Annotated in this window: 44 protein-coding genes, 1 tRNA gene and 4 pseudogenes (2 of these 49 running past the window's edge); 20 read left to right on the top strand and 29 right to left on the bottom strand. The window is 71.0% G+C overall.

Features of this window, described 5'->3' with window-relative positions; all coding sequences use genetic code 11:
- From AB0M87_RS06065 to AB0M87_RS06055, 3 genes are all read left to right on the top strand, one after another.
- A protein-coding gene (locus tag AB0M87_RS06065) for a carbohydrate ABC transporter permease (RefSeq protein WP_365850493.1) crosses the window boundary here: on the top strand, positions 1–208 show its final stretch. It extends 710 nt beyond the left edge of the window; only the last 208 of its 918 coding nucleotides appear in the window; its start codon lies off the left edge, out of view; its stop codon occupies positions 206–208.
- Positions 209–330: 122 nt separating this feature from the next.
- On the top strand, positions 331–1794 hold the full coding sequence (locus AB0M87_RS06060; RefSeq protein ID WP_365850491.1) for a GH1 family beta-glucosidase: 1464 nt from the start codon (positions 331–333) through the stop codon (positions 1792–1794).
- Positions 1795–2057: 263 nt separating this feature from the next.
- Positions 2058–3107 (top strand): LacI family DNA-binding transcriptional regulator, encoded by a 1050-nt coding sequence (locus AB0M87_RS06055; protein WP_365850489.1) that lies wholly within the window; start codon positions 2058–2060, stop codon positions 3105–3107.
- A gap of 85 nt (positions 3108–3192) precedes the next feature.
- Here the strand turns inward: AB0M87_RS06055 and AB0M87_RS06050 are convergent.
- The 4 genes from AB0M87_RS06050 to AB0M87_RS06035 all read right to left on the bottom strand — a co-directional run bounded on the left by AB0M87_RS06050 (position 3193) and on the right by AB0M87_RS06035 (position 6081).
- Positions 3193–3265: transfer RNA gene (locus AB0M87_RS06050), tRNA-His, on the bottom strand.
- Between the two features lie 130 nt (positions 3266–3395).
- Positions 3396–3998: an oligoribonuclease gene (orn, locus tag AB0M87_RS06045; protein WP_365850487.1), complete on the bottom strand. Its 603-nt coding sequence runs from the start codon at positions 3996–3998 to the stop codon at positions 3396–3398.
- A gap of 77 nt (positions 3999–4075) precedes the next feature.
- The gene (locus tag AB0M87_RS06040; protein WP_365850486.1) at positions 4076–5287 is read right to left on the bottom strand and encodes a helix-turn-helix domain-containing protein; all 1212 of its coding nucleotides are present in this window, start codon (positions 5285–5287) and stop codon (positions 4076–4078) included.
- Positions 5288–5706: 419 nt separating this feature from the next.
- The gene (locus AB0M87_RS06035; protein ID WP_365850484.1) at positions 5707–6081 is read right to left on the bottom strand and encodes a hypothetical protein; all 375 of its coding nucleotides are present in this window, start codon (positions 6079–6081) and stop codon (positions 5707–5709) included.
- Between the two features lie 288 nt (positions 6082–6369).
- On the opposite strand from AB0M87_RS06035, the gene AB0M87_RS06030 reads away from it, so the two are divergent.
- Together AB0M87_RS06030 and AB0M87_RS06025 are read left to right on the top strand one after the other, a co-directional pair.
- Positions 6370–6891 carry a universal stress protein gene (locus AB0M87_RS06030; RefSeq protein ID WP_365850482.1) on the top strand — a complete coding sequence of 174 codons (522 nt, stop codon included), beginning with the start codon at positions 6370–6372 and terminating at the stop codon, positions 6889–6891.
- A gap of 166 nt (positions 6892–7057) precedes the next feature.
- A complete protein-coding gene (locus AB0M87_RS06025) occupies positions 7058–7627 on the top strand; it encodes an acetate uptake transporter (protein ID WP_365850480.1) in 570 nt (189 codons plus the stop codon).
- Between the two features lie 187 nt (positions 7628–7814).
- On the opposite strand, the gene glmS is transcribed toward AB0M87_RS06025, so the two are convergent.
- From glmS to AB0M87_RS06010, 3 genes are all read right to left on the bottom strand, one after another.
- Positions 7815–9632, bottom strand: coding sequence for a glutamine--fructose-6-phosphate transaminase (isomerizing) (glmS, locus tag AB0M87_RS06020; RefSeq protein ID WP_365850478.1), 1818 nt, complete (start codon positions 9630–9632; stop codon positions 7815–7817).
- A gap of 37 nt (positions 9633–9669) precedes the next feature.
- Positions 9670–9945 (bottom strand): hypothetical protein, encoded by a 276-nt coding sequence (locus tag AB0M87_RS06015; protein WP_365850476.1) that lies wholly within the window; start codon positions 9943–9945, stop codon positions 9670–9672.
- Between the two features lie 96 nt (positions 9946–10041).
- Positions 10042–11847, bottom strand: coding sequence for an IucA/IucC family siderophore biosynthesis protein (locus AB0M87_RS06010; protein WP_365850962.1), 1806 nt, complete (start codon positions 11845–11847; stop codon positions 10042–10044).
- Here AB0M87_RS06010 and AB0M87_RS06005 point away from each other — a divergent pair.
- Positions 11729–12013, top strand: a pseudogene (locus AB0M87_RS06005) (hypothetical protein); the annotation flags it as partial. The gene AB0M87_RS06010 and the pseudogene AB0M87_RS06005 overlap by 119 nt on opposite strands.
- Here AB0M87_RS06005 and AB0M87_RS06000 read toward each other — a convergent pair.
- The 9 genes and pseudogenes from AB0M87_RS06000 to AB0M87_RS05960 form a co-directional block, all read right to left on the bottom strand.
- Positions 11916–12431, bottom strand: a pseudogene (locus tag AB0M87_RS06000) (GNAT family N-acetyltransferase); the annotation flags it as partial. The pseudogenes AB0M87_RS06005 and AB0M87_RS06000 sit on opposite strands and share 98 nt — an antisense overlap.
- Positions 12428–13690: a SidA/IucD/PvdA family monooxygenase gene (locus AB0M87_RS05995; protein WP_365850475.1), complete on the bottom strand. Its 1263-nt coding sequence runs from the start codon at positions 13688–13690 to the stop codon at positions 12428–12430. The gene AB0M87_RS05995 and the pseudogene AB0M87_RS06000, both read right to left, overlap by 4 nt.
- A 16-nt stretch (positions 13691–13706) precedes the next feature.
- On the bottom strand, positions 13707–15146 hold the full coding sequence (locus AB0M87_RS05990; protein ID WP_365850473.1) for an aspartate aminotransferase family protein: 1440 nt from the start codon (positions 15144–15146) through the stop codon (positions 13707–13709).
- Positions 15147–15271: 125 nt separating this feature from the next.
- Positions 15272–16135 (bottom strand): siderophore-interacting protein, encoded by an 864-nt coding sequence (locus AB0M87_RS05985; RefSeq protein ID WP_365850472.1) that lies wholly within the window; start codon positions 16133–16135, stop codon positions 15272–15274.
- 3 nt (positions 16136–16138) lie between these two features.
- A complete protein-coding gene (locus tag AB0M87_RS05980) occupies positions 16139–17170 on the bottom strand; it encodes an ABC transporter substrate-binding protein (protein ID WP_365850471.1) in 1032 nt (343 codons plus the stop codon).
- A 125-nt stretch (positions 17171–17295) separates the two neighbouring features.
- On the bottom strand, positions 17296–18453 hold the full coding sequence (locus AB0M87_RS05975; RefSeq protein WP_365850470.1) for an acyl-CoA dehydrogenase family protein: 1158 nt from the start codon (positions 18451–18453) through the stop codon (positions 17296–17298).
- 1 nt (position 18454) lies between these two features.
- Positions 18455–19396, bottom strand: a complete 942-nt coding sequence (locus tag AB0M87_RS05970) for a hydroxymethylglutaryl-CoA lyase (RefSeq protein ID WP_365850469.1) — start codon at positions 19394–19396, stop codon at positions 18455–18457.
- A complete protein-coding gene (locus AB0M87_RS05965) occupies positions 19393–21339 on the bottom strand; it encodes an acetyl/propionyl/methylcrotonyl-CoA carboxylase subunit alpha (protein ID WP_365850468.1) in 1947 nt (648 codons plus the stop codon). Before AB0M87_RS05965 ends, AB0M87_RS05970 begins: the two co-directional genes overlap by 4 nt.
- A 5-nt stretch (positions 21340–21344) precedes the next feature.
- A complete protein-coding gene (locus AB0M87_RS05960; RefSeq protein ID WP_365850467.1) occupies positions 21345–22952 on the bottom strand; it encodes a carboxyl transferase domain-containing protein in 1608 nt (535 codons plus the stop codon).
- A 139-nt stretch (positions 22953–23091) separates the two neighbouring features.
- On the opposite strand from AB0M87_RS05960, the gene AB0M87_RS05955 reads away from it, so the two are divergent.
- Entirely contained in the window at positions 23092–23706 is a 615-nt protein-coding gene (locus AB0M87_RS05955) for a TetR/AcrR family transcriptional regulator (protein ID WP_365850465.1), read from the top strand.
- Positions 23707–23738: 32 nt separating this feature from the next.
- The gene (locus tag AB0M87_RS05950) at positions 23739–24518 is read left to right on the top strand and encodes a phosphatase (protein ID WP_365850464.1); all 780 of its coding nucleotides are present in this window, start codon (positions 23739–23741) and stop codon (positions 24516–24518) included.
- Positions 24519–24587: 69 nt separating this feature from the next.
- On the opposite strand, the pseudogene AB0M87_RS05945 reads toward AB0M87_RS05950, so the two are convergent.
- The 6 genes and pseudogenes from AB0M87_RS05945 to AB0M87_RS05920 form a co-directional block, all read right to left on the bottom strand.
- Positions 24588–25011: pseudogene (locus AB0M87_RS05945) on the bottom strand (GNAT family N-acetyltransferase).
- A gap of 135 nt (positions 25012–25146) precedes the next feature.
- Complete coding sequence (locus AB0M87_RS05940; RefSeq protein WP_365850462.1) at positions 25147–26043, bottom strand: acyl-CoA thioesterase II; 897 nt, start codon at positions 26041–26043, stop codon at positions 25147–25149.
- Between the two features lie 15 nt (positions 26044–26058).
- Positions 26059–27216, bottom strand: coding sequence for an acyl-CoA dehydrogenase family protein (locus AB0M87_RS05935; protein WP_365850460.1), 1158 nt, complete (start codon positions 27214–27216; stop codon positions 26059–26061).
- Between the two features lie 205 nt (positions 27217–27421).
- On the bottom strand, positions 27422–28138 hold the full coding sequence (locus AB0M87_RS05930; RefSeq protein WP_365850458.1) for a GntR family transcriptional regulator: 717 nt from the start codon (positions 28136–28138) through the stop codon (positions 27422–27424).
- Positions 28139–28174: 36 nt separating this feature from the next.
- Entirely contained in the window at positions 28175–28984 is an 810-nt protein-coding gene (locus AB0M87_RS05925) for a decarboxylase (protein WP_365850456.1), read from the bottom strand.
- The gene (locus AB0M87_RS05920; protein WP_365850455.1) at positions 28981–29949 is read right to left on the bottom strand and encodes a decarboxylase; all 969 of its coding nucleotides are present in this window, start codon (positions 29947–29949) and stop codon (positions 28981–28983) included. Before AB0M87_RS05920 ends, AB0M87_RS05925 begins: the two co-directional genes overlap by 4 nt.
- Before the next feature lie 196 nt (positions 29950–30145).
- Here AB0M87_RS05920 and AB0M87_RS05915 point away from each other — a divergent pair, with 196 nt between their 5' ends.
- Together AB0M87_RS05915 and AB0M87_RS05910 are read left to right on the top strand one after the other, a co-directional pair.
- Positions 30146–31225 (top strand): D-2-hydroxyacid dehydrogenase, encoded by a 1080-nt coding sequence (locus AB0M87_RS05915; protein WP_365850453.1) that lies wholly within the window; start codon positions 30146–30148, stop codon positions 31223–31225.
- Positions 31222–32697, top strand: coding sequence for an amidase (locus AB0M87_RS05910; protein ID WP_365850451.1), 1476 nt, complete (start codon positions 31222–31224; stop codon positions 32695–32697). Before AB0M87_RS05915 ends, AB0M87_RS05910 begins: the two co-directional genes overlap by 4 nt.
- An 88-nt stretch (positions 32698–32785) precedes the next feature.
- Here AB0M87_RS05910 and AB0M87_RS05905 read toward each other — a convergent pair whose 3' ends face one another.
- The gene (locus AB0M87_RS05905) at positions 32786–33283 is read right to left on the bottom strand and encodes a DUF3830 family protein (protein ID WP_365850450.1); all 498 of its coding nucleotides are present in this window, start codon (positions 33281–33283) and stop codon (positions 32786–32788) included.
- Positions 33284–33390: 107 nt separating this feature from the next.
- The gene (locus AB0M87_RS05900; protein ID WP_365850961.1) at positions 33391–34830 is read right to left on the bottom strand and encodes an NAD-dependent succinate-semialdehyde dehydrogenase; all 1440 of its coding nucleotides are present in this window, start codon (positions 34828–34830) and stop codon (positions 33391–33393) included.
- Positions 34831–34981: 151 nt separating this feature from the next.
- Between AB0M87_RS05900 and AB0M87_RS05895 the strand changes: the two genes are divergently transcribed.
- On the top strand, positions 34982–36250 hold the full coding sequence (locus AB0M87_RS05895) for an aminotransferase class III-fold pyridoxal phosphate-dependent enzyme (protein WP_365850449.1): 1269 nt from the start codon (positions 34982–34984) through the stop codon (positions 36248–36250).
- A gap of 112 nt (positions 36251–36362) precedes the next feature.
- Entirely contained in the window at positions 36363–39341 is a 2979-nt protein-coding gene (locus AB0M87_RS05890; protein WP_365850448.1) for an FAD-linked oxidase C-terminal domain-containing protein, read from the top strand.
- Positions 39342–39364: 23 nt separating this feature from the next.
- Here AB0M87_RS05890 and AB0M87_RS05885 read toward each other — a convergent pair whose 3' ends face one another.
- Positions 39365–40771: a PucR family transcriptional regulator gene (locus AB0M87_RS05885; RefSeq protein ID WP_365850446.1), complete on the bottom strand. Its 1407-nt coding sequence runs from the start codon at positions 40769–40771 to the stop codon at positions 39365–39367.
- A gap of 130 nt (positions 40772–40901) precedes the next feature.
- Between AB0M87_RS05885 and AB0M87_RS05880 the strand changes: the two genes are divergently transcribed.
- From AB0M87_RS05880 to AB0M87_RS05870, 3 genes are read left to right on the top strand one after another with little or no spacing between them, the layout of a single operon-like run.
- Positions 40902–42398 (top strand): sodium:solute symporter, encoded by a 1497-nt coding sequence (locus tag AB0M87_RS05880; RefSeq protein WP_365850445.1) that lies wholly within the window; start codon positions 40902–40904, stop codon positions 42396–42398.
- 40 nt (positions 42399–42438) lie between these two features.
- On the top strand, positions 42439–43500 hold the full coding sequence (gene speB, locus AB0M87_RS05875) for an agmatinase (protein WP_365850442.1): 1062 nt from the start codon (positions 42439–42441) through the stop codon (positions 43498–43500).
- On the top strand, positions 43497–45167 hold the full coding sequence (locus AB0M87_RS05870) for a thiamine pyrophosphate-binding protein (protein ID WP_365850441.1): 1671 nt from the start codon (positions 43497–43499) through the stop codon (positions 45165–45167). Before speB ends, AB0M87_RS05870 begins: the two co-directional genes overlap by 4 nt.
- Positions 45168–45192: 25 nt before the next feature.
- Here AB0M87_RS05870 and AB0M87_RS05865 read toward each other — a convergent pair.
- Positions 45193–45384 (bottom strand): annotated as a pseudogene (locus AB0M87_RS05865) (helix-turn-helix transcriptional regulator); the annotation flags it as partial.
- A 261-nt stretch (positions 45385–45645) separates the two neighbouring features.
- Between AB0M87_RS05865 and AB0M87_RS05860 the strand changes: the two are divergent.
- The 3 genes from AB0M87_RS05860 to AB0M87_RS05850 all read left to right on the top strand — a co-directional run bounded on the left by AB0M87_RS05860 (position 45646) and on the right by AB0M87_RS05850 (position 51623).
- Complete coding sequence (locus AB0M87_RS05860) at positions 45646–49482, top strand: ABC transporter ATP-binding protein (RefSeq protein WP_365850440.1); 3837 nt, start codon at positions 45646–45648, stop codon at positions 49480–49482.
- 194 nt (positions 49483–49676) lie between these two features.
- Positions 49677–50087 carry a hypothetical protein gene (locus AB0M87_RS05855; RefSeq protein WP_365850438.1) on the top strand — a complete coding sequence of 137 codons (411 nt, stop codon included), beginning with the start codon at positions 49677–49679 and terminating at the stop codon, positions 50085–50087.
- Positions 50088–50198: 111 nt separating this feature from the next.
- Positions 50199–51623, top strand: coding sequence for a S28 family serine protease (locus tag AB0M87_RS05850; RefSeq protein WP_365850436.1), 1425 nt, complete (start codon positions 50199–50201; stop codon positions 51621–51623).
- Positions 51624–51791: 168 nt separating this feature from the next.
- Here AB0M87_RS05850 and AB0M87_RS05845 read toward each other — a convergent pair whose 3' ends face one another.
- From AB0M87_RS05845 to AB0M87_RS05835, 3 genes are all read right to left on the bottom strand, one after another.
- On the bottom strand, positions 51792–53621 hold the full coding sequence (locus AB0M87_RS05845; protein ID WP_365850434.1) for a glycoside hydrolase family 3 protein: 1830 nt from the start codon (positions 53619–53621) through the stop codon (positions 51792–51794).
- Between the two features lie 146 nt (positions 53622–53767).
- Entirely contained in the window at positions 53768–54565 is a 798-nt protein-coding gene (locus tag AB0M87_RS05840; protein ID WP_365850432.1) for a sugar phosphate isomerase/epimerase family protein, read from the bottom strand.
- A gap of 187 nt (positions 54566–54752) precedes the next feature.
- The gene (locus AB0M87_RS05835) at positions 54753–55844 is read right to left on the bottom strand and encodes a LacI family DNA-binding transcriptional regulator (RefSeq protein WP_365850431.1); all 1092 of its coding nucleotides are present in this window, start codon (positions 55842–55844) and stop codon (positions 54753–54755) included.
- Between the two features lie 130 nt (positions 55845–55974).
- Here AB0M87_RS05835 and AB0M87_RS05830 point away from each other — a divergent pair, with 130 nt between their 5' ends.
- Positions 55975–57126 (top strand): Gfo/Idh/MocA family oxidoreductase, encoded by a 1152-nt coding sequence (locus AB0M87_RS05830; protein ID WP_365850429.1) that lies wholly within the window; start codon positions 55975–55977, stop codon positions 57124–57126.
- On the top strand, positions 57123–57671 hold the 5' end (the start) of the coding sequence (locus AB0M87_RS05825; protein WP_365850428.1) for a dihydrodipicolinate synthase family protein. It continues 615 nt past the right edge of the window; 549 of the gene's 1164 nt are visible here — the first part of the coding sequence; the start codon lies at positions 57123–57125; its stop codon lies beyond the right edge, outside the window. Before AB0M87_RS05830 ends, AB0M87_RS05825 begins: the two co-directional genes overlap by 4 nt.

Raw genomic sequence — 57671 nt, 5'->3', positions numbered from 1 at the left:
GAATGATTTCTTCTGGCCCTATCTCGCCCTGAACCAGCAGAATCCCACGCTCCAGGTGGCCCTCGGCCAGCTGAGCGCCTCTTACACCCCCGACCAGAGCATCGTGATGGCGGGCGCGCTGATCAGCACGCTGCCGCTGCTCGTGGTGTTCGTGATCTTCGGCAAGCGGATCGTCGGAGGCATCATGTCGGGCGCCGTCAAGGGGTGACACCGTCACCCGTCCCCGTCCGGACGTCCCGTACGGCCGGTGCCTGATCGCCGGCCGTACCGGCACCGGAGTCCCACCCCCTTCTTCTGACCCTGCCCGTCCACCCATGGGAGCGCTCCCGCATGACCGCCGTACGACCCGACATCACCCCGAAGCAGGCGCCCGAGGCCACGAGCTTCCCGACGGGCTTCGTCTGGGGGGCGGCCACCGCTGCCTACCAGGTCGAGGGGGCCGCCGCCGAGGACGGCCGCACCCCTTCCATCTGGGACACCTTCAGTCGTACGCCGGGCAAGGTCCGCAACGGTGACACCGGAGACATCGCCGCCGACCACTACCACCGCTACCGCGACGACGTGCAGTTGATGAAGGAGCTCGGCCTGAAGGCCTATCGCTTCTCCATCTCCTGGAGCCGGGTGCAGCCGACCGGCCGCGGCCCGGCCGTCGAGCGCGGCCTCGACTTCTACCGCAGGCTCGCCGACGAGCTGCTGGAAGCCGGCATCAGCCCCGTCGCCACCCTCTACCACTGGGACCTGCCCCAGGAGCTCGAGGACGCGGGCGGCTGGCCGCAGCGCGAGACCGCCGAGCGGTTCGCCGACTACGCCGCCATCATGGCGGGCGCACTCGGTGACCGGGTGGCCACCTGGACCACCCTCAACGAGCCCTGGTGCTCGGCCTTTCTCGGCTACGGATCCGGCGTGCACGCCCCCGGCCGTACCGAGCCCGCGGCGACCCTGCAGGCGGCCCATCACCTCAACCTCGCCCATGGCCGGGCGATCGAGGTTCTGCGCGGTCAACTCCCCGCTACCGCGCAGACCTCGATCACCCTCAACCTGCACCAGGTCCGGCCGCTGACCGACAGCGTCGCGGATGCGGACGCCGCGCGCCGGATCGACGCCGTCGGCAACCGGGTCTTCACCGGGCCGATCCTGCACGGCGCCTACCCGCAGGACCTGATCGAGGACACCTCGCACCTGGTCGACTGGTCCAAGCTGGTGCACGACGGCGACCTGACCACCATCTCCCGCCCGATCGACGTACTGGGCATCAACTACTACACGCCCACGGTGGTTTCGACCCCTGCGGCCGGCCAGGGCGACGCGCGCGACGACGGTCACGGCAACAGCGAGTACTCCCCGTGGACGGGTTCCGAGCACGTCGCCTTCCACCTCTCCGAGGGGAAGCGGCGCACCGCGATGAACTGGGCGATCGACCCCGACGGGCTCTACAACCTGCTGCTCGACGCCACCCGTGACCACCCGGGCCTGCCCCTGATGGTCACCGAGAACGGCGCCGCCTTCGACGACTACGTCTCTCCCGAGGGCCGGGTCATGGACACCGAGCGGATCGACTACCTGCACGGCCACCTCGACGCGGTGCAGCGGGCCGTCGCCGCGGGTGCGGACGTGCGCGGATACTTCCTGTGGTCCCTGATGGACAACTTCGAGTGGGGATACGGGTACTCCAAGCGCTTCGGCGCGGTGTACGTCGACTACGCCTCCCAGCGGCGCATCCCCAAGGCCAGCGCGCACTGGTACGCCGACGTGATCCGCCGGCACGCGCTGCCGCCGGCGTCCGGCCCGATGTAGACGACACATCGCCCGCAGCCCCTCAGCCACGCAGGATCACCGAGACCCGGCCTTGTGCCGGGTCTCGGCCGTTTCCGCCCGGCCGATGCTCCCGCACGGCCCCGGCGGTCACCCGGCGGTTGTCCGGCCCGTACATTGGGAGCGCTCCCATCCGTTGGCGGGGCTGCGACCCCTTCCCGGGCCGCCCCAGGTCGCGGGAGCCAACATCAGGACTTGGTTTGGTTATCCGACTGTGAGAAATTGACCGCGAACGGGAGGCAGCCATGGCGGCAGCGCGAGTACGGAGCGGCGGGCGGCCGACGCTCGAAGAGGTCGCGGCACGGGCCGGGGTGGGGCGTGGCACGGCGTCACGGGTCATCAACGGCTCGCCGCGGGTGAGCGACCACACCCGCGAGGCGGTCGAGGCGGCGGTGGCCGAGCTCGGTTACGTACCCAACCGCGCGGCCCGCGCCCTGGCGGGCAACCGCACGGACGCCATCGCCCTGGTGGTGCCGGAGTCCGAGACCCGCTTCTTCGCCGAGCCGTACTTCTCGGGCATAGTGCAGGGCGTGGGCGCGGCGCTCGCCGACACCGAGATGCAGCTGCTGCTCACCCTGGTCGGCAGTGACCGCGAGCGGCAGCGGCTCGCCCACTACCTGGCGGCGCACCGGGTCGACGGCGTCCTGCTGGTGTCCGTGCGGGCCGACGACCCGCTGCCCGATCTGCTGGCACAGCTCTCCATCCCGGTGGTGATCAGCGGCCGGCGGTCCGACCACGAGACGCTGAACTCGGTCGACTCGGACAACTACCAGGGCGCCCGGAGCGCCGTCGCCCATCTGGTCGCGCGGGGCCGCCGCACCATCGCCACCATCACCGGTCGGCTGGATGTGTACGGCGCCCAGTGCCGCCTCGACGGCTATCGCAGGGCGGTCGCCGCGGCGGGCATCGACAGCGACGAGGCGCTGGTCGCGCCGTCCGACTTCTCCGAGGAGGGCGGCCGCCGGGCGATGGAGCTGCTGCTGGAGCGCAGGCCCGATCTGGACGCCGTCTTCGCGGCGTCCGACGTGATGGCGGCGGGCGCCCGGCAGGTGTTGCGTGAGCGGGGCCGGCGGGTACCCGAGGACGTGGCACTGGTGGGCTTCGACGATTCGACGATCGCCCGTCACATGGACCCGCCGCTGACCAGCGTGCGCCAGCCGATCGAGGACATGGGCCGTGCCATGGCCCGGCTGCTGCTCTCCGAGATCGTGGCCCGCCGCACACCCGGGTCCGGTGGCATCGAGCGGACCCAGATGGTCCTCCCGACGGACCTGGTGCCGCGGCTCAGCTCCTAAGGGCGGTGCAGGGGCCGTCCGGCATACGGCGAAGGCCCGGTCTGTGTGAAACAGACCGGGCCTTCACTCGTGAACGACCTTCAAGGGTGAGTAACGGGACTCGAACCCGCGACATCCTGGACCACAACCAGGTGCTCTACCATCTGAGCTATACCCACCACGACCCGGTCGTTTCCGACCGGCCGAGAAAAAGTGTACAGGGTCCGGGAGGGTGCTCGCTCCAGCTTTTTCGGCGATCCCCGCCCGCGTTCCGTACGCCGTTCTCAGGTGCCGTCGCCGCTTCCGGCACTACTCGGCGGGCAGCACGTGCTTCGCCGCGATCTGCTTCGCGGTGTCCGAGTCCGGGCCGGGCTGCGGTACGAAGACCGCTTCCCGGTAATAGCGCAGCTCCGCGATCGACTCACGGATGTCCGCGAGCGCCCGGTGGTTGCCGTTCTTCTCGGGGCTGTTGAAGTACGCCCGCGGATACCACCGCCGGGCCAGCTCCTTGATGGACGAGACGTCGACGATCCGGTAGTGGAGATAGCTCTCCAGGTCCGTCATGTCGCGGAGCAGGAAGCCCCGGTCGGTACCGACCGAATTCCCGCACAGCGGAGCCTTGCCCGGCTCCTTCACATGCTCGCGGACGTAGGCGAGTACCTTCTCCTCGGCGTCCGCCAGCGTGGTGCCCGCGGCCAGCTCTTCGAGGAGCCCGGAGGAGGTGTGCATCTTCCGCACCACGTCGGGCATGGTCTCCAGTGCCTCGGCGGGCGGGCGGATCACGATGTCCACCCCTTCACCGAGCACGTTCAGCTCCGAGTCGGTGACCAGTGCGGCCACCTCAATGAGTGCGTCGTCCGTCAACGAGAGCCCGGTCATCTCGCAGTCGATCCACACCATGCGATCGTTCATGCGCCCTACCTTACGACCCGCGCCTGTGGACCCGTCCGGGCCGGACCTGACTCGGTCCGGCCCGGACGGGTCGCGGCCTACGACGCGCTCCGCTGCCCCGGTACCGTCGGTCGTCCCGTGGCGAAGGCGTCCGAGCCCGGTTTGCCCGGCTCCGGCGAAGCGGAGGCGGTCGCCGCCGGGCCGGCCGGGGAGCTCGCCGCCGCTGCGCGGCGGACCTGCGGTACCACTTCCTGGGCCACCCCGGCGACCAGCACGGCCGTATCGCCCTGTGGCCTGCGGGCACGGTAGGCCGCCCGGTAGGCGGCCGGGGACGAGCCCAGCTGCCGCCGGAAGTGCCCGCGCAACGCGACCGGGGAGCGGAAACCGCAGCGCCCCGCCACCTCGTCCACCGAGTAGTCGGAGGTCTCGAGGAGCCGCTGTGCCTGGAGTACCCGCTGGGTGATCAGCCACTGCAGCGGCGCGCTGCCGGTCAGCGACCGGAAGCGGCGGTCGAAAGTTCGGCGGCTCATGTAGGCGCGGGCAGCCAGGGTCTCCACGTCGAACTGCTCGTGGAGGTGCTCCAGCGCCCAGGCCACGACCTCGGCCAGCGGGTCGGAGCCGATTTCCTCCGGTAAAGACCTGTCGAGATAGCGCTCCTGCCCGCCGCTCCTGCGCGGTGGGACGACCAGTCGTCTGGCCAGCGCTCCCGCCGCTTCGGTGCCGTGGTCGGTACGGACGATGTGCAGGCAGAGATCGATCCCGGCCGCGGTGCCCGCCGACGTCAGTACGTCGCCGTCGTCGACGAAGAGTTCGCGCGGGTCGACGTGCACCGACGGGTATCGCTTGGCGAGCGTCGGCGCGTACATCCAGTGCGTGGTGGCGGGCCTGCCGTCCAGCAGTCCGGCCGCCGCCAGCACGAACGCACCGGTGCACAGCCCGACGATGCGGGCGCCCTCCTCGTGGGCGCGGCGCAGGGCGTCCAGCGCCTCGGGTGGTGGCGGCGAGGTGATGGAACGCCAGGCCGGCACCACGACGGTGCCTGCCCTGCTGACGGCCTCCAGGCCGTAGGGCGCGGTGAGTTCGAGGCCGCCGGTGGTCCGCAGCGGTCCCTCCTCGCCGGCACTCACCAGGAGGCGGTAGCGGGGCACTCCGGCGTCCTGGCGGTCGATCCCGAACACCGAGAGTGGAATGGAACTCTCGAATATGGGGCCTCCGCTGAAGAGCAGCACGGAGACGATCTCCTTGCGGCGGCGCCCGGAGAGCTTTCTTGTCGCCTCCGGCGCGGCGGTGGAGTCCTGGCCCTGGCTCATGGTGCTAAGCCCCCCTCGGTGCTCGCGGCTCCCTGTTCGTGTCGGGACGGTCGCTCCTGCACACTGCCTCTAATCGTCACGGCCCCTCGGTCCAGCACGAGTCCCCCGCCGTTATACCCATGATCGAATCTACTGCGTCCCGTGGTGCCGGCGTGACAAGTTCGGCTGACGGCACTATGTCGACATGGCAACGTGGCGCGAAGCATTCGATCACGAAGCGTTTCACCCCGAACGCTCTCAGGGAAGTGCGCGTTCCGCGCATGGCCCGTCCCCGTAGGGTGCCGGCGCCTTCCGTGGCCCTTCCTTCGCAGGTGACAAGGGGGTTGACGTACCGTTCCGGCAAGGTTTGGGCACTACCGTGAAGTTGGCTGAAAACGTACGGGAGCACGCGTGCGAATCGGTCAGCTCACCGGCGCACGTCAGTACGGCCGCCGACCGCCCCTGTGCGCCCCCGTGCCGGTCCGCTGCTGCGTTTCCCGCCGGTGGGCCGCCGGTCCTGCGGCCGCCCGGGCGGCCGCCCGTTCGGACTGCCGCAGCAGAAGCCGGCAGACGAGGGTCACCGCGACGAGCCCGAGGGCCGTCAGCGCCGTGTCGCCCAGGCCCGTCCCGTGCACGAGGCGGACGCCGGGGACCAGCACGCAGCAGAAGGCAGCCCAGCGCACCACTTGGTTCGCGGAGCCGGACGAGGGGTGCGGCGGCGGAACGGCGGACGGGCGGGACTGCGGTGCGGCCCTCCGACGGGACACCCCGCGGGCGCCGGATGCGGGGGCCGGGTCGGTCGGCGGTACGGGCACGCGCTGCTCCCTGGGAGAGGTCGGGGTGACCCGTGTCCAACGGGTGGCTGCGGCTCCCGGTCACTGCGTCAGGAAGCTGTAGATGCCAACTGGCATTGCCATTTCCCGGCCTGCTCGGGCATGCTCCCTGGAACGCCGGAGTACATCGGCGGGCACTGGGCAGGAAAGGAGTGTCGCCGTACCCTTGCGGGTAGGGGATTGGGAAGATGATTCCCGGACACAGCTCCGACACAGCTCGACTGTCACGTACCGCTCCCTCCTCAGAGGATCTTCTTCGCCGAGACACTGATGGCCGGTTACGAATTCTCCGAACCCGCGGACCGCAAGCAGATCGCCGATCCCTCGGCCGATCTCCATGCGGTGGACGAACCACGTCATTCCTGTGATCCCGCCTTCCTGCACGGGGTCGTCGTCGGTTTCGACGGCTCGACCTCCAGCGAGCGGGCGCTCGCCTATGCCATCGGTATGGCGGTGCGGCTCGGCTCCGGACTGATCATCGTCCATGTCGCCAACCGGCTGCCGACCACGGTCTGGGCGGGCTGCGAGCCCCCGGTCTTCGTGGACGTACCGGATCACCGCACCGAGGTGCTCGGCCTCGAACTGGCCTGTGCGGACTATCTCTCCACGGTGCCCTGGATTCTGGTCGAGCGTGGCGGCGACATCTGCCACGAGCTGGAGGAGGTCGGCCGGGAGTACTCGGCCGACGGCATCGTCGTCGGGTCGACGCACGGGATCGTCGGACGGATCTTCGGCTCGGTGGCCGGCCGGCTCGCGCGGCGCGCGCAGCGGCCCGTCATCGTCATTCCGTAAACCGCCGCTCCCCGTCCGTGACAATCGGCCGATCGGCTTCAACTCCGCTTGACGGTGCGTGAAACTACCGGTGCGTAGAGGTGGTTTGTGCCCTTGTGAAGGGTACATATGGGTCACCCGGACATTCACTGGGACACAGCTTCACTGCATCTGAAGGGAGCCCGCCGTGGACAACCACGTCGCTGCGGGAAGCAGCACGTCTCATCTCGGCCACCTCGCGCTCGGAGTGACCCTCCTCGCGTTCGGCATCGGCACCACCGGCGTGATCAACGGTGTTTCCGCGGCCGATTCCGTGTCGATCGCCACCTGGATCGGCGGCGTCGCCCTGTTCGTCGCCGGCCTCTTCGAGTTCCGCGACGGCAACAGCTTCAACGGCACGGCGTTCGCCGGCCTCGGTGCCTTCTGGTTCACCTGGGCCGCCGGCGTCGGCGACAAGGTCTCCGCGAACGGCGCGGGACTCTTCCTTCTGCTGTGGGCGCTGCTGGCTCTCAGCCTGATGCTCGGGGCCGGCGAAGGTCTGCTCGGCCAGGCCACGTACGGGCTGTTCTTCCTCTCGCTGGTGGTGCTGGCAGTCGGCAGGTTCGCCGACAGCGGCAGCCTCGGCAAGGTCGGCGGCTGGGTGGCCGTGGCGGCCGGTGTCGCCGCCTGGTATGCGGCGACAGCCGCCCTGGCGGGCTGGCCGAGGGCTCTTCCCGGGCGCGCTGCCGGCCGCGGAGTGACGGCCGCCGGCCAGTAGCCGCACCCGCCGGCGACCTGGCGGGCGCCGGCGGCCCGTAAGGAACGGCCGGGATTTACCGGCCGGTCCAAGGCGGCCCCGGTACGCCTGGTGGCGCGTACCGGGGCCGCCTTCACGTGTGCGTCACGCGCACCTCGCGCGCCGTGCGGACCTACGGGCTGTCCCGCAATTCCTGGCGGGAGAGCCCTTACTCGACGGTGACCGACTTGGCCAGGTTGCGCGGCTTGTCGATGTCCCGGCCGAGTGCCAGCGCCGCGTGGTAGGCGAGGAGCTGGAGCGGGATGCCGAGCAGGATCGGGTCCAGCTCGTCCTCGTTCTTGGGCACCAGGATGGTGTGGTCGGCCTTCGGCTGCTCCTGGTGCGCGACCGCGAGGATCCGTCCGTCGCGCGCCTTGACCTCCTCCAGCGCCGCCCGGTTCTTCTCGAGCAGATCGTCGTCGGGAACGATGGCGACCGTCGGCATGGCGGGCTCGATCAGCGCCAGCGGGCCGTGCTTCAACTCCGAGGCGGGGTAGGCCTCGGCATGGATGTACGAGATCTCCTTCAGCTTCAGCGAGGCCTCCCGGGCGACCGGATATCCGCGTACCCGGCCGATGAACATCATCGACTTGGCGTCGGCGTAGGCGGCGGCCAGCTTCTCGATCTCGGCCTCGCCGGCCAGGATTTCGGAGATCTGGGCGGGCAGCTTCCGCAGCCCCGCGATGATGCGCTTGCCGTCCGCCACCGACAGGTCGCGGATGCGGCCCAGATGCAGGGCGAGCAGCGCGAACGAGACCACCGTGTTGGTGAAGCACTTGGTGGAGACCACGCAGACCTCCGGGCCCGCGTGCACGTACACCCCGCCGTCGGTCTCCCGGGCGATCGCCGAACCGACGACGTTCACCACGCCGAGCACCCGGGCACCCTTGCGCTTCAGCTCCTGCACCGCTGCCAGCACGTCGTAGGTCTCACCGGACTGCGAGACCGCCACGTACAGCGTGTCGGGGTCCACCACCGGGTTGCGGTAGCGGAACTCCGAAGCGGGCTCGGCGTCCGCCGGGATGCGGGCCAGCTCCTCGATCAGCTGCGCACCGATCTGGCCCGCGTGGTACGAGGTGCCGCAGCCAAGGATCTTCACCCGGCGCACGCCCCGCGCGTCGCGGGCGTCCAGGTTCAGCCCGCCCAGATGCACGGTGGAGAACCGGTCGTCGATCCGGCCGCGGAGCACCCGGTCGACGGCCTCGGCCTGCTCGGTGATCTCCTTGTGCATGTACGTGTCGTGGCCGCCCATGTCGTACGACTCGGCCTCCCACTCCACGGTGGTCGGCGTCGACGAGGTGGTCGACCCCTCCGTCGTGAAGGTGCGGAAGTCGTCGGCCTTGAGGGTGGCCATCTCGCCGTCCTCGAGGGTGACGACCTGGCGGGTGTGCGAGACCAGCGCCGCCACGTCGGACGCGACGAACATCTCCTTCTCGCCGATGCCGAGCACCACCGGGGAGCCGTTGCGGGCGACCACGATGCGGTCGGGGAACTCGGCGTGCAGCACCGCGATGCCGTAGGTGCCCTCGACCAGCCGGACGGTCTCGCGGACCTTGTCCTCCAGCGTCACCGCCTGCGAACGGGCGATGAGGTGGGTGAGGACCTCGGTGTCGGTCTCGGAGAGGAACTCCACGCCGTCGGCGGTGAGTTTGGCGCGCAGTTCGGACGCGTTGTCGATGATGCCGTTGTGCACGACGGCGACCTGGTTCTCCGCGTCCAGGTGCGGGTGGGCGTTCGCGTCGCTCGGGGCACCGTGGGTGGCCCAGCGGGTGTGCGCGATACCGGTGGTGCCCGCGAAGCGCTTAGGAACACGGGCTTCGAGTTCGCGGACCCGGCCCTTCGCCTTGACCATCTTCAGCGCGGGTGACTTGGGGGACGAGACGACGATCCCCGCGGAGTCGTAGCCCCGGTACTCCAGTCGCTGCAGCCCCTCCAGGAGCAGCGGTGCCACATCACGCTTTCCGATGTATCCGACGATTCCGCACATATCGCTCCTCGTACCCTCTAGCCGTAGACAATCTGTACTAGCCGTAGACAATGCGGCGCAGCTGCCGCAGGGAGAGCTCGGGCGGCGCCACCGCGCGGTGCGGCAGTTCGTCCGAGATCCGCTCGAAAATGTCCGGGTTCGTCAGTCCGCGGGCCTGCAGTTCGCGATGGCGGCGCCGGACGAACTCCTCGGCCGTCTCGTCGAAGTACGCGAGCACGTCAAGGACCACCCGGGCGGCTTCGCCGCGCTGCAGCGCGGTGCTGCGCACCAGGTGGTCAATGAGGTCGTCATAGGACGGACGGCTTTCGAGCACCCGTTGATATTGGTGCGACGGGCGACTCTTTGCAAGATTTCTGCCCGATATCGGGCAGGAGAAGGCGCGAGTGGGGGTATGGGAGTCGCTTTGCGATCAGTTCGTCGGCTTTTTTGGCGCCGACGCGATGGGATTCTTCAGCGTCCCCGACAGCTGCAGTGCCCCCGCCGGGTCCTGCAGATCGACCATCTGCTGGTTGTCGCGGAGCTGGAGACGGTTGAGGCAGGACAGCGCGAATTCCGGCGCGAACAGGTCGTACCGCCGGAACTTCTCGGCCAGCTGGGGCGTGGAGTCCTGGTACGCGCGGACGCAGTCCGCGACCGTCCGCCAGAAGTCGTGCTCGCTCAGCAGACCCTCGGTGACCAGCGCCGCGCTGAGAAAGCGGAAGAAGCAGTCGAAGACATCCGTGAAGACCGACAGGAGCCGCAGATCGTCGGGCACCTCGGCGCGGATGCGCTCGACCTCCGGCGGCAGGTCGGTGGCTGGATCGAGTACGGCTATCTCTTCGGCGATGTCCTTGTATATCGCCCGCCGGACGAGGCCGTCCTCGATCACCAGGATCACATTCTCGCCATGCGGCATATACACCAGGCCGTATGCGTAGAAGCTGTGCAGCAGCGGAGTGAAGTAGGCATGGAGGTAGTGCCGCAGCCACACCACCGGCCGCTCACCGGACTCGGCGATCAGCGCGCCCGCGAAGGAGGCCCCCGCCCGGTCCGTGTGCAGCAGCGAAGCCATGGTGGCCGGCCGCTCGCCGGGCTTCAGCGTGGGCACCGGGCTCTCCCGCCAGAGCGCGGCCAGCATTTTGCGGTACGGCGAGCCCTTGGCCGTCGCCGTTTCGTACTGCCGGTGGTGGTAGCCGACGGCGGCCCGCTCGCGGATGACGGTCAGCCCCGTCGAGCTGAGCACCGGATCGTGCTCGACGAGGTCCGCCAGCCAGTCGTTGATGGCGGGTGTCGCCTCCATGTAGGCCGCCGAAAGCCCGCGCATGAAGCCCATGTTGAGGACCGACAGGGCCGTTTTGACGTAGTGCTTGGCCGGGTGGTCGGTGTTGAAGAAGGTACGGATCGACTGCTGCGCCAGATACCGGTCGTCGCCCGGTCCCAGCAGCACCAGACGCTGCTGCGCCACCTCGCCGGCGAAGGTCACGGCGAGCTTGTTCTGCCACTGCCAGGGGTGGACCGGAATCAGGAAGTACCCGTCGAGATCGAGGCCGAGCCCGGCCATCGTCGCGGCGAACCGCCGCAGCGTCTCCTCGCCCAGCTCTCCCCGGACCAGCGCGTCGTAGTCCAGGCCGGCGCCCGCGGTGAAGGTGGCCCGGTCGCGCCGGGCGGCCAGCCAGATCAGCTGCACCGGGCTCGCGGTCTCCGGCGCGTACGCCAGGTACTCGGCCGCGTCGAAGCCCAGCCGGCCGTTGTTGGCGACGAAGCAGGGGTGCCCCTCGGTCATCCCGGTTTCGATGTCCTGGAACCCGGCACCCGCCAGCTCGGCCGCCGGCACCGGCGCCTTGCCGAGCTTGTACGCCGTGCTGGACAGGGTGGAGGAGATCTCCTCCAGGTAGACCGGCAGGACGGCATCGCTCAGCCCCAGGGCGCCGCGCAGCTCGATGAAGAAGTCCAGCGCGTCCAGCGGTAGCTCCGCACCGTCCCGGTGCCGCGTGACGGACGCGGCCGACACCTGCCAGTGGTCCAGCGCGAACCGCCGGGCGCCGAAGCGGTACGCGGTCGCGCCGTCGTCACTGTGCACCACGTATTTATCAGGCACCGTTCTATCAGGCACCGTTTTATCAGGCACCGTTTTGTCAGGCACCGTGTTTTCGGGCACCGCCGAGTCGTCGCCGAGCGGCTGTGGGGACAGCAGGCGCTCGTGCGAGAACTCCGCGAGCGCCTTGCGGACGAGCAGCCGGTTGGCCTCGGCCCAGAGCCCGGGGGTCAGGTGGTCGCTCATCGGTGGGACTCCTTGCTGGATAGGGCCGCCTGGTAGGACCGGCGGGTGCATATGCTCAGCGCGGCTCTCTTCTCCGGCTTATCGATCTCGCGCACGACCTCGAAGCCGACCGACGTGTTGAGTGCGTGCACCGCGTGGTTGCGGACGTCCGGCTCCACCACCACCCGCCGGGTCGCCGGGTCGGCGAAGAGTTCCGCCATCACCGCGGCGATCACCGCGCGGGTGAAGCCGTGCACGGGGGTGTCGGTGGGCGCCACCAGGAAGTGCATCCCCACGTCACCGGGTTCCGCGTCGTACAGCCCCCTGAGTTCGACGTGCGCAGGGTCGTAGCGCTCCATCAGGAACGCCGGGGCACCGTCGTGCAGGCCGATGAAGGCCTCGTGGTGCTCGGAGGCGGCGACGGCCATGTACTCGCGCTCGACATCCGGCAGCGTGGCGTCCCGCATCAGCCAGAAGGCCGCCTTGGGATGGGTAACCCAGCCGTGCACGAGTTCGGAATCGGAGAGGGGGTCGAGCGGGCGGAGGGTGAGGGCGATCATGCGGCGAACTCCTGGAAGGCGATGGCCTTTTCGACCGGGTAGTACTCCTGGCCGTCGAGCAGCTCGCGGATGATGCACGCGTTGCGGTAGGCGGCCATGCCGAGGTCGGGGGCGACGAAGCCATGGGTGTGCAGCTCGGCGTTCTGGACGTAGATCGTCCGGTCCGCGTCGATACTGTAGTTGCGGTGCACGTCGAACCGGCCCTGTGCGTCCCAGCGGATCCGGGCCCGCAGCGGCTCGAGGAACTCCGGCACCCGGTACCGGTAGCCGGTGGCCAGCACCAGGCCCTGGGTGGCCAGCGTGAGGTCCTTCTGCTGCTCCTGCCGGCGTAGCCCCAGGGTGTAGGTGCCGTGGTCGTAACCCGCTGTTTCCAGCGAGGTGTTGGTCAGCAGCCTGGTCGGCACCGGGCCGCGCCGGTTCTTCGTGTACAGCAGGTCGTAGATGGCGTCGATCAGCTCCGCGTTGATGCCCTTGTAGAGGTTCTTCTGCGCAGCGTTGAGCCGGTCGCGGGTGGCCGCGGGCAGAGCATGGAAGTAGTCCACGTACTCCGGAGAGGTCATCTCCAGCGTGAGCTTGGTGTACTCCAGCGGGAAGAACCGGGGGGAGCGGGTGACCCAGTTCAGTGCGTAGCCGTGGGTGTCGATGTCCTGGAGCAGGTCGTAGTAGATCTCCGCAGCGCTCTGTCCGCTGCCGACCACGGTGACCGACTCCTTGGCCTGCAGCGTGGCCTTCGCGGCCAGGTAACGGGAGTTGTGGACCAGGTCGCCGCCGAGGCCGCGGCAGGACTCCGGGATGTACGCCGGGGTGCCCGTGCCGAGTACGAGCCGGCGTCCCCGGTGGACGGCGCCGGCGGCGGTGCGTACGGCGTAGACCTCCTCCCGCTCCTCGTACACCACCTCGGTGACCGTTTCGCCGAAGCGGATCGAGGGAAGCTTCGCGGCGGCCCAGCGGCAGTAGTCGTTGAACTCCTCGCGCAGCGGATAGAAGCTCTCGCGGATGTAGAAGGAGTACAGCCTGCCGCACTCCTTGAGGTAGTTGAGGAAGGAGTACGGCGATGTCGGGTCGGCCAGCGTGACCAGGTCGGAGAGGAAGGGCGTCTGCAGGGTGGCGCCCTCCAGGAACATTCCGCTGTGCCAGTCGAAGTCCGGCTTGGACTCCAGGAAGAGCCCGCTCAGGCCGTCGACCGGTTCGGTCAGGCAGGCCAGCCCCAGGTTGAACGGTCCGAGGCCGATCGCGACGAAGTCGTGAATATCGTGCATGCGGTGGGCCCCGGACTCAGGAGGCGTGGGCAAGGGTCTCTCCCAGATACTGGCCGGCGTGCTCGGCGATGAGGTCGAGGACGGCGGCGATGTCGGTGACGGTGGTCTGCGGGTTGAGCAGGGTGAACTTGAGGTAGGCACGCCCGTTGACCGTGGTGCCCGCGACGACCGCCTCCCCGGAGGCGAACAGCGCCTTGCGGGCGTACTGGTTGGCCCGGTCGATCAGGGCCGGCGCGGTGACGTGCGCCGGGACGAAACGGAAGACCAGCGTGGAGAGCTGCGGCCGGACGGCGACATCGAAGCGCGGATCGGTGGCGAGCAGCTGCCAGCCCTGCTCCGCGAGGTCCACCACCTCGTCGAAGAGCCGGCCCACTCCGTCGGCGCCCATCACCCGCAGCGTCATCCACAGTTTGAGCGCGTCGAACCGGCGGGTGGTCTGCAGGGACTTGTCCACCTGGTTGGGGATGCGGGCCACCGCGGCCGAGCGCGGGTTGAGGTAGTCGGCGTGGTAGGTCGCATGTCGCAGGGTCGCCCCGTCGCGTACCACCAGCGCGCTGGAACTCACCGGCTGAAAGAAGGACTTGTGGTAGTCCACGGTGACCGAGTCGGCCTGCTCGACTCCGTCGAGGCGGTGGCGCCGGTGCGACACCAGCAGCCCGCAGCCGTACGCCGCGTCGACGTGCAGCCAGGTGCCGTACTGCGCGCAGAGCGCGGCGATCTCCGGCAGCGGGTCGATGGAGCCGAAGTCGGTGGTCCCCGCGGTGGCCACCACGGCCATCGGGACGCCGCCCTCGGCCCGGCACCGCGCCAGCTCCCGGGCGAGTGCGACGGTCTGCAGCCGCTTGTCCTGGTCGCAGGGTACGCAGACGACGGCCTCCGGCCGCAGCCCGAGCAGTTTCGCGGACTTCTGCACGCTGAAATGACTGCTCTCGGAGGTGAACACCCGCAGCATGGCGGAATCCTGTGCCTTGGCCTCCTCGCGGGCCAGCAGCAGCGCCTGCAGGTTGGACTGCGAACCACCGCTGGTGAACACCCCGTCGGCGGCCGGCCCGAACCCGATCCGGCCGGCGGTCCAGTCGACCAGCCGACGCTCGATCAGGGTGCCGCCCGCGCTCTGGTCCCAGGTGTCCAGCGAGGAGTTGACCGCGGAGAGCACCGCTTCCGCCGCCACCGCGGGGATGACGACCGGGCAGTTGAGGTGGGCGAGATAGCGGGGATGGTGGAAGTAGACCGCGTCCCGCAGATAGACGGTCTCGAGCTCGTCCAGCGCGGCGCCCGCGTCGCCGAGCGGCGTGTCCAGGTCGATGGCGTCGACGGCCGGGGAGAGCGCGTCGGGGGTGATGCCGGTGAACGGGTTCCTGGTGGAGGCGAGTTGGGCCGCCACCCGCTCGACTGCTGCGGTGGCCGTGTGGCGGTACTGCTCCGCGGTCGTGTCGTTGAGCAGGTGTGAGCGCATGAACGGTCCTCCGGGGAAGGAAGAAGGGAACGTCAGGTCAGGTACGTTCCTGATTAGGTAAGGCTAACCTAACTTAACGGATTCGAGGCCGCAACGAGCCCCGGCTCCGCGGGGGCGTACGGGGGTCAGGCCGCCGCAGCCCGCAACTGCTCCTCGCTGAGCCCGCGACGCCAGTACCCGACGAAGGTGACATGCCGGCGGTCGAGCCGCCGCTCGCCCACCAGATGGCGGCGCAGTTCCCTGACCCGGCCGGACTCGCCCGCGATCCACGCGTAGGGCGAGGCGCCCGGCAACTCCGCGGCGCCCACCGCTGCCACGGCCGACGGCGCGCCCTCGGCCCGTACCAGCCAGGTGACCCGGGCGTCCGCCTCGGTGCGGAGCTGCTGGCGGTCCCCGCTGTGCGGCACCTCCAGCCAGACGTGCGCCCGGGTGCCGGCCGGCAGCCACTCCAGGATGGCCGCGGCGGCGGGCAGCGCGGTCTCGTCGGCGCAGATCACCACCGAGTCGGTGCCGGTGGGCGGCTGGAAGCGGACGGCCTTGTTCTCGGCGGCCGCCGGCCCGAGCACGACCACCCGCTGCCCCGGGACGGCCCGGCGCGCCCAGCGGCAGGCCGGGCCCGGGTGGCTCCCGCCTGCTCCGTCCGCGTCGCCGTCCCCTGCCCCGCCCGCGTGGCCGTGCAGCGCGAAGTCGATGTCGACCTCGTCCGGGTTCCGGCGCTGGTCGCGCACGGTGTACGAGCGCAGCACGGCCCGTACGTCGGCGGGCAGCGCCCGCCACTCGGTGAACCAGTCCTCGCCGACCGGCAACACCGGCTCCGGCTGCCCGGGATGCGGCAGGAAGAGCGACAGGCTCTGGTCCCGGCCGCCGGCGGCGAACTCACCGAGGCCTTCGCCACCGAAGGTGATGCGGACCATCGACGGGCTGAGCCGCCGGGTCCTTACGACATGCAGGCCGAAGAAACGGAACGGGGCGGAAACAGCCGTCGTCATGGGTCAGCCGACCTTCCTGGCGTTCTCGATCGCCTCGGCCAGGGCGTCCAGGGCCGGTGCGCACTTGTCGTAGGAGAAGATCGGGTCGGTGGTGGAACGGGGGATGACCTGGCCCGCCTTCACCGCCGGCAGCTCACCCCAGGTCGGCTTCGACTTCAGGGCGGCGGGCTGCAGCGCCGACGTCCGGTTGTCCATCATGATGATGTCGGCCGGGTACTTGTCGGCGTTCTCCCAGCTCAGGCTCTCGAACCAGCCCTGCTTGTCGACCTTGTCGGGCACCACGATGTTGACGCCGAGTTCCTTGAAGTACCGCAGGTCCGCGGAGGGTTCGGGCGTCGAGATGTAGAACAGGTCGGCGCCGGCCGAGCCGATCAGCACCCGGATCTTCGGGTTGGCCCTGGCCGCGGCGCGCAGCCGGGCGGCGGCCTTCTCGAAGCGTGCCCTGGCGTCGGTGACCTTCTGCGCCTTGAGGTCGGCGCCCAGCGATGCGGCGAGCTCGGCGTGGCGCTGGAGCGCGGCGGGCATCGACGTCCTGGCGACCATCAGCGCGACACTCGGGGCCAGTTCGAGGACCTTGTCCTTGGACTCGTCCGGCACGTACCAGAGCGCGCCCTTGTCGTACATCCCGGTGATCAGCAGTTGGGGGCCGAGCGCGGCGTACTTCTCCACATTGAACTCGCCCCAGACGTTGCCGAGTATCTCGACCTTGCTGATGTCGAGGTCGCCGGCCTGGACGTCGGCCTTGCCGTCCTTGGTCTTCGTCGGCCCGAAGACGCCCACCACCTCGACCCCGTAGTCGTGCAGAGCGGCCGCGGTGCCGGTGAAGGCGACGATCTTCGCGGGGGTCGAACCGGCCTTCGCGACCTTCCCGCGGTCGTCCTTGAAGGACCAGGCCCCCGACCCCGCCTTCGCCGTACCCGCCGAGGATTTCGAGTCGCCGCCCCCGCACGCGCTGAGCGCGGCGCCGATACCGATGGCGCCGCCCGCGGCGAGGAGGCCGCGACGGGAGAGGTGGGAAGCGCTGGCATTGGGCATGGCGGGCTCTGCTTTCCATACGTGCCGATGTGGCCACTGGGCAACTTCAGGTCAGGTTAGCCTAACCTGACCTGAAGCCCCCTCGTATGGACGCCCCGTCGGCCGGGGCGCGGTCGCGCGGCCGGTCAGCTCGTCGGCAGCCCGAGTTCCCGCGCGATCAGCATGCGCTGCACCTCGCTGGTGCCCTCGCCGATCTCCAGGATCTTCGAGTCGCGCCACATCCGCGCCACCGGGTACTCGTTCATGAAGCCGTACCCACCGTGGATCTGGGTGGCCTCGCGCGCGTTGTCCACGGCCACGGTCGACGAGTAGAGCTTCGCCAGCGCCGCCTCCTTCTTGAACGGTTCGCCGGTCACCAGGCGCGATGCCGCGTCCCGCCAGGACACCCGGGCGGTGTGCGCCTTCATCTCCATGTCGGCGATCTTGAACTGGATCGCCTGGTTGTCACCGATCGGGCGGCCGAAGGCGTGCCGGGTCTTCGCGTACGAGACGGACTCGTCGACGCAGCCCTGGGCGAGGCCGGTCGCCAGCGCGGAGATGGCGACCCGGCCCTCGTCGAGGATGCGCAGGAACTGGGCGTAACCGCGACCCTCCTCGCCGAGCAGGTTCGCGGCCGGCACCCGGACGTCGGAGAAGGACAGTTCGCGGGTGTCCGAGGCGTTCCAGCCGACCTTCGAGTACGGGGCGGCGACGGTGAAGCCGGGGGTGCCGGACGGCACGATGATCGCGGAGATGAGCGGGCGGCCGTCGGCCTTGCGGCCGGTGACCGCGGTGACGGTGACCAGGCCGGTGATGTCCGTACCGGAGTTGGTGATGAAGCACTTGGAGCCGTTGATCACCCAGTCGTCACCGTCCCGCACCGCGGTGGTCCGGGTGCCGCCGGCGTCCGAACCGCAGCCTGGTTCGGTCAGGCCGAAGGCACCCAGGATCTCGCCCGAGCACATCCGCGGCAGCCACTCCCGCTTCTGCTCCTCGGTGCCGAAGAGGTGAACCGGCATCGCGCCGAGCGACACCCCGGCCTCGAGGGTGATGGCCACCGAGGAGTCGACCCGGGCCAGCTCCTCCAGGGCGATCCCCAGCGCGAGGTAGTCACCGCCCATGCCGCCGTACTCCTCGGGGAAGGGCAGCCCGAAGAGGCCCATCCGGCCCATCTCGCGGACGATCTCGTACGGGAACTCGTGCCGCTCGTAGAAGTCGCCGATCTTCGGCGCGATCACATCGTGGGCGAACGCCTCGACGGTGCGGCGGAGTTCTTCGTGTTCGGGGGTGAGGCGGTGGTCCATGTCACTGCTCCTGGTGGGAGAGGGCGCGTACGGTGCGGGAAGGGCTGGGTCGGCCCAGTTGTCCGGCCATCCACACGCTGGTGGCGGTGAGGCGGCCGAGGTCGACGCCGGTTTCGACGCCGAGGCCTTCGAGCATCCACACGAGGTCTTCGGTGGCGAGGTTTCCGGTGGCGGACTTCGCGTACGGGCAGCCGCCCAGGCCGCCGGCCGACGCGTCCACCGTGGTCACCCCGTGCTGCAGGGCGGCGAGGGTGTTGGAGAGGGCCTGGCCGTAGGTGTCGTGGAAGTGGACGCCGATCGACTCCGTACCGACGCCTGCCGCGTTGAGGCCGGTGAGGAGGGCCAGCACATGCCCGGGGGTGGCCACCCCGATGGTGTCGCCGAGGCTCAGCTCGTCGCAGCCCAGGTCCAGCAGCCGCTTGGCGACCGTCACCACCCGGTCGACCGGGACCGGCCCCTCCCAGGGGTCGCCGAAGCACATCGAGAGGTAGCCCCGGACGTGCATGCCGGCCGTCCGGGCGGTCGCGACGACCGGCTCGAACATGGCGAGCGACTCGTCGACGGTCCGGTTGAGATTGGCCTTGGCGAAGGACTCGGTCGCCGAGCCGAACACCGCGATCCGGCGGGCGCCGAGATCACGGGCGCGCTCCAGGCCCCGTGCGTTGGGCACGAGCACCGGCAGGTCGACGCCCCCGATGCCGCCGAGCTGCGGGAACAACACCTCGGCGTCGGCCAGTTGGGGCACCCACTTGGGGTGCACGAAGCTGGTCGCCTCGATGGTGGTCAGGCCCGCCTCGGCGAGGCGGTGGATGAACTCCGCCTTCACCTCGGTCGGTACGACCGTCTGTTCGTTCTGCAGTCCGTCCCGGGCGCCGACCTCGTGGATGCGGATCCGGGGCGGCAACCCCTGCGCCGGTACGGACATCGGGAGCCCGGGGGTCATACGGCATCCTCCTGAGGAGTGACCACGGCCAGCACCTGGTCCATGGCGACGGTGGTGCCCGGCTGCACGTCCAGTTCGCTGACGACGCCCGCGTGCGGGGCGGTGATCAGGTGTTCCATCTTCATCGCCTCGACCACCAGCAGCCCCTGCCCGGCGATCACCTCGTCACCGGTGGCGACCTTCACCACGGTGACCGTCCCGGGCATCGGCGCGGTGAGCGATCCGGCGCCGCCGCGCCCGGCCGCCGCGTCCAGCGTGGCCTCCACCGGATCGTGGTCCTGGACGTGCCAGGCGTCCCCGTCCCTGCCCAGCCAGTTCCCGGCCCGGTGGAAGGTGTGCACGGTTCCCTCGACGGTGACCGACACGGTGTGCGGTCCGACCCGGCCCGCGCCCTCGGCGCGCACCGGCTCGTGCCCGGGGACCCGCAGCCAGTGGGCGAGCGGTACGTGGGTGCCGCCCAGCCGCCAGCCGCTCGGTACCGAGAACGGGTCGGTCCAGGCCCCGGGCCCGGCAGGTCGTGGGGCCCGCTCCGCGCGGCGTACCGCGGCCGCCGCCGTGTACACCTCCGGCGGGACGGTGTCGTCGATCAGGCCGTCCGCCTCACGCTCGACCAGGCCGGTGTCCAGGTCGCCCGCCACCACCGCCGGGTGGGCGAGCAGCCGGCGCAGGAAGCCGGCGTTGGTCGGGACGCCCAGGGTGACCGTGTCCGCCAGCGCCGCCCGGAGCTTGCGCAGCGCGGTCGCCCGGTCGGGCCCATAGGCGATGACCTTCGACAGCATCGGGTCGTAGCGGCTGCCGACCTCGGCGCCCTCGCTGAGGCCCGAGTCGGTGCGCACTCCCTGACTTTGCGGCTCGCGCAGCGACAGCACGGTGCCGCCCGACGGCAGAAAGCCCCGGGCCGGGTCCTCGGCGCAGACGCGCGCCTCGACGGCATGGCCGGTGAGGGTGATGTCCTTCTGGCTGTACGGGAGTTGCTCGCCGGCCGCGACGCGGAGCTGCCACTCGACGAGGTCGATGCCGGTGATCAGCTCGGTCACCGGGTGCTCGACCTGGAGACGGGTGTTCATCTCCATGAAGTAGTACGAGGAGGGGTCGTTGCCCGGGACGATGAACTCCACCGTGCCCGCCCCCGTGTAACCGCAACTGCGGGCCGCCTGCACCGCGGCCTCGCCCATCGCCGTACGGGTCGCCTCGTCCAGCAGGACGGACGGCGCCTCCTCGATGATCTTCTGGTGGCGGCGCTGCAGCGAACATTCGCGCTCGCCCAGATGCACCACATTGCCGTGGCCGTCCGCCAGCACCTGGATCTCGATGTGGCGCGGCCGGTCGATCCACCGCTCGATCAGGAGCGTGTCGTCACCGAAGGACGAGCGGGCCTCGCGCCGGGCCGACGCGATCTCGTCCAGCAGCCGCGACTCGTCCCGGACCAGGTGCATGCCCTTGCCGCCCCCGCCGGCGGACGGCTTGATCAGCACCGGCATCCCGATGTCCTGTGCGGCTGCGGCGAGTTCGGCGTCGGTGAGTCCGCTCCCCGAGGAGCCGGGGACCACCGGGACGCCCGCCGCCCGCACCGTCGCCTTGGCGCGGATCTTGTCGCCCATCAGCGAGATCGCGGAGGCGGGAGGGCCGATGAAGACCAGTCCGGCGTCCGCGCAGGCCTGCGCGAAGCCGGCGTTCTCGGCCAGGAAGCCGTATCCCGGGTGTACCGCTTGCGCGCCGCTGCCTGCGGCCGCGGCCAACAGCCTCTCCACCGACAGATAGCTCTCGGCGGCGGACGCGGGGCCGATACGGACGGCGGTGTCCGCCTCCCGCACGTGCCGGGCGTCCGCGTCCGCGTCGCTGAACACGGCCACCGAGCGGATGCCCAGCTCCCGCAGCGTACGGATGACCCGGACGGCGATCTCGCCCCGGTTGGCGATCAGAACGCTGTCGAACATTTCCATCCTCATCACATCCGGAAGACGCCGTAGCCGGGCTCGCCCAGCGGGGCGTTGGCACAGGCGGTCAGGGCGAGACCGACGACCTGGCGGGTCTCCAGCGGGTCGATGACACCGTCGTCCCAGAGCCGGGCCGTCGCGTAGTAGGCGTTCCCCTGCTGGTCGTACTGGGCGCGGATCGGGTCCTTGAAGGCCTCTTCCTCCTCGGCGCTCCAGTCGTCGCCCAGCTGGTCCCGCTTGACGGTGGCCAGCACGGACGCGGCCTGCTCGCCGCCCATCACCGAGATCTTCGCGTTCGGCCACATCCACAGGAAGCGCGGCGAATAGGCGCGCCCGCACATCGAGTAGTTGCCCGCGCCGTACGACCCGCCGACCACCACCGTCAGTTTCGGGACCCGGGCGCAGGCCACCGCGGTCACCATCTTGGCGCCGTGCTTGGCGATGCCGCCCGCCTCGTAACTCCGGCCGACCATGAAGCCGGAGATGTTCTGCAGGAAGAGCAGCGGAATGCCGCGCTGGTCGCACAGCTCGATGAAGTGCGCGCCCTTCTGCGCGGACTCGGAGAAGAGGATGCCGTTGTTGGCGATGATCCCGACCGGATGGCCGTGGATCCGTGCGAAGCCGGTGACCAGCGTCGTCCCGAACTCCGACTTGAACTCGGCGAACCGGGAGCCGTCGGTGATCCGGGCGATCACCTCACGCACGTCGTAGGGCGTACGGGAATCGACCGGTACCGCGCCGTACAGACCCGCCGGGTCGGCCTTCGGCTCCTCCACCGGTTCCACGGTCCAGGGGAGCGGGCCGCGCTCCGGCAGGGTGGACACGATGGTCCGGACGATCCGGAGCGCGTGCGCGTCGTCCTCGGCGAGATGGTCGGTGACCCCGGAGACCCGGGAGTGCACCTCCCCGCCGCCCAGCTCCTCGGCCGTCACGACCTCACCGGTGGCCGCCTTCACCAGCGGCGGCCCGCCCAGGAAGATGGTGCCCTGGTTGCGGACGATCACTGCCTCGTCGCTCATCGCCGGGACGTACGCGCCGCCCGCCGTGCAGGAGCCGAGCACTGCGGCGATCTGCGGGATGCCCGCGCCGGACATCCGGGCCTGGTTGTAGAAGATCCGCCCGAAATGCTCGCGGTCCGGGAAGACCTCGTCCTGCAGGGGCAGGAAGGCGCCGCCGGAGTCCACCAGATACAGGCAGGGGAGGCGGTTCTCCAGGGCCACCTCCTGCGCCCGCAGGTGCTTCTTCACGGTCATCGGGTAGTACGTGCCGCCCTTGACCGTGGCGTCATTGGCGACCACCATCACCTCGCGGCCGCTGACCCGGCCGATGCCGGCGATCACCCCCGCCGCCGGGGCCGCCCCGCCGTACATCCCCTCGGCCGCCAGCGGTGCCAGTTCCAGGAACGGGGACCCGGGGTCGAGCAGGGTGTCGACCCGGTCCCTGGGCAACAGCTTTCCGCGCGCCGTGTGGCGGGCGCGGGACTTCTCGCCGCCGCCCAGCCGGGCGGCGGCCAGTCGGCCCCGCAGCTCGGCGGCGAGCGTCTCGTGCGCCGCCTCGTTGGCCTGCCAGGCCTCGGACGCGGGATCAGCCGCGCTCGCCAGCACCGGTGCCTGCTGCATCCGTCGGGCCCCCTTGCTCGGTGTCGTACTTGCTCGGTGTCGTTCGCGTTCGGTGGTCGTTCGGTTTCCGGACGTTAGTGACCGTTAACATGGTGCGGTCAGGTTAACGCTCGCTAACCCCGCTGTCTAGAATGGACCCATGAGCACCAGGACGGACGCCCCGACGCGGCGCGAGCAGATCCTCAAGGAGGCTGCGCGCCTCTTCGCCGAGCGCGGCTTCCACGGCGTCGGCGTCGACGAGATAGGTGCCGCCGTGGGCATCAGCGGCCCCGGTCTCTACCGTCACTTCGCGGGCAAGGACGCGATGCTCGCCGAACTGCTCGTCGGGATCAGCGAGCGGCTGCTGGACGGCGGCAGGCTGCGCGCCGCGCAGGCCGCCGGCGGACCCGAGACGGTGCTCGGCTCGCTCATCGACGGCCACATCGACTTCGCGCTCGACGACCGCCCGCTCATCACCGTGCACGATCGGGAGCTCGACCGGCTGCGCGACAGTGACCGCAAGGCGGTCCGCAGGCTCCAGCGGCAGTACGTCGAGCTGTGGGTCACCGTCGTCCGGGAGCTTCACCCGCACACCCCCGAACCGGAGGCCCGGGCCGCCGTGCACGCCGTCTTCGGGCTGCTGAACTCCACCCCGCACCTGGGCACCGGCGGCCTCCCGGGCCGGGCCGTCACCGAGGCCCTGCTGCGCCGTCTCGCCCACGGGGCCTTCGAAGCACTGGCGCGGACGCCGGAGGCAGCCGGGCTTCCCGACTGACGCGACCGACGGCTGACGGCACAATGGGGCTCATGCCGATACCCAGCCGCGCCGATCTCGTCGACCACCTCGTCCGTACGCGCATCGCGGGAGACGTCGCCACGCCCCGCGACAACAACCTCTCCCACTACCGCAAGCTCTCCAACGGCGACCGCCACTTCTGGCTCGGCCTGGAACTCGGTGACCGCTGGGCGGACGAGCAGGACGTGCTCGCGGTGATGGCCGAACGCTGCGGGGTGAGCGACGACCCCGAGCACCGCTACGGGCAGGACACCATCGACCCGGAGCTGACGGTCGACGCGCTGGAACGGATGGCGGCCCGGCTGCGCAAGGCCGCGGCGGGCAAGCAGCGGGTGCTCCTGGCGACCGGGCACCCGGGCGGGCTGCTGGACGTACACCGCGCCACAGCGGACGCGCTGCGCACCGCGGGCTGCGAGATCGTACGGATCCCGGGCGGCCTGGCCTCCGACGAGGGCATGGTCTACCAGTTCGCGGACGTCGCGGTGCTCGAACGCGGCGCCACGCTCTGGCACACCCACTCGCCCGTGCCGATGACGAGCATCCTCGACGGCCTGGAGCGCGAAGGGCGCCCGCTGCCCGATCTGGTCGTCGCCGACCACGGCTGGGCCGGCTGCGCGGGCCAGCGCGGCATCGACTCCGTCGGCTATGCCGACTCCAATGACCCGGCGCTCTTCCTCGGCGAGACCGAAGGCACCATGCAGGTCACCGTCCCGCTCGACGACCACGTCACCGACCCGCGCTTCTACGACCCGATGACGGCGTACCTGCTGGACGCGGCGGGGCTGGTCTGACGGCAACCGAGGCGGTTTCGGCCCCAGCGGCCCGTAGGCTTGTCCGCCCTCGGCTCGCACCCTGATGGGTCACAGGACCCGGCGCATGCAGATCCGTGGCCAGCGGTCCAGACCGTGAGCGGCTTCCCGCAGGCGGATGTCGCGCAGACCGGGTGAGCTCGTGCTCCTCCAGGCGCCGGAAGCCGCAGCGTGCGTAGTAAGGGGCGTTCCACGGCGCGTGGGTGAAGGTCGTCAGGGTCAGGGCGGGCATTCCGTCGGACAGGGCTCCGGCTGCGAGGTGGTCCAGCAGCAACCGGCCCACCCGGCGGCGGGCGTGGTTGGGGTGGACCGATACCTGTTCGACGTGGAGACTCCCGTCGACGGGCTCGGCGACGAGGTAGGCCACCGGTCTGTCGGGGCCGTCCACTGCCACCCAGGCCAGTCCGGCCCGCTGGTAGCGGGAGAGTTCGTCGAGGGGGAGCGGGTCATCGTCGGCGATCTCCGGCATACCGATGCCCCGGAAGCATTCACCGGCTGCCCTTTCGACGTCCTGGAGGAGGGGGAAGTTCGGCCGTGACCCGTCAAGCCGTTTCCCCGGACGACCGTGGCTCGACCGGGCGCCCGGGGCGGCCGGTCGAGCCACGGTTGATCAACGCGGAACCCGGACGACGCCCTCCTGGATCACGGTGACCGCGAGGTGCCCGTCCCGGGTGTAGATGCGGGCCTGGCCGAGGCCGCGTCCGCCCGACGCGGAGGGGGACTCCTGGTCGTAGAGGAGCCATTCGTCGGCCCGGAAGGGGCGGTGGAACCACATCGCGTGGTCGAGGCTGGCGCCGACCACGTCCCCGGTGGCCCAGCCACCGCGGCCGTGCGCCAACAGGACCGAGTCGAGCAGGGTCATGTCGGAGACGTAGGTGGCGAGGCAGACGTGCAGCATCGGCTGGTCGATCTCGCCGTCCAGCTTGCCGCTGGTGCGGAACCAGACCTGCGAGCGCGGTTCGCGCGGGGTGCCGACGCTGGCGTACGGCGGGTCGTCGACGTAACGCAGATCGACCGCCGCGCGGGCCTCGAGCAGCCGGTCCACCACGCTCGGGTCCAGGAAGCGGTCCGCGTGGCGGGGCAGCATCTCGGCGGCGGTGGGGAGTGTCTCGGGGTCGGGAGCCTGCGGCATGGGCGCCTGGTGTTCCAGGCCCTCCTCGTACGTCTGGAAGGACGCCGAGAGATGGAAGATCGGCTGACCGTGCTGCACGGCGACCACCCGGCGGGTGGTGAAGGAACGGCCGTCGCGGATGCGGTCGACCGTGTACACGATCGGCGCGCCGGGGTCGCCGGGGCGCAGGAAGTACGAGTGGAGCGAATTGGCCGACCTGTCGGCGGGCACCGTACGGCCCGCGGCGACCAGGGCCTGGGCGGCAACCTGGCCGCCGAAGACGCGAGGTACGACGGCGGAACGGCTCAGGCCGCGGAAGATGTCCTGCTCGATCTGCTCCAGGTCGAGCAGATCGAGCAGGGATGCGAGTGCTGAGTTCGAGTGAGGGAGAGGCATGAAAGGCGTCGGCCCTTACAGACCCATGTTCTTGGCGATGATCATCTTCATGACCTCGCTGGTGCCGCCGTAGATGCGGTTCACCCGGTTGTCCGCGTAGAGGCGGGCGATCGGGTACTCGTTCATGTAGCCGTAACCGCCGTGCAGCTGCAGGCACTTGTCGATGACGCGGTGCGCGACCTCGGTGCAGAAGAGCTTCGCGGACGCGGCCTCGGCGGCGGACAGCTCACCCAGGTCGTGGGCCTCCAGCGCGCGGTCACAGACCGCTTCGGCGGCGTCGACCTCGGCCTGGCAGGCAGCCAGCTCGAACTTCGTGTTCTGGAAGGACGCGACGGACTTGCCGAAGACGGTGCGGTCCTGGACGTACTCCTTGGCGAACCGGATGGCCGCCGAGGCCTGGGCGTACGCGCCGACCGCGATGCCGAGACGTTCCTGCGGCAGGTTCTGGCCCAGGTAGGAGAAGCCCTTGTGCTCCTCGCCGAGCAGGTCCTCGACCGGGACCTTGACGTCGGTGAAGGAGAGCTCGGCGGTGTCCGAGGTCTTCAGGCCGAGCTTGTCGAGCTTGCGGCCGACCGCATAGCCCTCGGACTTGGTGTCGACGACGAGCAGGGATATGCCGTGGCGGCGGTCCTCGGCGGTCGGGGCGGCGGTGCGGGCGCAGACGATGACGCGGTCGGCGTGCACGCCGCCGGTGATGAAGGTCTTGGCGCCGTTGAGCACGTAGTGCGTGCCGTCTTCGGAGAGCTTGGCGGTGGTCTTCATGCCGGCCAGGTCCGAACCGGTGCCCGGCTCGGTCATGGCGATGGCGTACATCGTCGCGCCCGAGACGAAGTCCGGCAGCCAGCGCTTCTTCTGCTCGTCGGTGGCGTAGGCCTTCAGGTAGGGCAGGCAGAGCGCGACGTGCACGCCGGAGCCGCCGAAGGAGACGCCGGCGCGTGCGCACTCCTCGGAGATGATCGCCTGGAACTTGAAGGACTCCTCGCCGGCGCCGCCGAATTCCTCCGGCACCTCGATCCCGAAGATGCCCAGCTCACCGAGGGTGTAGTAGAACTCGCGAGGGGCCTGGCCGGCCGCCAGCCACTCCTCGTACACGGGGACGACCTCGGCCTCGATGAAGGCGCGGATGGTGTCCCGGAACGCCTCGTGATCCTCGTTGTAAACGGTACGGCGCACGGAAGATCCCTCGCTTGGGTGAATACGGCACTAAGCGCTTGCTCAGTCAAAGTTACCGGCTGGTCTCGTGCACTGTCCAGAGTGACTCTGAGCACTGCCGGATCGCGGACGCCGGGGAGGGGCGCGAAACAGCGGCGCCGGGTCGCCCCTACGGAGGGGAGACCCGGCGCGGGAGTGCGGAGCGGGCGGTACCGGGCGGGCAAGGTCAGGCCGAGCGGTCGCCCGCTGCCGCCACCTCCGGCGGTTCGCCGAGTCGGGGGCCGTCGCCGCCGGTCAGGCGGCGGACGGCGTCCTGCATGTGCTCGTCCATCAGCACCAGCAGCCGCTTCTCGTCACCGGCCCGCAGCGCCTCGATGATCGCGGCGTGCTCGTCGACCATGTCCACCGGGGTGGGGTACTTGTCCGCCAGGGCGGACATGCACATCCGGGTCTCGACGAAGAGGGTCTCTGCCATGCGCTTGAGCCGGAGGCTGCCGGACTCCTCGACGAGGACCTGGTGCAGTGCCATGTCCGCGGCACTGAGGGCTGCCGGGTCCCGGCGCCCGGCCGCGGTGGCCATGGAGCGGTGCACGGCGGCCAGGCGGTCGGCGCTGCGCTGGGGGGACTGCTGGAGGATCAGACGGCAGGCGGCGGACTCGATGGCGGTCCGGGCGAGGTAGATGTCCCGCACATCGTCCTCGTCCAGGGTGGTGACGAACACCCCGCGGTGTGGCTCGCTGCGGGCGATGCCCTGCTGCACCAAGCGCTGCAGGGCCTCGCGCAGCGGACCGCGGCTGACGCCGAGCTGGCCGGCCAGCTCGGCCTCACCGAGCTGCCTGCCCGGCGCGAGGGTGCCGTCCATGATTGCTTCGGTGAGTCGGGAGGCGATGATGATCGCGGCCGGTTCGAGTTTGACCGGTCGCAGACTTCTCGGTTTCGCCATGAGTTCGTTCCTCCGTCAAGGGCCGTCCCCGGCAGGTCACGCGGGAGCGGAAAGGTTCGTGCGTCGGGAATTCGTGCGTCGGGAATTCGTGCGTGCGGCATCCGTGCAGTGGGAATCCGTGCAGCGGAAAAGGGAACCAAGTCCGTCGCGCGGCCGGGTGTCGCCTGCCAGGCGGAGACCTTCCCATGCGCTGACCTGGTTTGCCGTCAGTACCGGCTTGCCGAGAGCTTCCTCCAGTTCGTCGAGCCAGGCGGCGGTGTGCAGCGCGGTGTCCGGGAGCAGTACGGCTCCGGCGTCCGGGTGGTCGTCGGAGCGGGCCAGCTCCAGCACCTGCTGCCGCCCGAGGGTGCCCACCTCCGCGGCGGTGATGATGCCGCGGCCGGACGCCTGCGTCACTTCGAGCCCCGCCGCCTGCAGGAAGCGTACGAAGTAGTCCGCCACGTCCTCAGGGTAGGTGGCTCCGATCGCGACCCGCTGAACGCCCAGCGCCTGGGCCGCATGGGCGAAGGCGAAGGACGTGCTGGACGCGGGGAGGCCGCCGGCGGCCTCGGAGAGCTCCTCGACCTGGCGGCGGGCGCCGTCCCATCCGTAGATGAAGCTGGCGCTGGTGCACGCCCACACCACGGCGTCGAGGTCGTGTTCCTTGAGCCGGATCAGTCCGTCGGCCAGCCGGTGGACGGCGCCCATCTCCAGCAGGGCGTCCACCCGGTGGGCGTCCTCGCCCATGTCCGTGTGGACCAGAGGCAACCGGGCGCCGTGGCCGATCTTGCGCTCCAGCAGCGGGTAATCGTCCTCCGCGGAGTACCCGGGGTAGAGAAATCCCACCGTTGTGCTCCGGTCGGTCATACGATCAGCGCCCTCTCGACGGCAGAAGTGTAAGTGCCGGTGAAGGCGGCACCCGGCGGATCCGGGCCGGGCACGACCCCGCCGGGCGGTGTGTACCCCGACGGCGGTGGCACGTCGATGCCGGCCGGCGGCAGCGACGGCGGAAGGTTGAGGACGGACTGCGGCAAGGGCTGCGGGACGTCCAGGACGGGCTGCGGCACCGTGTGCGGAGGCTCGGGGAGCGGGGCGGGCAACGGGAGGTCGAGGAGCGACTGACCCGGGCCTGTCGCCTGCAGGCCGATGTGGCGCAGGGCGGCCCACATGGTCACCTGGTTCGCCGACAGCACCGGGATGCCCAGCTTCTGTTCCAGCAGGGCGAGGGTGTCGTAACTGTGCAGGTTGGTGCAGCTGATGAAGACCGCCTCCGCGTCGGGCGTCACCGACCGGGTCACCATGTCGATGAGGTCCTGGTAGGGGACCTTCCAGATGTCCCGGGTGAGGCCGAGGTACTCGATACCGACCGCCCGCACTCCCTCTTCGGCGAGGTAGTCGGTGAGGCTCTCGGTGACCGATGCGGTGTAGGGGGTCACCACCGACACGCGGCCGGCGCCGAGCAGCGACAGCGCTTCGATCAACGCCCCGGACGTGGTGACGGCGGCCGGGGCGCCGCTGCTGCGCATCGCCTCACACATGGCGCGTTCGCCGGCCACGCCGTTGACGAAACTTCCCGAGGTGCACGCATAGGCGACGACGCCCGGGCGGACCGCGGTCAGCGCTCGTACCTGCAGTTCCAGTGTCTCGTGTTCGCTGACCATGCGGGCCAGGTCCAGGCTGACCTCCACCGGGACGAACGGGGTGCGGGTCAGGTGGACGGTCACGCCGTCGGGGGTCCATCGCCAGAGCTCTCGGTCGAGAGCGAAGTCGAACGGTGCCACGATTCCGACGCCCTGCTGCTGGTGGGGTCCACCGAGCTGCACGTTGGGCATGTATGCCCCGCATTCATGGGGACTGGGTGCTGAATGATCAGTACCGGAACAGTAGATTGTTGACAATGCTATGAACCGCTGCCTAGCGTGTCAATCCCCTACTGGAGCTGCGCTCCGGCGCAGCTCGGGCAAGCTTTCCGCTGACGCGGACGAACCGTCGGCAGCAGCGCGACACAGCGATCCGAAAGGGCCGCCCATGAGTGAGACCGGACCCCCTGTCGTCGTGGTGCTGGCAGGCGGGACGCCGCCCCGCCTGGACCGCATCGCGGCGGGAACCGAGCTGCGCCACGTCACCGAGGACGGGCTCGCCGAGGCGTTGCCGACGGCCGACGTCCTCCTCGTGTGGGACTTCCTCACCGATGCCCTGCCCCGGGTGTGGCCCCGGACGGGCGGCCCGCGCTGGGTGCACACCGCGAGTGCCGGCGTCGACCGGCTGATGTTCCCCGCACTGGTCGAGTCGGACGCGCTGGTCACCAATTCCCGCGGGGTGTTCGAGCAGCCGATCGCCGAGTACGTGACCGGGCTCGTACTCGCCATGGCCAAGGACTTTCCCGGTACGTACGACCTGCAGCGCTCACGTACCTGGCAGCACCGGGAGACCATGCGGGTCTCGGGCTCCCGGGCCGTCGTGGTGGGCGCCGGGCCGATCGGGCGGGCCATCACCCGGCTGCTGTCCGCGCTCGGCGTGCGGACCGCACTGGTGGGGCGTACCGCACGCGACCAGGACCCGGAGTTCGGCCGGGTGCACGGCTTCGGGCAGCTGTCCGGCCTGCTGCCGGACGCGGACTGGGTGGTGAGCGCGGCCCCGCTGACCGGGCAGACGGCCGACATGTTCGACGCCGCGACCTTCGGCCGGATGAAACAGGGCGCCCGGTTCATCAACGTCGGGCGCGGCCCGCTGGTCGTCGAGGCGGACCTGCTGGCGGCCCTGAGGAGCGGTCACCTCGGCGGCGCCGCCCTGGATGTCTTCCGCACCGAACCGCTGCCGCCGGACAGTCCGCACTGGGACGCTCCGGGGCTGCTGGTCTCCCCGCACATGTCGGCGGACACCTACGGCTGGCTCGACGACCTCGCCGAGGTGTTCCTCGACAACCTCGAGCGCTGGACGGCAGGCCGGCCACTGCGCAACACGGTCAACAAGAAGCTGGGATACGTGCCGGTCGCCGAAGGCGCACCGGGTACCGAGAAGCCGGGGAGCGATAAGTCGGATACCGAGAAGCCGGGGACCGATAAGCCCAGTACCGAAAGGCCGGACACCGAGAAGGGCATGTCATGACCGAAGTCAGCAGCACGGAGGCCGGGACGGCAGCGGACGGCGGCAGCGAGGCCGACGAACTGTGTGCCCGCACCGCGACGGAGCTCGTCGCCGCATACGCGGACAGGAGCCTGTCGCCCGTCCAGGTGACCGAGGCGGTGCTGGACCGTATCGAACGGCTCGACCCGCTGGTCAACGCGTACTGCCTGGTCGATCCGGACACCGCCCGCGCGCAGGCCCGCGCCTCCGAGCAGCGCTGGCGGCGCGGTGAACCGCAGGGGCTGCTGGACGGTGTGCCGGTCTCCGTCAAGGACCTGCTGCTCACCAAGGGCCGGCCGACCTTGCGTGGTTCGCTGAGCAGCGACTCCGGTCAGGACTGGGACGAGGACGCGCCGTGCGTGGCCCGGATGCGTGAGCACGGCGCGGTGTTCGTCGGCAAGACGACGACCCCGGAGTTCGGCTGGAAGGGCGTCACCGACAACCCACTGACCGGGGTGACCCGCAACCCGTGGGACCCGAGCCGTACGTCGGGTGGCTCGAGCGGCGGCAGCGCAGCGGCCGTGGCGCTGGGGCTCGCCCCGCTGTCGGTGGGCACCGACGGGGGCGGCTCGGTGCGCATCCCCGCCGCGTTCTGCGGGATCTTCGGCCTCAAGCCGACCTACGGCAGGATCCCGCTCTACCCGGCGAGTCCCTTCGGCACATTGGCGCACGCCGGGCCGATGACCCGCACGGTGGCGGACGCGGCACTGATGATGGACGTGCTGAGCGGCCCGGACAGCCGTGACTGGGCGGCGCTGGCGCCCTATCAGGGCAGTTTCCGCGCGGAGCTGGACCGTGAGGGCGGGGTGCGCGGACTGCGCGTCGCCTACAGCCCGACGTTGGCCGGCGCACCGGTGGACCCGGAGGTGGCCGCCCGGGTGCGGCGGGCGGTCGAGCTGCTCGCCGATCTGGGCGCGGAGGTCGAGGAGGCGGATCCCGGCTTCGCCGACCCGGTGCAGGCGTACCACACCCTGTGGTTCACGGGCGCCGCCAAGGTGGTCGAGCACCTGACTGCCCAACAGCTGGCGGCGCTCGACCCGGGCTTGCGGGAGGTGTGCCGGGAGGGTGCGAAGGCCGGCGCGCTGGACTACCTCGGCGCGGTGGCCGAGCGGATGGCGCTGGGCGTGCGGATGGGGAAGTTCCACGAGACGTACGACCTGCTGGTGACCCCCACCGTGCCGATTCCGGCGTTCGAGGCCGGCCGGGAGGTCCCGGAAGGCAGCGGCCACGAGCGCTGGACCGGGTGGACCCCCTTCACCTACCCGTTCAACCTCACCCAGCAGCCCGCATCCACCGTGCCCTGCGGTACGACGGCGGACGGGCTTCCAGCGGGCGTGCAACTGGTCGCGGCCCGGCACGGTGACGCGCTGGTACTGCGCGCCTCGCATCTGCTGTTCGAGGCGCTGGTACGCGAGGGGATCACCTCCGCCGCACCGGTCCGGCCGCGCGGCTGACCCGGAAACCGACACCCGAAAGGGGCGGGTCGGCACCAGCGACAGCGCTGTGCCGGCCCGCCCCTTGGTTTTCCGGGATCGCCCCGCGTCAGGCGCGCTTGAAGCTGAGGGACTCGCCGATCACGCCGGACAGCCACAGGTCCTGCGCCGCCTCGGCCATCCGGTCCAGGCCCTCGGTGATGGTGGCGAAGATGTTGGCCGGCACGAATCCGGTGTCCGGGTTCAGCAGCAGGTTGTTGCGCTCGTAGAACACCGCCAGGTCCACGATGGCCTCCTCCTGCTGCGGCCGTCCGCCCTGTGTGTAGCCGTGCGAGCTGGTGTTGAGCTGCCAGTTGGCGAAGGAGAAGTAAGCGACGTCACCGGGAATCGGGGTGATCGTGGGGTTCTCGGTGCCCGGCTCGGCCTCGGCGAAGGCCGGTACGAGGGTGTAGATCTCGTTGCGGGCGTACTTGCCGTGGAAGACGTCCTTGCCCAGCGGCAGGGCGTTCCAGACCGCCTCGCAGGTGCGCGGGGCCCGGTCGTCGAGCAGCTTGGCGACACAGCTGACGCCGCGCTTCTCGAGCGAGATCTCGATGTAACGGTCCATGGCGTTTCTCCAAACGTGTGCGGCGGTCGTCGTCCGCCCGGGTTCGGGCCGGCTCGGTGGCTGGGGGTTTCGTTGGCGGCCGTTCCGGCGGCCGGCGGACCAGGAGATCAAGACAGCGGCATCGCCAGGTAGCGGGTCTCCAGGAATTCGTCGATGCCGACGCGCCCGCCCTCCCGGCCGAGCCCGGACTGCTTCACTCCGCCGAACGGCGCCGCCGGGTTGGAGACCACGCCCTTGTTGAGCCCGACCATCCCGGTGTCCAGCCGCTCCGAGAGCCGGAAGGCGCGCCGCAGGTTCTCGGTGAACAGGTACGAAACGAGCCCGTACTCGGTGGCGTTGGCGGCGGCGACCGCTTCGTCCTCGTCGGAGAACTCGATGATCGGCGCCACCGGTCCGAAGATCTCCTCGTGCATCATGCGGGCGTCCGCCGGGACGTCGACGAGAACGGTCGGGGCGTAGAAGTACCCGTCACCGGGCACCGGCTCCCCGCCGACCAGCGCCTTGGCGCCGCCGGCGACGGCCTCGCCGACGAGTTCACGGACCTTGGTGCGGCCGGCCTCGTCGATGAGCGGACCGACGTCCACGCCGGGCTCGGTGCCCCGGCCGACCACCAGCGACCCCATCCGCTCGGCCAGCCTGCGGGCGAACTCGCCGGCCACGCTCTCGTGGACGTACAGCCGGTTGGCCGCCGTGCAGGCCTCGCCCATGTTGCGCATCTTGGCCTGCATGGCGCCCTCGACCGCCAGGTCCAGGTCGGCGTCCTCGCACACGATGAACGGTGCGTTGCCGCCCAGCTCCAGGGAGACCTTGAGCACCTGCTGGGCGCTCTGCTCGATCAGCAGCTTGCCGACCTGCGTGGAGCCGGTGAAGGAGAGCTTGCGGATCCGGCCGTCGCGCAGCAGCGGCTCGACCACCTCTCCCGGCCGGCTGGTGGTGATCACGTTCAGCACGCCGTCGGGCAGCCCGGCCTCGGACATGATCTGCGCCAGCATCAGCATCGAGAGCGGGGTCTGCTCGGCGGGCTTGATGACCATGGTGCACCCGGCAGCCACCGCCGGGCCGATCTTGCGGGTGCCCATCGCCAGCGGGAAGTTCCACGGGGTGACGAGCAGTGCGGGGCCGACCGGCCGGCGCATGACTACCAGCCGGTCCTTGCCGTCTGCGGAGACCGCGTAACCGCCGTCGATCCGCACCGCTTCCTCGGCGAACCAGCGGAAGAACTCCGCGGCGTAGGCCACCTCACCGCGCGCCTCGGCCAGCGGCTTGCCCATTTCCAGCGTCATCAGCAGGGCGAGGTCGTCGATGCGGGCGTGGATGAGCTCGTACGCCCGGCGCAGGATCTCCCCGCGTTCCCGCGGCGGGTGGGCGGCCCACGCCTGCTGCGCGTCGGCGGCGGCCCGCAGTGCGTCCAGTGCGTCGTCGGCGCCGGCGTCGGCCACCGTGCACAGCGAGCGTGCCGCCGAAGGGTCCTCCACGTCGAAGACGGCGCCCGAGGCCGCAGGACGCCACTTCCCGCCGGTGAACAGCCCGGTGGGGACGTTCTGCACCACGGTTCGTTCGCGATCCGTATCTGTATTCACGGCGATCCCCAGCTCGTAGACAGCAACACGAATACATGCTTGCATGTGAGTAAGTTGTTGACAATCCTACGATAGAGCTTTTCGGTAAGCCCACAGAGCCGACCATGAGGAGCCGACCATGACCGAGCTTTCCCCCGTGCTCAAGCAGGCCACCCCGGTCCTCGCCGTACGCGGCGAAGGGGTCTACCTCTACGACGAGGACGGGCGCGCCCATCTCGACTTCACGGCCGGCATCGGGGTCACCAGCACCGGCCACTGCCACCCGCGGGTGGTCGAAGCCGCCCAGCGGCAGGTGGCCACCCTGATCCACGGCCAGTACACGACCGTGATGCACCAGCCGCTGCTCACCCTGACCGAGCGGCTGGCCGAGGTGCTGCCGCAGGGCCTGGACTCGCTGTTCTTCGCCAACTCCGGCAGCGAGGCGGTGGAGGCCGCGATGCGGCTGGCGAAGCAGGCCACCGGGCGGCCGAACATCGTGGTCTTCCAGGGGTCGTTCCACGGCCGCACGGTCGGCGCCGCCTCGCTGACCACGTCCGCCAGCAAGTTCCGCTCCGGTTACGGACCGCTGATGCCGGGGGTGGCGATCGCGCCCTTCCCCAACCCCTTCTACTACGGCTGGGATCAGCAGACGGCCACCCGGTTCGCCCTGCGCGAGCTCGACCAGCTGCTCGCCACTGTCACCGCGCCCGCGGACACGGCCGCGTTCATCGTGGAGCCGGTGCTGGGCGAGGGCGGCTATGTGGCGGCCAACGCCGAGTTCCTGAGCGGGCTGCGCGAGCGCGCCGACCGCCACGGCATCCTGCTGATCCTGGACGAGGTGCAGACCGGCTTCGGCCGGACCGGCCGCTTCTGGGGCCATGATCACTTCGCGGGCCGCCCCGACATCGTGGTCACCGCCAAGGGACTGGCCAGCGGCTTCCCGCTGTCGGCCATCGCCGCACCCAGGGCGATCATGGAGAAGGCGTGGCCGGGCTCGCAGGGCGGCACCTACGGCGGGAACGCCGTGGCGTGCGCCGCCGCGATCGCCACGCTCGACGTCATCCAGGACGAGAAGCTGGTGGAGAACTCGGCCGAGCGGGGCGCCCAGCTGCTGACCGGCCTGCGTGCGGTGGCGGAGCAGTACCCGGCCGACGGCAGGAACGGCATCGGTGACGTGCGGGGCCTCGGCCTGATGGCCGGCACCGAGTTCGTCACGGCGGACGGCGAGCCGGACGGTGCGACCGCCGCCCTGGTGCACGCGGCGGCGACCCGGCGCGACCTGCTGCTCCTCACCTGCGGCACCCGTGGCCAGGTGGTACGGATGATCCCGGCGCTGGTGGTGACCGAGGCGCAGGTGAACGACGGGCTGAGCCGGTGGACCGAAGCGGTGCGCGAGGTCCTGGGCTGACCCGGAGTTGTGGGCCCGGCCCGCCGGGGCCCGCTCCACCGCACCGCGCAACCCGAACACGCCCCACCGCACCACGTAGCGCGCAGCCGCACAAGGAAGTGACGTAGCAGCCATGGCTCTCCACCAGTCACCGCGCGCCGGACTGATCCCCGGCCACACCGACGCACCCGATCCCCGGGCCCTGCGGGGGCTGGAGCAGGCCCTGCACGCCGCGGTCCCCGCGGGCTCGGTGGACTTCGGGCGACGGCGCCGCGCCGAGTACGCGCAGGACGCGTCCAACTACCGGCAGGTGCCCGCCGCGGTGGTGCTGCCCGCCGACACGGACGAGCTGGCCGCGGCGATCACCGCCTGCCGGGAACTCGGAGTGGCGGTCACCCTGCGCGGCGCCGGCACCAGCATCGCCGGTCAGGCGGTGGGGGACGGCGTGGTCATCGACACCTCCCGCAGCCTCACCCGGATCCTGGACATCGACCCGGAGGCGCGCACCGCCCGGGTGCAGCCCGGGGTGATCCTGGACGACCTGCAGGCCGCCTGCCGCCCGCACGGACTGAGGTTCGGCCCCGACCCCTCCACACACGCGCGCTGCACCATCGGCGGCATGATCGGCAACAACGCCTGCGGTACCCATTCGGTGGCCTGGGGCCGCACCGCGGACAACATCGTCGAACTCGACGTACTCACCTACGACGGCACCCGCATGCAGGTGCGCTCCCTCGACCCGGAGCAGCTGCGGCAGGTCATCGACGCCGGTGGCCGCCGCGGCGAGATCCATGCCGGGCTGCGCGATCTGCGGGACGCCAACCTCGCCCTGTTCCGTACCGAGTTGGGCCGCTTCCGGCGCCAGGTCTCCGGATACGGTCTGGAACACCTGCTCCCCGAGCGGGGCTTCGACGTGGCCGCGGCTCTCGTCGGCACCGAGGGCACCTGTGTGGTGGTGCTCGCCGCCACCGTCCGCCTGGTGTCGCTGCCGGTCCGCCGCACCCTGGTGGCCCTCGGTTTCGACGACCTGCCGTCGGCGGGCGACGCGGCGCCGGCCGTGCTGCGGCACGGGCCGATCGCCTGCGAGGGCCTCGGCGCCGACCAGGTCGCCGCCCTGCGCCGCAATGTCCCCGACGCGCAGCCCGAGCGGCTGCTGCCCGACGGCCGCGGCTGGCTGCTGTGCGAATTCGGCTCCGACACCCCGGCCACCGACGCCGACGCGGCCGCCGAGCAGGAGCGGGCGCTCGCCCTGCAGCGGGACACCGGGGCGGTCGGCATGCGACTGGTGCAGGACCCGGCCGAACAGGGCGCGCTGTGGCGGATCCGGGAGGAGAGCTCCGGACTGGCCACCCGGGCCCCCGACGGGTCCGAGGCTTGGCCCGGCTGGGAGGACTCGGCGGTCCCGGTCGAAAACCTCGGCGGCTACCTGCGCGACTTCGAGAAACTGATGGCCCGCCACGAGCTGCACGGCACGCCCTACGGGCATTTCGGCGAGGGATGCGTGCACATCCGCATCGACTTCGACTACGGCACCGACCAGGGCGTGCAGATCTTCCGCACCTTCATGCGGGAAGCGGCCGAACTGGTCGGCCGGCACGGCGGGACACTGTCCGGTGAGCACGGCGACGGCCAGGCGCGCGCCGAGTTCCTGCCGCTCGTGCACAGCCCCGACGCGATGGCGGCGTTCGCCGCGTTCAAGGAGATCTGGGATCCGGGCAACCGCCTGAACCCGGGCATCCTCATCCACCCCAGGCCCGCCGACGAACGGCTGCGGATCAAGCCGGGCCACCGCCCGGCGCTGCCCATGGTCACCACCCTGGCGCTCGGACAGGACGACGGAGACCTCAGCCGCGCGCTGCGCCGCTGCGTCGGCATCGCCAAGTGCCGCACCGGCTCCGGCGGGGTGATGTGCCCCAGCTTCCGGGTGACCGGCGACGAGAAGGACTCCACCCGGGGCCGCGCCCGGGTGCTGTACGAGATGGTGCAGGGCGAGGTCATCACCGACGGCTGGCGGTCCGACGAGGTCCGCGAGGTGCTCGACCTCTGCCTGTCCTGCAAGGGCTGCAAGAGCGACTGCCCGACCGGCGTCGACATGGCCACCTACAAGGCCGAGTTCCTGCGGCACCACTACCAGGGGCGGCTGCGCCCCGCCTCCCACTACTCACTGGGCTGGCTGCCGCTCTGGTCGGCGCTGGCGGGCCGGGCGCCCCGGCTGGTCAACGCCGTCACCCGCGGCCGGGCCTCCTCCGCCGCGCTCAAGGCGGCCGGTGGCATCGCCCCCGAGCGTCCGATCCCGCAGTTCGCCCCGCAGCGCTTCCGCCGCTGGTTCGAGCAGCACAGCGCGGCCCGGGAAACCGCGCGACGCACCGCGCGGACCTCACCGGCCACCGGTCGGCAGGTACTGCTGTGGGCGGACACCTTCACCGAGTATTTCACCCCCGAGGTGGGCCGGGCCGCCGTGGAGGTACTGGAACACGCGGGCTTCGAGGTGCTGCTGCCGAAGGACCGGCTGTGCTGCGGCCTGACCTGGCTGACCACCGGCCAGCTCACCACCGCCCGACGGGTACTGAACCGGACCCTCGATGCCGTCGATCCGTACCTCGCGCAGGGCATCCCCATGGTCGGCCTGGAACCCAGCTGCACCTCGCTGTTCCGCTCCGACGCGGAAGAACTGCTCGCCGGGGACCTCCGGGCGGCCCGCGCCGCCCGGTCCACCCTGACGCTCGCCGAACTGCTGGACCGGCACGCCCCGGACGTCGACCTCGGCCGACTGGAGGGCAAGGCGATGACCCAGACGCACTGCCACCAGCACGCCACGCTCGGCAGCGCCGCCGACGACCGGGTGATGGCCAGGGCCGGGATCGACAACGACCGGCTTGACTCCGGCTGCTGCGGCCTGGCCGGCAACTTCGGCTTCGAGCGCGGGCACTACGACGTCTCGGTCCAGGTCGGGGAGAACGTACTGCTCCCGGCGCTGCGCGAGGCGTCCGAGGAAACCATCGTGCTGGCCGACGGTTTCAGCTGCCGCACGCAGATCTCCCAGCTGTCGCCCCGACGGCCGGTCCATCTGGCGGAGGTGCTGCGCGACAGCATCCGCTCCGGCGGTGCGTAGCGGCCGGTCCGCCCGGCCGGGCCTCAGCGACCGCGCAGGGCGAGCCACAGCTCCGTACGCACGTCCATGTCGTCCAGGTCGGCGTCGAGCAGCGTCGCGCAGCGGGCGATCCGCTGGCGGACGGTGTTGCGGTGCACGCCCAGCGCCACCGCCGTACGGTCCCAGCTGCCGTGCAGCGCCAGCCAGCTGCGCAGGGTCTCGCGCAGTGGCTCGCCGATCGGGGCGAGCAGGGCCCGGGCGTGGGCGGCGGCTTCGTCCGGGTCGAGGAGCGCCGCGATCCCGGTGCCGCCGTGCCGGACCAGCGGGGCGCGGCTCGCCTGCGCCCGGCGCAGAGCGCGGCCGGCCTGGACGTCGGCGGCCGCCAGGTCGCCGGGCGCGGCGGGGGCGCTCACGCCGAGGGTCCAGCCCGGGTACGGGCGCACCGTGCGGTCGGCGGGGAGCAGCACTCGTACGGCGTCCGCCCGGCCGTCCACCAGCGGGCTGTCCAGCGGCGGCGGAGTTCCTTCGCCGTGGGCGTGCACCACGGTCCACGGGCCGTCCCCGAGCAGGGGGGCGACATCGGCCGGTTCGGCGCCGAGCAGCAACCGGACGAGCGCCGACGACCGCGCGGACTCGTCGGCGCCCTGCCGTGGCGCGGTCAGCAGCGAGAGCAGTACGACGGCGACCCCGGCGATGGTGTGGTCGCCGGGTTCGCGGTGCGCGGTGGCGACCCCGAGCACCAGCCCCTCGCTCCCGGCGATGGCGTACGCGGCCAGATGGACCGAGCCCGCGGTGTCGGTGGCCGACGCCGGGGCGGACCGGCCGGTCGCGGGCCGTACCACGGGGGCGAGCGCCGCCAGCGCGTCCCGGACCTCCGGGCCGTGCTCGCGGCCGGCCGCCCACCGGGCCGCGCCGTCCGGCCCGAACAGCACCGCCCGGCCGTCCAGCCGGGTGGCCAGCCGGTGCAGCACCGAGGGCACTGGGTCGGGACGGGCCGCGGCGGCGGCCAGCGCCTGCTGGGCCCCCGACACCCTGCGCAGCTCATGGTGGCGTGCCTCGGCCATCAGCCCCCACACCGCGCGCGCCACCGCGGTGAACGGAGTCCCCGGCGGGACCTCCACCAGCGGCAGACCGTGCCGGTCGCAGGCCTCGGCCAGCGCAGCGGGCACCGTGTCGTACACCGGTGTGACCCCGAAGCCGAGCGCCGCACCGCCGGCCGCCACGATCCGTGCCACATAACGGTCCGGGTCGCTGAGCTGCACGCCCGCGGTCAGCAGCAGTTCGCCGCCGAGCAGATACGGATACGGGTCGGCCATCTCGCTGGTGTGCACCCAGTGCACCGCGGAGTCGTCGGCGGCCGGACCCGCGAGATGGCGCAGCCCCAGATCCCTGCGGCCCAGCAGCGCGGCCAGCGGTACGGGAGAGGTCGGGGGAGCGGCAGGGTCCGGCATGGACGTTCCATCCATTGATCTGGGGTCCGATGGATGGAACGTACACTTCAACCCCTCTTTCCGGCCACCTAATGTCAACCGACGAAGCAGGTGGAGCAGACGGTCCGGTGGTGGAGGAGAGGGAGGGCTCATGGCAGTCGACTACGCGGTGATCGTCGTCTATCTGGCGGGCATGCTCGCCATGGGCTGGTGGGGCATGCGCCGCGCCAAGTCGAAGGCCGATTTCCTGGTGGCGGGCCGCAGGCTCGGACCCGCGATGTACTCGGGCACCATGGCCGCGATCGTCCTCGGCGGTGCCTCCACCATCGGCGGCGTCGGCCTCGGCTACCAGTACGGACTCTCCGGCGCCTGGATGGTCCTCACCATCGGCCTCGGGCTGCTGGCGCTCAGTGTCTTCTTCTCCGCGCGGATCGCCCGGCTCAAGGTCTACACCGTCTCCGAGATGCTCGACCTGCGGTACGGCGGGCGGGCCGGTGTCATCTCCGGCGTGGTGATGTGGGCGTACACCCTGATGCTCGCGGTGACGTCGACCATCGCCTACGCGACCATCTTCGACGTCCTCTTCGACATGAACCGGACCGTGGCGATCATCCTCGGCGGTGCGATCGTCGTGGCGTACTCGACGCTCGGCGGCATGTGGTCGATCACCCTCACGGACATGGTGCAGTTCGTCGTCAAGACGGTCGGCGTGCTTCTGCTGCTGCTGCCGATCGCGGTGGTCAGGGCCGGCGGATTCGCCGAGATGAAGGCCAAGCTGCCCACCAGCTACTTCGACCCGCTGGGCATCGGCGGCGAGACCATCTTCACGTACGTCCTCATCTACACCTTCGGGATGCTGATCGGCCAGGACATCTGGCAGCGGGTGTTCACCGCGCGCAGCGACAAGGTGGCCAGGATCGGCGGCACGGTGGCCGGTACCTACTGCCTGCTGTACGCCGTCGCCGGCGCCGTCATCGGTACGGCGGCCAAGGTGATGTACCCGAAGCTGCCGAGCGCCGACGCCGCGTTCGCCACCATCGTCAAGGACGAACTGCCCATCGGGGTAAGGGGCCTGGTGCTCGCCGCCGCGCTGGCCGCGGTGATGTCGACGTCCTCCGGAGCGCTGATCGCCTGCGCCACCGTCGCCAACAACGACATCTGGTCGCGGTTGCGCGGGCTGACCGGCAGCAGGGCTCCCGACCACGACGAGGTGCGCGGCAACCGTGCCTTCATCCTGGCCATGGGCGTACTCGTGATCTGTATCTCGATCGCGTTGAACAACGTCGTCGAGGCGCTCACCGTCGCCTACAACCTGCTGGTCGGAGGCCTGCTGGTGCCGATCCTGGGCGGTCTGCTGTGGAAGCGCGGCACCGTGCACGGTGCGCTGGCGGCGGTGGGTGCCGGCGGGCTCGTCGTACTGGGCCTGATGGTGACGTACGGCGCCCTCGCCAACGAGCCGATCTACTACGGTCTGGCCGCCTCGCTGCTCTCGTACGTCGTCGTCTCGGCGGCCACCAAGCCGACCGATCCGGCCGTACTGGCCGCCTGGCGCGAACGCCTGGCTGGTAGCCCCGCAAACGACGGCAGCCCCGGCGGCGACGGGACGGACGCGGAACCCGGGCCGCGGACCATTTCCACGCACAGCTAGAGTGACAAAACGCCAAAAGCATGAAAAGAAGGGCACTCCCATGACCAGCACCGAACAGCCGCGCGGCCCCGTCGACTCGTCCCGCATCCCGCGGTACGCAGGTCCGGCCACGTTCGCCCGGCTGCCCAGGCTCGACGAGGTCGGCGGCCGTGCCGACGTCGCCGTCGTCGGTGTGCCCTTCGACAGCGGCGTCTCCTACCGGCCCGGCGCCCGCTTCGGCGGCAACGCGATCCGGGAGGCCTCCAGGCTGCTGCGCCCGTACAACCCGGCGCAGGACGCGTCGCCGTTCGCGCTGGCCCAGGTCGCCGACGCGGGGGACATCGCGGCCAACCCGTTCCACATCGAGGAGGCCGTCGAGACGATCGAGGCCGCGGCCGACGCCCTGCTCGGGACCGGCGCCCGGATGATGACCCTCGGCGGCGACCACACCATCGCGCTGCCGCTGCTGCGCTCGGTGGCGAAGAAGCACGGCCCGGTCGCGCTGCTGCACTTCGACGCCCACCTGGACACCTGGGACACCTATTTCGGCGCCGCCTACACCCACGGCACCCCCTTCCGCCGGGCCGTCGAGGAGGGCATCCTCGACACCGCCGCGCTCTCCCACGTCGGCACCCGCGGACCGCTCTACGGCAAGCGGGACCTGGACGACGACGCCAAGATGGGCTTCGGCATCGTGACGTCCGCCGATGTGATGCGGCGCGGTGTGGACGAGGTGACCGACCAGCTGCGCCAGCGCATCGGCGACCGCCCGCTCTACATCTCCATCGACATCGACGTGCTCGACCCCGCCCACGCGCCGGGCACCGGCACTCCGGAAGCGGGCGGACTGACCTCCCGCGAACTCCTGGAGATCGTCCGGGGCCTGGCCTCCTGCCACCTGGTCTCCGCCGACCTGGTGGAGGTCGCCCCCGCGTACGACCACGCCGAGATCACCTCGGTCGCCGCCTCCCACACGGCGTACGAACTCACCACGATCATGTCGCGGCAAATCGCTGCCGGCAGGCAGGGTCATGAGCACAGTGCTGCCGGCAGGCAGGGTCATGGGCACAGTGCGGCCGGCAGGCAGGGCGATGGGCGCAGCGCCGAAGGCCGGGCGAAGTGAATCACGACCACGACGAGCGGCCGCAGCTCACCCCCGAGCAGACCACGGCCGCCCTGCACCCTCCGGCCGGCCGCAACGGCGGCGACCTCGTCGTCGAAACCCTCCAGGGCCTCGGCGCGACCACCGTGTTCGGCCTCCCGGGGCAGCACGCGCTCGGCATGTTCGACGCGCTGCGCCGCTCCGCGCTCGCGTACATCGGCCTGCGGGTGGAGAACAACGCGGGCTTCGCCGCCGACGCCTACGGCCGGATCACCGGCGAGGTGGCCCCGCTGCTGCTCTCCACCGGGCCCGGCGCGCTGACCTCGCTCGCCGCGCTCCAGGAGGCGGCAGCGGCCAGCGCCCCGGTGCTCGCCGTCTCCAGCCAGGTCCCGGCGGCCGGTCTCGGCGGCGGCCGCCACGGCTACCTGCACGAACTCCGCGACCAGCAGGCGTCGTTCCGCGACATCGTGAAGTCGGTGCACCCGGTGCGCACCGCCTCGCAGATCCCCTCCGCGATCGCCGCCGCCTGGGAGTCCGCGCTGACCGCCCCGCACGGCCCCGTCTGGGTGGAGATCCCGCAGGACGTGCTCCTCGCCGAGACGCAGCTCCCCGTCGTCACTGCCCTGGACGCGACCCCGCGCGACCTGGAACCCCGCCCCGAGCTGACCGCGGTGGCCGCGCACCACCTCTCACACGCCGAGCGCCCGGTGATCATCGCCGGCGGCGGTGTCGTACGGGCCGACGCGGCAGGAAAACTGCTCGCCCTCGCCGAGAAGCTCGACGCCCCGGTCGTCTGTACCTTCGGCGGCAAGGGCGCCTTCCCGTGGGAGCACCCGCTCTCACTCCAGTCGTGGATGGAGGACCGGCACACCACGGACTTCCTCGAATCGGCGGACGTCCTGCTGGTCGTGGGTTCCGGACTCGGCGAACTCTCCTCCAACTACCACACGTTCGAGCCGCGCGGCCGGGTCATCCAGATCGACGCGGACCTCGGCAAACTCGAGTCCAACCACCCGGCGCTGGGCATCCACGCCGACGCCCGGGCCGCCCTCGCCGCCCTCCTCGACACGGTCACCGAGCGGACCGACCCGGCCGCCGCGGAGTCCGTGCGCACGGTTCTCGCCCGCGTACGGGAACGGATCGCGGGCCAGGGCCTGGATCTGGAGCAGCAGCTGCTGGCGTCGGTCCATGAGGCACTGCCCGCCACCTCGCCCAGCTTCTGGGACATGACGATCCTCGCCTACTGGGCGTGGTCCGCCTGGCCGGGCCCCCTGCACTCCGCCCAGGGAGCGGGCGGTCTCGGCTACGGCTTCCCGGCCGCGCTGGGCGCCGCCGTGGCCGACCGTACGAAACCGGTGCTCGCCGTGTCGGGGGACGGCGGCGCGATGTACTCGATCGCCGAACTCGCCACCGCCCGGCAGTACGACCTGCCGGTCACCTGGCTCATCGTGGACGACGGCGGCTACGGCATCCTGCGCGCATACATGACCGACACCTTCGGCGAGGCCACCGCCACCGAACTCGCCCGCCCGGACTTCGTCGCCCTGGCCGAGTCCTTCGGCGTTCCGGCGATCCGCACCACCCCGGATTCCCTCACCGCCGACCTGGCCACGTGCCTCGCGGCGCCCGGCCCTTCGGTGGTCGTACTGCCCGCGGTCCTGCGGATGTTCGCCCCGACGCACGTCTGAGAAACGGGTCCTCCGAGCGGAGGCGTCAGGCGGCCGTGGTGCGTGCCCGGAACGCGACGCTGGACGTGTCGTCGACCAGCTCCAGCTGGAGCGACGCGTCGAGCGCCCGCGTGAGCCGCGCCGGCAACGGCGGCGTCGGCACGGTGCCGCCCAGCTCCAGTCTGGAGACCTGCGGCTGCGTCATGTCGGCACGCCGGGCGAGCTCGCTCTGCGCGAGCGAACGTATAGCCAGCTATGTATATGGCGAGCGGGTCCGCTTGCGAGGTCATCCGTACGAGTGGTGGGTCGGTTGTCCCCCGACTGTGTGCCGGCGACCACAACAGCGTGGCGACCACCACAGCGTGCTGCCCGGTCCCGAAGTCCTAGGACCTCCGACCGGTCTTCGGCCCGCGCCGGTCCTGAGTCGCTGTGGCGGGATGAAATCTCCTGGTGGCCGCGTTGGAGACTTCCGGTGGTATCGGACAACGGGAGGCACCAGGTGGCGGACGCCGCACAGCAGGACGCCGCGGCACCGGCGGAGCAGGGGTGGGGCCGGAGACTCGCCGGGTACGCCTGGCGGTACCGGCGCAATGTGATGCTCGCGCTCGGGTCGTCGCTGGGCGGGATGGCCGTCATGGCGCTCGTCCCGCTGGTCACCAAGGTGATCATCGACGATGTCATCGGGGCCCACACCCGGTCGCCGGCGCTCTGGACCGGCGCACTGGTCGCCGCCGCGCTCGTCGTCTACGCCCTGACGTTCGTCCGCCGCTACTACGGTGGGCGGCTCGCCCTCGACGTCCAGCACGATCTCCGTACCGAGATGTACGGCTCGATCATGAAGCTGGACGGCCGACGCCAGGACGAGCTCTCCACCGGGCAGGTCATCGGCCGCGCCACCAGCGACCTCCAGCTGATCCAGGGCCTGCTCTTCATGCTGCCCATGACCATCGGCAATGTGCTGCTCTTCCTGATCTCACTCGGGATCATGGCCTGGCTGTCCCCCCTGCTGACCCTGATCGCCGTGGCCGTCGCTCCGGCGCTCTGGTTCATCGCGAAACGCAGCCGGGTCCGGCTCTTCCCCGCCACCTGGTACGCGCAGGCGCAGGCCGGGGCGGTCGCCGGGGTCGTCGACGGCGCGGTCACCGGCGTCCGGGTGGTGAAGGGCTTCGGCCAGGAGGACCAGGAGACCGGGAAGCTGCGCGAGGCGAGCCGCAGGCTCTTCGCCGGGCGGCTGCGCACCATCAAGCTGAACGCCCGCTACACCCCCGCCCTCCAGGCGGTGCCGTCCCTCGGCCAGGTGGCGATGCTGGCGCTCGGCGGCTGGCTCGCCACCCGCGGCCAGATCACCCTCGGTACGTTCGTCGCGTTCTCCACGTATCTCGCGCAGCTCGTCGGCCCGGTCCGGATGCTGGCCGTGGTGCTCACCGTCGGCCAGCAGGCCCGGGCCGGCGTCGAGCGGGTACTGGAGCTGATCGATACCGAGCCGTCCATCGCCGACGGTACGAAGGAACTGCCCGCGGACGCCGAGGCCACCGTCGAGTTCGACGACGTCACCTTCGGCTACCAGGAGGCGCGCCCGGTCCTCGACGGTTTCTCGCTGTCCATCGCGCCGGGCGAGACGGTCGCCGTCGTCGGCTCGTCGGGCAGCGGCAAGTCCACCGTCTCGCTGCTGCTGCCGCGTTTCTACGACGTCTCCCGCGGCGCCGTCCTGATCGGCGGCCACGACGTGCGCGAGCTGACGCTGAAATCGCTGCGGGCCGCCATCGGGCTGGTACCCGAGGACAGCTTCCTCTTCTCCGACACCGTCCGCGCCAACATCGCCTACGGCTTCCCCGACGCCACCGAGGAGCAGATCCTTGCCGCGGCCCGCGCCGCGCAGGCGGACAGGTTCATCGCCGAGCTGCCGGCCGGCTACGACACCGCGGTCGGCGAGCACGGCCTCACCCTTTCCGGCGGCCAGCGCCAGCGCATCGCGCTCGCCCGCGCCATCCTCACCGACCCCAGGCTGCTGCTGCTCGACGACGCCACCTCCGCGGTGGACGCCCGGGTCGAGCACGAGATCCACGAGGCGCTGCGCGGGGTCATGGCCGGGCGCACCACGCTGCTGATCGCGCACCGCCGCTCCACCCTCAACCTCGCCGACCGCATCGCGGTCCTCGACGGAGGCCGCCTCGCGGACATCGGTACCCACGAGGAACTGCAGCAGCGGTCCGCCCTCTACCGGCAGCTGCTGACCGACCCGGACGAGCTGGGCGGCGTGTCGCCGGGCCACGCCGCGCCGGCGGTGGCCGAGGCGGTGGAGGACACCTCCGTAAGGGACGAGCTGGAAGCCGAGTTCGACGCCGAGCGCGGCATCACCCCGCCGCTCTGGGTCCGTCAGGAGGAGGCGGAGGAGACCGCCCCCGGCGGCCTGCCGTCCGCCGTACGGTCCGCTCCGGCCGCGCAGGGCGGACCACCGTCCCCGGAAATCCTCGCCCAGGTCGAGGCACTGCCGCCGGCCACCGACACTCCGGACGTCGACGAAGCACACGCCGTGACCGCCGAGAGCTCCTACGGCCTGCGCCGGCTGCTCCGCGGCTTCGGCCCGGTTCTGCTCGTCAGCCTGCTGCTGGTCGCCATCGACGCCGGCATGGGGCTGCTGCTCCCGGTCCTGATCCGGCACGGCATCGACCAGGGTGTCAACCGGCTGGCCATCGGCGCGGTGTGGACCGCGGCCGGACTCGGGCTGGCGGCGGTGGTGGTGCAGTGGCTGGCGCAGACCGGCGAGACCCGGCTGACCGGGCGCACCGGCGAGCGGGTCCTCTACACGCTGCGCCTCAAGATCTTCTCCCAGCTGCAGCGGCTCGGGCTCGACTACTACGAGCGTGAGCTGACCGGCCGGATCATGACCAGGATGACGACGGACGTGGACGCCCTGTCCACCTTCCTGCAGACCGGTCTCGTCACCGCGTTCGTCTCGGTCGTCACCTTCTTCGGCATCCTGGTCGTGCTGCTGGTGATCGACGTGCAGCTGGCCCTGGTCGTCTTCGCCACGCTGCCCTTCCTGATCTTCGGTACGTACTTCTTCCGCAAGAAGAGCGTCAAGGCCTACGAGCTGGCCCGCGAACGGGTCTCGGTCGTCAACGCCGACCTCCAGGAGTCGGTGTCCGGGCTGCGGATCGTGCAGGCCTTCCTGCGCGAGCGCACCGGCGCGCAGCGCTTCGCCGACCGCAGCGACCATTACCGCAGGGCCCGGGTGCGGGGCCAGTGGCTGATCTCGGTCTACTTCCCGTTCGTGCAGCTGCTGTCCTCGGTGGCCGCCGCCGCCGTACTGATCGTGGGTGCGGGCCGGATCGAGGCGGGCACCCTCACCACCGGTGCGCTGGTCGCCTATCTGCTCTACATCGACCTGTTCTTCGCCCCCGTGCAGCAGTTGTCGCAGGTCTTCGACGGTTACCAGCAGGCCACCGTCTCGCTGCGGCGCATCCAGGAACTCCTCCAGGAGCCCACCTCGACCGTGGCGGCGGCCGATCCGCTGCCGGTGACCTCACTCCGCGGCGACATCGCCTTCGAGAACGTGTCGTTCGCCTACGGATCCACCGAACCCGAACCCGAACCCGCATCAGCGGAAGCACCGGAGCACGACGGGGCCGGGGCCGCCGAGGCGGCGCTCACCGGCATCGACCTGAAGATCCCGGCAGGTCAGACGGTCGCCTTCGTCGGGGAGACCGGGGCCGGCAAGTCCACCCTGGTCAAGCTGGTGGCACGGTTCTACGACCCGACCTCGGGCCGGGTCACCGTGGACGGCACGGATCTGCGTGCGATGGACATGACCGCGTACCGCCACCGGCTCGGTGTGGTCCCGCAGGAGGCGTACCTCTTCGCCGGACCTGTCCGGGACGCGATCGCCTACGGACGCCCGGAGGCCACGGACGCCGAGGTCGAGGCGGCGGCGCGGGCGGCCGGCGCGCACGACATGATCGCCACGCTGGACGGCGGCTACCTCCACGAGGTCGCCGAACGCGGCCGCAACCTCTCGGCCGGTCAGCGCCAGCTGATCGCGCTGGCCCGGGCGGAGCTGGTCGACCCCGACGTGCTCCTCCTCGACGAAGCCACGGCCGCCCTCGACCTGGCCTCGGAGGCCCTGGTCACCCAGGCCACCGACCGCATCACCGGCCGCCGTACCACGCTGGTGGTGGCCCACCGCCTGACGACCGCCGCCCGGGCGGACCGGGTGGTGGTGATGGACCACGGGAGGGTGGTCGAGGACGGTACGCATGAGGAGCTGCTGGCTCTGGAGGGGCGGTACGCGGAGTTGTGGAGCACATTTGTGGGCGAGCCGGTGGTTGTGGCCTAGGGGTCCGAACTGGGGGGCAAGCCCCCAGAACCCGTGTCCTCAATCTCCCCCAGCTGCCTCCCCCGGACCTAGTCCGGGGGAGTTCGAGGAGCCGGGTCTGGGGCGGAGTCCCAGCGGCACCGGCCCGGGCGCAACCCGCTGAGTGCCCCGTGCGTCCGTACCTGCGTACGTTCATACGGTGGAGGGAAGCAAAAGTGTTCGACGGACGGCTGTGGCCCGGACGAGCCGACCGACCGCGGCGTGGTCCGGTGGTGCTGACGGCTGTGGCCGCACTGGCACTGGCGCTCGCCGGGCCCGGCATCACGCGCGCCGACGCCGCATCAGGTTGCCCCGGACACCGGGTGCAGAGCGTGCGGTTCGCCACCGGGACGCTGCAGGTGTACCGGAGCGGTCAGTACGCCTGCGCCGTCACCCTCGCCAAGTCCCCGGGCCGCAGGCGACAGATGTCCGTCTCGCTCCAGGCGCGCGGCGCCCGGGCAGTCGTCGACAGCGGCCGTTTCACCCGTCTGGCGGGCCCGGTGAAGGTCCGTTCGGCGAACCGCTGTGTGCGGGCGGTGGGCGCCGTATCGGGCAAGAAGACCGCCACCGGCGGGATCCTCTGCTGAGCCGCTGAGCTGCCCCGCCCGTCTGGTTCATGGTCAACTGGGTCTGGCGTGACGCGCGTTGCGCCAGTAGGTTCGCGGCGACCCGTTGGTTGTGATCCCAGGGGAGGGCGAATGCGCAAGGCGCTGAGATGGCTGCTCGCGCTTGTGGTGCTGATAGGCACGGTGAGCGCGGCAGGGGCATCGGCCGGGGCGGCCACCGCCGCGGCACCGGACATCAAGGACCGGATTCTCGCGATCCCGGGCATGAGCCTGGTCGAGGAGAAGCCCTACACGGGCTACCGCTACTTCGTGTTCGAGTACGCCCAGCCCATCGACCACCACCACCCGTCGAAGGGAACCTTCGAGCAGCGCTTCACGCTGCTGCACAAGGACACCAGCCGGCCCACCGTCTTCTACACGGGCGGCTACAACGTCTCCACCACCCCCGGCCGCAGCGAGCCGACCCGGATCATCGACGGCAATCAGGTGTCGCTGGAGTACCGCTACTTCACCCCCTCCCGGCCGCAGCCCGCCGACTGGTCGAAGCTGGACATCTGGCAGGCCGCGAGCGACCAGCACCGGTTGTACGAGGCGCTGAAGCCGGTCTACTCCAAGAACTGGCTGACCACCGGCGGCTCCAAGGGCGGCATGACCGCCACCTACTACGAGCGGTACTACCCCCACGACATGGACGGCGTCGTCGCGTATGTCGCGCCCAATGACGTGGTCGACAAGCAGGACGCGGCGTACGACCGGTTCTTCGAGACCGTCGGCACCAAGGAGTGCCGCGCCAAGCTGGAGGGCGTGCAGCGCGAGGCACTCGTCCGGCGTAAGCCGCTGGAGAAGAAGTACGCCGCCTACGCGTCGGACAACGGCTACACGTTCCACACCGTCGGCAGCCTCGACAAGGCCTACGAGGCCGTGGTGCTCGACTACATCTGGGGCTTCTGGCAGTACAGCCTGCTCGCCGACTGCGCCACCATCCCCGCCGACGCCCCGCACGCCACCGATCAGGCGATCTGGGACTCCATCGACACGATCTCCGGCTTCTCCTTCTACACCGACCAGGGGCTCGAGCCGTACACGCCGTACTACTACCAAGCCGGTACCCAGCTCGGCTCGCCCGACATCACGCAGCCCTGGCTGGGCAAGCTGAGCCGCTACGGCTACCAGCCGCCCCGGCACTATGTGCCGCGCTCCATCCCGATGCGGTTCCAGCCGTTCGTGATGGACGACGTGGACCACTGGGTGAAGCAGCACGCTCACCACATGCTGTTCGTGTACGGGCAGAACGACCCGTGGGGCGCCGAGCGCTTCAGCGTGGGCCGGCACGCCGACGACAGTTACGTCTTCACCGCGCCCGGCATGAACCACGGTGCCAACGTCGCCGGTCTCGCCCCCGCCGACAGGGCGAAGGCCACCGCGCGCATCCTGGCCTGGGCGGGCGTCGCCCCGGCTTCGGTCCGCTCCGACCCGGCGAAGGCCCGGCCACTGGCCGACTACGACGCGCGGCTCGACCGCAGCACGGTCGAGCGCGGCCCCTCGCTGCGGCCGTGAGCCACCACCTGCCGGTGCCCGCCGTCTCCCGGGGCTTCGCACCGGGGACGGCAGGCCCGGCAGGCCCGGCGGGCACCGGCAGGCCCGGCAGGCCCGGCAGGCCCGGCAGGCCCGGCAGGCCCGGCGGGCACCGGCAGGCCCGGCGGGCACCGGCAGGCCCGGCAGGCCTCAGTACGACAGGCCGTGGCCGACCGGATAGAGCACCTGCGCCGGATCGTCGGCGCGCTGGATGGGCACCGGCAGCCGCCCGCACGGTTCCACCCGGCCCGCGATCACCCGCGCCGCGGCCCTGAGCTCGACATCGGTCCAGCTGTAGGTGGCGAGCGCCGCGCCGACGTCGGGCAGGTAGGCGATGTCGTACGGGTTGCGGATCGCGATCTGCACCACGGGAGCGCCGGCCGTGAGCAGTGCGGCCACCAGCCGGCCCTGCGGGTCACCCGCGGCGGTGTTGTACGTCCCGACGATCACCGCGTCCATGTCCGCGGCGACGGCGGCGGCGGCGGCGATCGTCTCCGCGGTGGGGCTGGTGCCGGTGGACAGCACCGTGACGGCGAAGCCCAGCTCGGTCAGCGCCTTGCCGAGCACCGTGGTCGGTGGCCCGGTCGTGCCCGAGGGCGAGGCCGGGTCGGCGCCGGTCACCAGCAGGTTCGTCCGGCGGCGCGGGGACAGCGGGAGCAGTGCGGCTCGGTTCACCAGCAGGGTGGTGGTCCGCTCGGCGATCCTGTCCGCGGTGGCCAGATGGGAGCGGGTGCCGACGGTCCGGTCGATCCGGCGGGCATCCACATAGGGACGCTGCAGGAGACCGCGCCGCTCCTTGAGCTGCAGCACCCGCAGAATCGACTCGTCGAGGCGCTCCTCGGTGATCTCCCCGCTCCGTACGGCGGAGAGCACCCCGTTCCACGCGGTGGCGAGGTCCGGCGGGTTCAGCAACTGGTCGACGCCGGCCTTGAGCGCGAGCACCGGGACCCGGTCGTCGCCGTACTTGTCCCGCACGCCCTGCATGCCCAGCGAATCGGTGATCACCACGCCCCGATAGCCCAGCTCCTCGCGCAGGATGCCGGTGAGGATGGGACGCGAGAGGGTGGCCGGGTCGTTGCTCGGGTCCAGGGCGGGGAACTGGATGTGCGCCGTCATGATCGAGTCGATCCCGGCGGCGATCGCCGCTCTGAACGGCGGCGCGTCGATGCGCTCCCACTCCTCGCGGGTGTGGGTGATGACCGGGATACCGGTGTGGCTGTCGACGGCGGTGTCGCCGTGGCCGGGGAAGTGCTTGGCGGTGGAGGCGATCCGGGAGCTCTGGTAGCCCTGCACCTCGGCGGCGACCATCCGGGCCACCGCGCCGGGTTCCGAGCCGAAGGACCGCACGCCGATGACCGGGTTGGCCGGGTTGACGTTGACGTCGGCGTCCGGTGAGTAGTTCTGCCGGATGCCGATGGCGTCCAGTTCGCTGCCCGCGATCCGGCCCACCAGGTAGGCGTCGTCGCGGGAGCCGCCCGCGCCGAGTGCCATCGCGCCGGGGAAGAGGGTGGCGGGGTAGCCGACCCGGCAGACGATGCCGTGTTCCTGGTCGGTGGCGATCAGCAGGGGTACCGGGGTGGGTTGGGCGAGCCCGGCCCGCTGGATGCCGTTGGAGAGGCCGGCGATCTGGTGCGGGTCACGGGTGTTGTGCGCCCAGGTGAAGTAGATGATGCCGCCGACGTGGTACTTGGCGATCAGTTCGGCGGCGTCACGCACCCCCAGGTCGGTGAGGTTGGCGTCGATGTCGGCCTGGTCCGGGTCGGTCGCCGAGTGCCCGTACACCCGCATCACGAAGAGCTGGCCGATCTTCTCCTCGATGCTCATGTGTGCGATGAGCTTTTTGAGCTGCCGGTCGCGGCCCTGTCCGTGGTCGTGATCCCGGCTGCGTGGGTCGGCGTCGGCCGTGGTGCCGGTGGCCGCTGTTGCGGCCACTGCGGCGGTAGCGGTGAGCAGGGAGCGTCTGGACGTGCGGTAGTGCACTGGTGCTCCTTCCGGCCATGCTGCGCAAGGAATTGAAGGAAACTTCCAATGAGCACGGATATCCGGGAAGTTACTGCCAGGTCAAGGGTGCGGGCAGAACGACACGCAGAAAGATGCCGCCGCCCGGCGCGTCCTGCTCCTCGCGCTCACCGCGCTGCCGGGCCTCCGGTGAGTCGCTCCAGGAAGTCCCGGCCCTGCGCCAGTTGCCCGGGCAGCTCGGCTGCCTGCGGGTACCAGCGTTTCTCGTACTCCCAGCACAGCCACCCGTCCGCCGAGTCGAGCAGCCGCACGCACTCCGCGAGCGGCAGCACACCGGCGCCCAGCGCGAGCGGGGTGGTGTCCTCCGCCGATGCGATGTCCTTGACCTGGGCGTAGCCGAGGTGCGGGGCGAGGACCGCATGGCTGGCGGCCGGGGTCTCGCCGCCCAGCCAGGTGTGCATCACGTCCCAGAGCGCACCGACGTTCCGGTGTCCGACCGGGCCGAGGATGCGGGCCGCGTCGGCGCCGGTGCGATGCGAGTCGTGCGTCTCCAGCAGGATCCGCACCCCCTTGTCGGCGGCGAGTTCGGCGGCCACCCCCAGCCGCCGGGCGGCGGCCGCGTCGGCCTCCGCCGGGTCCTGGTCGCCACCGCCGGGGAAGACCCGGACGAACGGGGCGCCGAGATCGGCGGCGAGGAAGACCAGCTCGGCGATCTCGCCCTCGATCTCCTTGTCGTCGCCCGGGGCGGCGACCCTTGCGTACCCGGCGACACCCAGGATCTCGACCCCGCCGCGAGCGAACTCCTCGGCGGCCGCCTGCCGTTCACGCAGGGTGCTGCCGGGGTGCAGAGCCTCCTCGGGGTGCGCGCGCAGCTCGACCCCCTGGTAGCCGGTGCCGGCCGCGAGCCGCACCGCATCCTGGACGGTGATACCTGGCACCCCGAGGGTGGAGAAAGCGAACTTCAACGCGGTGGTCCTTTCCAGCGACGTCGTGCGGTTTCGTACGAGGTGGTTCTTCCCCGGCGACGAGTGTGACCCGTGGGCCCGGGCGGATCCGGTACGCCGAGGCCGGGGCGTGGCGTGCCCTACGGCCGCGTACCCCGAGACGAGGACGCCACCGCCCGACCAGTACGGGAGACGAGCCCGGCGCGGGTCACTGCCGAGGCGCCGCCGTGGAGGCCCGTGCCGTCAACTCTGCGCGCACCATGGCGACGCCCCCCTCCGGGGGCGCCTCCCGGCCCATCGCGAGGCGTCCGGCCCGCGCCCCCGCCTCGTACAGCGGCAGCCGTACCGTGGTGAGCGCGGGGACCACGTCCACCGAGAACGGCAGGTCGTCGAAGCCGGCCACCGAGACGTCCTCGGGAATCCGCAGCCCTCGCTCGCGCAGCGCCGCGCAGGCGCCGAGCGCCACCGTGTCGTTCGCCGCCACCACGGCCGTCAACGAGGGCTCCCTGTGCAGGAGTTCCAGGGTGGCCCGGTAGCCGGAACCGCGGTCGTAGCCGCCGTGCACCGTCAGCTGGTCCTGCGTAACGTCCGGGCCGCCGCCCGCCAGACCCTTTTCGGCCAGTCCCACTGCGGCCAGTGCGGCGCGGTGGCCCTCGAGCCGGTGGCGGGTCGTGGTGCGCTCCACCGGGCCCGCGACATAGCCGATCCGCCGGTGGCCCAGCGACAGCAGATGCTCGGTGAGGCGCTGCCCGCCGCCCCGGTTGTCGAAGGTCAGCGTGGTGGCCACCGACTCGACGCCCGGAAGCGGCGGCCGGCCGCACAGCACCACCCGGGTGCCCGCATCGGCCAGCCGCGCCAGCTTCGCCGAGACCGCCGCGCTGTGCCCGGGGTCCTCGAGCGCGCCTCCGGTCAGCACGACGGCGGCGGCGCGCTGGCGCTGCAGGAGGGTCAGGTAGGTGAGTTCGCGCTCCGGCGAGCCTCCCGTGTTGCACACGACGGCCAGCTTCTCGCCGCCGCCGCGTCCGGTGCCCTCCTGGCCGCCGATCTCGGACTGGGCCGCGCTCGCCATGATCCCGAAGAACGGGTCGGCGATGTCGTTGACCAGGATGCCGACCAGGTCGGACGTGGCGGCGGCGAGCGAACTCGCCTGCCCGTTCAGGACGTAGTCGAGCTCGTCCACGGCCCGCAGCACCCGGTCTCTGGTGGATGCCGCGACGGGGTAGTTGCCGTTGAGCACCCGGGACACCGTCGCCGGGGAGACCCGGGCACGGGCCGCCACATCCGCGAGGGTCGCTGTCATGTCTGCCTCCGTGACACTTCGCTGCCCGTCTCGGTCGCGCGTCTGCGCGGCCTCTTGTCGGGGCCGGTGTGCGCAGGTTAGCTTCATACGGGTTAGAAAGCGCTTGCTATCGCTGTATGGAGGAACTTTCGTGACGCGTAAGACAGTGCGGATCGCCATGAACGGCGTAACCGGCCGGATGGGATACCGGCAGCATCTGGTCCGTTCCCTCCTCGCCCTGCGCGAGGAGGGCGGCCTCGACCTCGGCGACGGCACGGTGCTGTGGCCGGAAATCGTGCTGGTCGGCCGCCGCGAGCACGCGCTGCAGGCGATGGCGGCGAAGCACGGCCTGGAACGCTGGTCCACCGACCTGGACGCGGTGCTCGCCGATCCGGACCTCGACGTCTACTTCGACGCACAGGTCACGTCGGCCCGCGAGGAGGCCCTGCGGAAGGCCATCGCGGCCGGAAAGCACATCTACACCGAGAAGCCGACCGCCACCGGACTGGCCGGCGCCCTGGAACTGGCCAGGCTGGCGGACGCGGCCGGGATCAAGCACGGCGTGGTCCAGGACAAGCTCTTCCTGCCGGGCCTGCTGAAGCTCAAGCGGCTGATCGACGGGGGCTTCTTCGGGAAGATCCTCTCCGTCCGGGGTGAGTTCGGCTACTGGGTCTTCGAGGGGGACTGGCAGGACGCCCAGCGCCCCTCCTGGAACTACCGCGCCGAGGACGGCGGCGGCATCGTCGTCGACATGTTCCCGCACTGGGAGTACGTCCTGCACGAGCTCTTCGGCCGCGTCACCTCCGTACAGGCGCTGACCGCCACCCACATCCCGCAGCGCTGGGACGAACAGCTCAAGCCGTACGACGCCACCGCCGACGACGCCGCCTACGGCATCTTCCAGCTCGAGGGCGGTGCGATCGCCCAGATCAACTCCTCCTGGACGGTCCGGGTCAACCGCGACGAACTGGTCGAATTCCAGGTCGACGGCACGGAGGGGTCCGCCGTCGCCGGTCTGCGCAACTGCCGTATCCAGCACCGGAGCACGACTCCCAAGCCGGTCTGGAACCCGGATCTGCCCGCCACCCACGCCTTCCGCGAGCAGTGGCAGGAGGTCCCGGACAACGGCGACTTCGGCAATGGCTTCAAGGTCCAGTGGGAGCTCTTCCTGCGCCACATCGCACTGGACGAGCCCTACCACTGGGACCTGCTGGCCGGTGCGCGCGGTGTGCAGCTCGCCGAGCTGGGGCTGCAGTCGTCCGCCGAGGGCCGCCGACTCGACGTTCCGGAGATCAGGCTGTGACGATCCTGCTGCCACGCGCGGGGGGCGGTACGTACCGCTACCAGCCGCGCACCGAGCCCGCCGCTTTCGCCTCTGACGGCGGCGCCCCACTCGCCTCCCGTACGGTCTTCTCCGCGGCGCACGTCGTCGCCGACCCCTACGCCGACGTCTCACCGGACGCCCCGGCCGCCGTCGACTGGGACGCCACCCTCGCCTTCCGCCACCACCTCTGGTCGCACGGCCTCGGCGTGGCGGAGGCGATGGACACTGCGCAGCGCGGCATGGGTCTGGACTGGCCGGGCGCCGCCGAGCTGATCCGCCGGTCCGCCGCCGAGGCCGTTGCGGTGGGCGGCGCCATCGCCTGCGGCGTCGGCACCGACCAGTTGCCGCCCGGCGAGGTGACCCTGCACCAGGTCGTCGAGGCGTACGAGGACCAGCTGGCCCTCGTCGAGGAGACCGGCGCCCAGGCGATCCTGATGGCATCGAGGGCGCTGGCGGCCGCCGCGAAGAGCCCCGAGGACTATCTGGAGGTCTACGGGCACCTGCTGCGCCAGTGCGCCGAGCCG

It is taken from the genome of Streptomyces sp. NPDC051320, from assembly GCF_040682175.1.
Taxonomy (GTDB): Bacteria; Actinomycetota; Actinomycetes; order Streptomycetales; family Streptomycetaceae; genus Streptomyces.
The sequence above is the reverse complement of the archived record's forward strand: the minus strand, read 5'-3'. Positions and strand labels throughout refer to the sequence as shown.

Bases quoted from the DNA above. Each gene is read 5' to 3' on its own strand.
- AB0M87_RS05890 (WP_365850448.1), top strand. From the start codon at position 36,363: ATGGCTCTCCACCAGTCACCGCGCGCCGGACTGATCCCCGGCCACACC.
- AB0M87_RS06030 (WP_365850482.1), top strand. From the start codon at position 6,370: ATGGCCGGTTACGAATTCTCCGAACCCGCGGACCGCAAGCAGATCGCC.
- AB0M87_RS05835 (WP_365850431.1), bottom strand. From the start codon at position 55,844: ATGACAGCGACCCTCGCGGATGTGGCGGCCCGTGCCCGGGTCTCCCCG.
- AB0M87_RS05940 (WP_365850462.1), bottom strand. From the start codon at position 26,043: ATGCCTCTCCCTCACTCGAACTCAGCACTCGCATCCCTGCTCGATCTG.
- AB0M87_RS06040 (WP_365850486.1), bottom strand. From the start codon at position 5,287: ATGAGCCAGGGCCAGGACTCCACCGCCGCGCCGGAGGCGACAAGAAAG.
- AB0M87_RS05850 (WP_365850436.1), top strand. From the start codon at position 50,199: ATGCGCAAGGCGCTGAGATGGCTGCTCGCGCTTGTGGTGCTGATAGGC.
- orn (WP_365850487.1), bottom strand. From the start codon at position 3,998: ATGAACGATCGCATGGTGTGGATCGACTGCGAGATGACCGGGCTCTCG.
- AB0M87_RS05980 (WP_365850471.1), bottom strand. From the start codon at position 17,170: ATGCCCAATGCCAGCGCTTCCCACCTCTCCCGTCGCGGCCTCCTCGCC.
- AB0M87_RS05885 (WP_365850446.1), bottom strand. From the start codon at position 40,771: ATGCCGGACCCTGCCGCTCCCCCGACCTCTCCCGTACCGCTGGCCGCG.
- AB0M87_RS05880 (WP_365850445.1), top strand. From the start codon at position 40,902: ATGGCAGTCGACTACGCGGTGATCGTCGTCTATCTGGCGGGCATGCTC.
- AB0M87_RS05910 (WP_365850451.1), top strand. From the start codon at position 31,222: ATGACCGAAGTCAGCAGCACGGAGGCCGGGACGGCAGCGGACGGCGGC.
- AB0M87_RS05985 (WP_365850472.1), bottom strand. From the start codon at position 16,135: ATGACGACGGCTGTTTCCGCCCCGTTCCGTTTCTTCGGCCTGCATGTC.
- AB0M87_RS05950 (WP_365850464.1), top strand. From the start codon at position 23,739: ATGCCGATACCCAGCCGCGCCGATCTCGTCGACCACCTCGTCCGTACG.
- AB0M87_RS05915 (WP_365850453.1), top strand. From the start codon at position 30,146: ATGAGTGAGACCGGACCCCCTGTCGTCGTGGTGCTGGCAGGCGGGACG.
- AB0M87_RS05995 (WP_365850475.1), bottom strand. From the start codon at position 13,690: ATGCACGATATTCACGACTTCGTCGCGATCGGCCTCGGACCGTTCAAC.
- AB0M87_RS05960 (WP_365850467.1), bottom strand. From the start codon at position 22,952: ATGCAGCAGGCACCGGTGCTGGCGAGCGCGGCTGATCCCGCGTCCGAG.
- AB0M87_RS05925 (WP_365850456.1), bottom strand. From the start codon at position 28,984: ATGACCGACCGGAGCACAACGGTGGGATTTCTCTACCCCGGGTACTCC.
- AB0M87_RS05965 (WP_365850468.1), bottom strand. From the start codon at position 21,339: ATGGAAATGTTCGACAGCGTTCTGATCGCCAACCGGGGCGAGATCGCC.
- AB0M87_RS06055 (WP_365850489.1), top strand. From the start codon at position 2,058: ATGGCGGCAGCGCGAGTACGGAGCGGCGGGCGGCCGACGCTCGAAGAG.
- speB (WP_365850442.1), top strand. From the start codon at position 42,439: ATGACCAGCACCGAACAGCCGCGCGGCCCCGTCGACTCGTCCCGCATC.
- AB0M87_RS05955 (WP_365850465.1), top strand. From the start codon at position 23,092: ATGAGCACCAGGACGGACGCCCCGACGCGGCGCGAGCAGATCCTCAAG.
- AB0M87_RS05990 (WP_365850473.1), bottom strand. From the start codon at position 15,146: ATGCGCTCACACCTGCTCAACGACACGACCGCGGAGCAGTACCGCCAC.
- AB0M87_RS05895 (WP_365850449.1), top strand. From the start codon at position 34,982: ATGACCGAGCTTTCCCCCGTGCTCAAGCAGGCCACCCCGGTCCTCGCC.
- AB0M87_RS05975 (WP_365850470.1), bottom strand. From the start codon at position 18,453: ATGGACCACCGCCTCACCCCCGAACACGAAGAACTCCGCCGCACCGTC.
- AB0M87_RS05920 (WP_365850455.1), bottom strand. From the start codon at position 29,949: ATGCCCAACGTGCAGCTCGGTGGACCCCACCAGCAGCAGGGCGTCGGA.
- AB0M87_RS05905 (WP_365850450.1), bottom strand. From the start codon at position 33,283: ATGGACCGTTACATCGAGATCTCGCTCGAGAAGCGCGGCGTCAGCTGT.
- AB0M87_RS05930 (WP_365850458.1), bottom strand. From the start codon at position 28,138: ATGGCGAAACCGAGAAGTCTGCGACCGGTCAAACTCGAACCGGCCGCG.
- AB0M87_RS05970 (WP_365850469.1), bottom strand. From the start codon at position 19,396: ATGACCCCCGGGCTCCCGATGTCCGTACCGGCGCAGGGGTTGCCGCCC.
- AB0M87_RS06060 (WP_365850491.1), top strand. From the start codon at position 331: ATGACCGCCGTACGACCCGACATCACCCCGAAGCAGGCGCCCGAGGCC.
- glmS (WP_365850478.1), bottom strand. From the start codon at position 9,632: ATGTGCGGAATCGTCGGATACATCGGAAAGCGTGATGTGGCACCGCTG.